Genomic DNA, 43,759 nt, shown 5'->3' on the forward strand with positions numbered 1-43,759 from the left:
GCAGCGGAGGATCGAAGGCCTGGACCACCGCGAAGAGCGCGACGACGGCCAATGCCCCGGCGGTGGCGACGGCCGGGTGGATCCGGTCCGACAACCGGCCCCCGACCGGTCGGAAGACAACGGTGACCAGGGCGAAGCCGGCCGCTTTGGTGCCCGCGTCGGTGGGCGACAGCTCGTACCAGGTCTTGAGGTAGGTCGGGAGGTAGACGCCGAACGCGACGACCCCTCCGAATCCGATCGCGTAGAGGGCGGACAGCTCCCAGGTGACCCGCAGCCTGCCCGCGCGGGCCAGCCGGGCGCGGAGCGGGGCCGTGGGGACGGGCCGGTCGGGGCGCTCGGTGATGAGGAAGGAGGCGGCGACGGCGAAGACGCCCAGAGCGATCGCGACGACGAGGAACGGGAGGTTCTCGCCGTGCGCCGCGATGCGGGGAGTGAAGTAGCCGGAGAGGGCGACGCCTCCCGTACCCATGCCGAACACGCCGAGGGCGAAGCCCCGCCGGTGGGGCGGGAACCAGGAGTTCACGAGGGGCACGCCGATCGCGAACGTGGTCCCGCCCAGGCCGAGGAGGAACCCGGCCAGGAGGACCCCGGCGTAGCTGTCGCGGGTGGGGATGAGGAGCAGCACCGGGACGATCGTGAGCGCCGTGACCAGCGGGAAGACGATACGGGCGCCATAGCGGTCGGTCAGTGCGCCGGCCGGGATGCGGCCGAGCGACCCGACCAGGACCGGGACGGCGACCAGCACCGACTGCTGGAAGTCGCTGAGGCCGAGGCGGGCCTTGTAGTCGGCCGCGAGCGGAGCGATGAGGTCCCACGCCCAGAAGCTGAGGGCGAAGCCGACCGTGGCGACGGCGAGGTTCCGGTACGCCCCGACAGGAGGTTTCGCTTCCGTCTGCATCCCGCCAGTCAAAGCGAGATCGTCCGGCGCGTCGCCGGACTGGGCCATCAGTGGGCGAGGTCGATCGCAGGTCGGCTCGTTAAGGTCGGAGGCATGACGACACCTCTTGCCGGCAGTGCCTTCGACTCGCTCCGCCTCGACGCCGTTCCCGACCGGGAGGCGTTGCGCCGGGCGTACGCACTCCCCAACGACGCGGCCGTGCGCAAGCAGATGAGCGAGCTCACCGATCACACCCGTCGGTTGATCGGCTGCTCGTCACTGGTCCTGATCGCCAGCGCGGACGCCGAGGGCAACTGTGACGTCTCGCCGCGAGGCGGCCCCGCCGGGTTCGCCGCCGTCCTGGACGCACGGACCGTGGCGATACCGGACGCGACGGGCAACAAGCGGCTGGACACCCTGCAGAACGTCATCGCCACCGGACGCGCCGGGCTGCTGTTCGTCATCCCCGGGCGGACCACCACCCTGCGGGTGAACGGCCGCGCTGTCGTCTCCACCCGCCCGGAGCTGCTGGCGCAGCTGACCGCCGTGGGCAAGCCGCCGGCCAGTGCACTGGTGCTGGGGATCGAGGAGGTCTACCCGCACTGCCCCAAGTCGCTCCTGCGCAGCGCCGCCTGGAAGCCGGAGCAGTGGCTGCCGGCGGACGCCCAGCCGACCTCGGCCGAGGTGACGCTGGCCCAGCTGCGGATGCCGGAGCTGACGATCGCCGACATCGAGCGGGCGGAGGCGGACTCGCTGAAGTACCGGTACGAGTAACGGGCCGATCCGCTCCGAAGCGGGTCTCACCGCGCAGCGGTGAGGTAGAGGCTCAAGACCGCGGCCAGGTCGATCCTCCAGGCGTTGAGGCGGGTGGCGCGGCGCGCGTTGATCTCGCAGTAGTGCGTGGCGCCGTCGTGCAGGGAGACGGTGACGGCCAGGCGGGTCCGGTTGACCGCCGCGTGTGTGACATCGGCGATCTCGGACCAGGCCAACTCGGTCTCCTCACCGGCCAGATCGAGGTCGTCGTCGTCCTCGATCCGGTCGAGCGGACGGCCGCGTTCGTTGTGGACGAGCAGGATCCCGTCGGCGTCGGCCACGAGGCTGGAGTCGGCATCCGCGACGACGCACGCCTCGCCGCCGGGCACCGGTGACGGGGGGACATCCGGTGACCTCGGTGCCGATGCCCGAGTGTTCCCCGGGCCGGCCGACCCGCCCGGGGACGAGCCACCGGAAGGCACGCGCCAGGCCAGGTCCGCGAACGAGTCCAGAATCAGTGACGTGGCGGGGCGATGCCCTGGAGCCTTCGCCAGGCAGTCCGACACCAACGCCCGCATGCCGTCCGGCACCGCGCTCACATCCGGCGCCGCGTGCACCGACCGGTACATCAGGGCCATCGCGGTGCCCTCACCGAACGCACTGCCACCCGCGGCCGCGACCAGAACCGCGCCCAGGGCGAACACGTCCGCCGCGCCCGTGACGTCGCCGCCCATCGCCTGCTCGGGGGCGAGGAATCCGGGCGTACCGAACGCGTGGCCCGGCGCCGTCAGTCGGGTGGACTCGACGGCCCGCGCGATGCCGAAGTCGAGAACGCGCGGCCCGTCCGCGGCCATGATGATGTTGCCCGGCTTGAGGTCGCGGTGAACGAGGCCGCATCCGTGAATGGCTTCGAGGGCTTCCGCGAGCGCGGCACCGAGTGCCGCCAGCTCCCCGACGGTCATCGCGGGTTCCACGCGGATGTGTTCGGCGAGCGTCCGGCCCGGTACGTACGCCGTGGCCAGCCAGGGCTCCGCGGCGTCCGGGTCGGCGTCGACGACGGGAGCGGTGTGGAACCCCCCGACCGCGCGCGCCGCGGCGACCTCCGAACGGAAGCGTGCCCGGAAGACGGGATCGGCGGCGAGTTCGGCCCGGGCGACCTTCACGGCCACCGCGCGCCCGCCCCGCGACCGGGCCAGGTACACCACGCCCATGCCGCCTTCACCGAGCTTGCGCTCGATGACGTACGAGCCGATGCGACCCGCATGCCCCTCGTACCCGGTGCTCAACCGCTCCCCCCGAAGGCGTTCGACCCGTCGATCCTGCAGCGGATTCTTTCATCCTCGCGTGGGACGGGGACGAGGAGGCGATCCGGCCGGTCTCACTGCTCATCGCCGCGTCCGGCGGGTGCGACGGGCATGGCGGGCGGCTGCCAGGTCGAGCACGTCGCCGGCGGGGACGCCTCGGTCGAGGGCGGTGGCGAGCATGCCGGCGAGCTCGCGGGTGTGGTGGGCGAGGGTGTCGGCGGCGTGCCGGGCGACCTCGGCGGGGCAGTGGCGGCGGGCGGGCCGGCGGGTGCGGGTGGCGGACACCTCCGCGGGCGGTACGCCGGGGAGCTGCTCGGAGTCGAGCTCGTCGGCGAGGTGGCGCAGCACGCCGGCGGCGGTGGCGCGCGGGAGGTTCGAGCGGACGTCGGCGGGGCCCCGGTTCGGAAGGGCGACGATGAGGCGGTGCGTGTCGAGGGACACGAGGGTGACGACGTCGGGGGTGCGGGTCACGGGGCGGGGCTCCTGTCGGGGTCGGGGTGCTGCGCACGCGCACGGCAGCGGCACCCACGCAACGCAACTTCCAGTTGCGATACGCTGGAGACTGACACATGATCGCCCGCTAACGCAACCAGGAGTTGCAAGCGCGGCGCGAGCGCTCGTGCGGAGCACGACGGGCCCGGCGGGCCCCGCGGGCCGGGCGGCACAGACCGAGCACGCGCGAATGCCGTCCCCGCCGTAGCGTGGAAGCAGCAAAGGACACTCCGCGGTGAGGGGCGATGCGCCATGACCTGGGCTTCGTGGACAACGACAGGAGTCTTCGCCGGACGGGGCGGCGTGCGCACCGAGGAGGCCGGGGTCCTGAGTGGGGACCTGACCGTGCACACCACCTGGTCGGGCCGGGAGGCCCACGTGGCAGTGCAGTACAGCGGCGGCTCGGAATGGTTCACCGTCACCGGCAGCCCGGTGCACTGCGCATCCGAGGAGGACAGCCGCGTCCTGCACCAGGTGATGGTCGACGCGGTACGCACGGGCGCCGCCGCCACCGTTCCCCACGACATTCCCACGGGCACCGGCCGGGGCGGGGCGGCGCCGGCTTAGGGCCGCATTCGATCCGCGACCCGGGCGATCGGCCGCCGGCCAGACGGGACTTTGACGACACGACCTAGGGGGCCGGCGGGGCGGGGGCCGGGCTGTTCACCATGGTGTCGAGGTTGGCGGTCATGCGGTCGAGGAAGTCCCGCAGCTGGGCGTGCTCGGAAGGGGTGAAGCCGGTGAGCGATTCGGCGTCGATGCCGGCGCGCAGTTCCTGGACGGGGTCGCGCAGTTCGTTCGCCCGGAGGGTGAGGGCGACCAGGGCGCGGCGTGCGTCCGCGGGGTCGGGGGTGCGCGTGATCAGGCCGTCGCGTTCCATGCGCCGCAGGTTGAGGGCCATGGTCGGCTGCTCCACGCCCGTACGGCGGGCCAGCTCGCTCTGGGTCAGCCCGTCCTGCTCGTAGAGGGCGAGGAGCGCGGGGAGCTGACCGAGGCTGACACCCAGCGCGGCGAGCCGCGCCGTGATGGCCTGGCTCAGCAGCCTGGCGGCGTGGTTGACCACGGCGCAGACCATCGGTTCTTCGCGGGGCGCCGTCGCCCGTGGCTGTATCTCGCGGTCACTTCGCACCATGGACCCCGCTCCTTCCGTGGCCGCCGTGGCCCGCTTGACATCATCCCATAGCCAACTATGCTCGAATTAGATAGTTACCTATGGAATGGCCGAGAGTGCAGGCACGCGCCGGCCGCCCCCTCCTCCCATGAAGGACCCCACCATGTACGCCTTCGCCATCGACGGCTTCGACGGCTTCGACGACACTCCCGCCCTGCGCGATCTCCCCACTCCCCTGCCCGGTCCGGGTGAGATCCAGATCAAGGTGCGCGCCGCCGGCATCAACCCGCTGGACTGGAAGATCGCCGCGGGGCAGCTGGCCGGCTCCGGCGCCCCGCACGCCTTCCCCCTCACCCTCGGCATCGATGTCGCAGGCCAGGTCACCGCCGTGGGCGAGGGCGTCGACGCCTTCACCGCCGGGGAGGAGATCTTCGGCATGTCCTGGCCGCACACGTTCCGGCACGGCTCGTTCGCCCAGTACATGACCGCCCCGCAGGACGCGGCCCTGACCCCCCGGCCGAGCGGCCTCGACCCCGTGTCCGCGGCAGCCCTGCCGATGACCGGCGGCACCGCCCTCGCCACCCTGGACTGGCTGGACCTCAAGGCGGGCGAAACGCTGCTCATCGTCGGCGCGACCGGTGGAGTCGGCTCGTACGCGATCCAGCTCGCGGCCGCCGCGGGCGTCCGCGTCATCGCCACCGCCGCCGCCGCCGCGCAGGACCACGCCTACGCCCGCGGTCTGGGCGCGGCCGAGACCATCGACCACCGCACGGCCGACACGGCCGACGCGGTCGCGGCGGCGCACCCCGACGGAATCGACGCCGTCCTCGACCTCGCCGGCACCGCCGAAGCCCTGAACGTACGCCTCGCTCCGCTCCTGCGGCCCGGAGCGCGCGTGGTCAGCACCGTCTTCTCCGCCGACCCGGACGCCCTCGCGGCCCGGGACGTCAAGGCGGTCAACTTCTTCTACCGGGCCAGGCCCGCGGACATGACGCGTCTCGCCGACCTCGTCACCACCGGAAAGCTGCGCGTCGCCGACACCACCTCCTACCCCCTCTCACACATCGCCGACGCCCACGCCGCGTCCACCACGGGACACGTCCGCGGCAAGCTCGTCGTCACCAACGAGTAGGCCCGCCCGCGTACGAGTCCATCACCCGGCACACCGGATGCCGGCGGATGTTCTCGCCCGGCAGTCCCGGCTTCGGTCTGAACCCGGTGTCGGCGGGTCAGCGGGCGAGGGAGACGGCGAGGGGCTTGAACCCGTGTCGGCGCAGGATGTGGGGCACGATCAGGATCATGGCTTCGGCGGCTCGGGCCGTGGTGATGTCGCCGAGGTCCTCGATCCGTTCGGGTTTCCAGCCCAGGTCGCCGAGCAGGCCGGAGGCGGTCTTCTTCGCGCTCTCGTCGTCGCCCGAGAGATAGGCGGTCGGCGGGGTGGCCAGGGTTTCGGGGGCGGTCATGACCCTGAACAGCATGGTGTTGAGGTTCTTGACCACATGCGTCCCGGGGAGGACGGCCTGGAGTTTCTCGGCGAGGCTGCTGCCGGGATGGCACAGATCGCCGGGCAGGCCGTCAGCCGTGTCGCGGGTGGCGTTGGAGACGTCGACGAGGATCTTGCCCGAGAGCTCGTCGTGCAGGTCGGTGAGGCGGTCCGGTGAACTGTCGCCGGGCGTCGCGTTGAACACGATGTCCGTGGTGCGGGCGGTGGTGCGCTGGTCGGCGAAGACGATCCGCGGGTCGGGTCCGGCGGTGCGGGCGGCTGTGTCCCCGGGGTTGCGGGTGCCGAGGGTGACGTGGTGTCCGGCTGCGGAGAGCTTGCCGGCGAGGTCGGTTCCGACGCGGCCGGCGCCCAGGATGCCGATGCCGGCCATGCGGTGACGCTCCTTGCGGTATCGGGTGGGAAGGGCGGGGACGAGACGTCCGGTCAGGCGATCGGCGAGAGGACCTTGCGGGCCGCGGCGTGGATGCCGGGGGCGGCGGCCAGGAAGTCGCGGCTGCCCGTGTTCCAGGGTTCGCCCGCGAGGTCGGTGACGGTGCCTCCGGCCTCGGAGACCAGCAGGGCGCCGGCGACCAGGCCGGAGCGGACGTCGGAGAACTGCCAGAAGGCGTCCATGCGTCCGGCGGCGACGTGGACGAGCTGCATCGTGGAGGGAACGGACACGCGCACGACCAGGCCGTTGACGAGCATGGCGGTGACGGAGTCACCGATCCGCCGGAAGGTGCGCTCGTCCTCGCCGGGCTTGGCCTGACCGGTGCCGATGAGGGCGGCGCCCAGGTCGGTCTTGGCGGACACCTTCAGGGGCCGGTCGTCGAGGCGGGCACCGCCGCCGGCGACCGCAGTGTAGGTGTCGCCGGCCAGCGGCAGGTGGACAACGGTGAGTACCGGCAGGTTGTCGCTGACCAGGGTGGCGGTGACGGCCCAGTCGTCCATGCCGTGGACGTGGTTGATGTTGCCCTCGGCGGGGTCGACGACCCACCACTCCCCGGGCGGGAGCGCGCCGCCGGCCAGCTCGTCCTCGGCCCACTGCGACCCGCGCCGGGCCCGCAACAGGGGTTCACGCAGCACGTCCAGCACCGCGTCGTCGTTGGCGTGGATCTCGCCGACGACCTCGTCCAGACTCACGCCCCGGGCGTGGGTGGTGTAGCGGTCGCGCAGCGTGGCACCGGCGGCCTTCACCGCGGCGGTCACGTCGGACAGCAGCGTCCCGTCGACGTCGAAAGGCATGGCTGTGCTCATGGCGGTCTCCCTGGGGAATCGGTGGAAGCGGGGCCGTCGTCTCGCCCCCGCACTTCGAAAGTAGGCCGCCGGGCCATTAACAACCAGTGCATGCTTGTCACTTGTAGAGTTACTGCCATGCAACTGGATCTGAACCTCCTCACAGCCCTGGACGCCCTGCTGGAAGAGGGGAGCGTCGCCGGAGCGGCAGCCCGCCTCCACGTCACCGCACCGGCGATGAGCCGCTCACTGGGCCGCATCCGCAAAGCCACCGGTGACCAGATCCTGGTCCGCACCGGCCGCAGCATGGTCCCCACCACCCGGGCGCTGGCCATCCGCGCCCAGGTCCACACCCTCGTGCAGCAGGCCCACCAACTTCTTTCCACACAGCAGGAACTCGACCTGACAGCACTCGACCGGGTGTTCACCGTGCGCTGGCACGACGCCCTGACCGCAGCCTCCGGCACCGCCCTGATCACCGCCGTCCACCGCCAGGCCCCCGGCGTCCGACTGCGCCTGTCCGCCGAACCCGGCACGGACGACACCGAGCTGCGCCGGGGTGAGGTCGACCTCGAATCGAGCTCCAGCACCCCGACGCTCCCCGACATCCGCCACCGCCTCGTCGGCAGCGACCGGCTCGTCGTCGCCGTCCGGCAGGGCCACCCGCTCACCGAAGGCCCGCTGAGCCCCGAGCGCTACGCATCCGCCGAACACCTCACCGTTTCGCGACGCGGCAGCCTGCGCGACCCGATCGACGACGCCCTGACCACGCATGGCCTCGAACGACGCGTCGCCGCCGCCGGGCCCACCGCCTCCTTCGCACTGCAACTCGCCCTCGAATCCGACCTCGTCGTCACCCTCCCCGACGCGGTCACCCGTACGGCCCGCAAACAACTCGGCCTCGCCACACTGCCCCTGCCACTCCCCCTCCCCGATGTCCCCCTGTACCTGCTGTGGCACCAGCGCTACGACGACGACCGCGCCCACACCTGGCTCCGAGACCTGGCCACCGAAACCATCCGGGCACTCTTCACACCACCGACCGATCGAGAGGGTGGTCACGAGTCCGGGTGTCCGACGCGAACGTTCGCCTCGTAGCCTCCGCACGTGACCGCTGATCCGTTCCGGTGCCGCTGTGTCCTGTGCCATGACTACGGTGACCGGGACGAGGCGGACCGCGTGGATCCGACGATCACCGAGAATGTGCGGCAGCACGGATGACACGTTGTGATGGTTGCCGAGGACGAGATCGGTCCTGGGCGACGGCTGCGGTCGGTGTCCTGCCAGCGCGCAGAGCACCCCGGCCGGCGGGCCGCCGCGCCGCCGACTCCGGGGGCGGCCGGGCGGCTTCGGGACGCGGGTATCGGACTCCTCGGGGCCGCTGCCGGCATCGTCCGGCGGCGTGCCATCCGGCCGCGAGGGAGCCGATGGGTCCGACCGCCGGGTCCGGCCGATGGGTCTCCGGCGTCCGGCTGCTCTCGATAGGCTGGCACCGGACCAGGTGGTGGGGACAGAGGGAGCTGGTGGGCGTGGCGGATCCGTTGCCTCAGGTACCGCGGATGCAACTGGACGAGCTGCTCGAGGAGCTTCAGGCCCGCATCAATGCCGTACGCGGCACCCGGGACCGGGTGCACAGCCTGCTGGAGGCAGTCGTCTCCGTCGGCCGGGAACTGGACCTGTCCCAGGTCCTGCGACGCATCGTGGAGGCCGGCGCCCTGCTCGTCGAGGCCGACTACGGCGCACTGGGCGTGATCGGACCCGACGGCCGGACGCTCTCGCAGTTCCTCACCGTGGGACTCGCCGAAGAGCAGATCGCCCGGATCGGGTCGCTCCCCGCCGGCCACGGCCTGCTGGGCGAGGTCATCCGCCACCCCGAACCCCTGCGCCTGACGGATCTCAGCGGCCACACCGCTTCGTACGGCTTCCCGGCCGATCACCCGCCGATGCGCACGTTCCTCGGCGTCCCGATCCGGGTCCGCGACGAGGTGTTCGGCAACCTGTACCTGACCGACAAGCGCGACGGCCAGGACTTCGACACCGAGGACGAGGCGGTCATCTCCACCCTCTCCGTCGCCGCCGGGGTGGCCATCGACAACGCGCGCCTGTACGAGGGCTCCCAGCGGCAGCAGCGCTGGCTGCGGGCGAACGCCGAGATCACCAACAGCCTGCTGTCCGGGAGCCCCCGTCCCGCGGTGCTGGAGCTCATCGCGCGCCGGGCCCAGGAGATCACGGGCGCCGAGCTCGCCGACATCTCGATGCCGCTCGACGGCACGGACGACCTGGCCGTGGAGCTCTCGGTCGGGCCCGGCAGCGAGCTGCGGCGCGGCCTGGTGATACCGGTCGAGGGCAGCCTCTCCGGAGCCGCGTACGAGGCCGGCAAGCCGGTCACCACCGTCAGTCTCGCCACCGACGACCTCTACGGCGGCGGCGCGCAGCAGCGGACGGCGCTCGGACCGGCGGTGGCCGTCCCGCTGGGCACGGCCGCCGGGGACGGGCGGGGCGTCCTGCTGCTCGCACGGGCGGTGTCCGAGCCGGTCTTCACCGACGGTGAGCTGGAACCCCTGCTGGCCTTCGCCCGCCAGGCCGCGCTGGCGCTGGAGCTCGCCGAGCGGCGGCGTGACGCCGAGCAGATAGCACTGCTGGAGGAACGCGACCGCATCGCCCGTGACCTGCACGACCTCGCCATCCAGCGGCTCTTCGCCACCGGGATGACCCTGCAGAGCGCGGCCCGGCTGGTGGAGCACGACGGCGCCGCCGAGCGGGTGGGGCGGGCCGTCGACGACCTGGACGAGACCATCAAGATCATCCGATCGACGATCTTCGGGCTCCGGGCCAAGGACCGCGAAGCGGGACCCGGCCTGCGGGCGCGTGCCGCCCGGGCGGTCGGGGAGGCGGGGACGACGCTCGGGCACCCGCCCCGCCTCAGCATGGAGGGGCTGCTGGACACCGACGTGTCCACACAGGTCGCCGACCATGCCATGGCCGTGCTGACCGAGCTGCTGAGCAATGCCGCCCGTCACGCGCACGCCACCCGGGTGGGGGTCTCGCTCAAAGCCACCCACGACGAAATCGTCCTGACGGTGACCGACAACGGCAGGGGCGTTCCTGCCCAGGGCCGCCGCAGCGGCCTGCGCAACCTCGACGAGCGTGCCCGGGGCCTGGGCGGCACGTTCTCCGTGGGAAGCCCGTCCGAGGGCGGAAGCGAGCTGGTCTGGCGGGCTCCGCTCACCGGCGCAGCCGGCACGTGACCGGTCAGGAGCCGCACACGGTCACGGGCTCGGTCGGGTCCGCCTCCAGGCGGAACCCCGTGACCAGGTCCGGTGTGATGCGCAGCGCGCGCACCATGGTCTGTGCCACCCAGGGACGCAGCCGCGAGGCGTAGCCCTCGGGATCCTCCACCGGGGTGGCATAGCCGGTCACCACGACGCTCCAGCCGAGGTGCGTCTCGGCATCGATGGCATCGGCTTCGTAGGCGACCACGACCCCCGAGGTGTCGGACGGCGCGAGCAGGGAGGCGAGGGCCCCGCCGTCGTGGACGCGTACGACGATGCTCTCGCCCTCCACGAGGTGGTTCACCGGGCGGACGGCCGGCAGGGCGTGCCGGGTGAAGACGATGCGGCCCAGCGACACCGTCCCCAGCAGTCCGAGCGCCTCGTCGCGGTCCAGCTGCCGCATCCGCCGGGGTGACGGCTCCCGCCCCCCGTACGCCGTCTCGCTTTGCACGGTCCGCACCTCCTTCGCTTCCGGCATCCGCGTCGCGCGGGAGTCACCTCCCCGACGGCAGGAGCACCCGGTCGGCGCCGAGGACCCGCATCGGCTGGGCCACCAGGCGGGGAACCCCGGCGAGCGTGAGCCGGGTACCGCAGGCTGCGCACCACTGGTGCATGCGCAGGAGCAGGTCGATGCCGGAGCTGTCACAGAAGGTGAGGCCGGACAGGTCCAGCGTGAACTCGGGGCCCGATAAGCGCGCGAACTGCATCAGTCTGGGTCCGATCTGCTTACTCGTGTGGAAATCGAGTTCACCGCCGAGGGACGCCGTCACTTCGGAACCCTCTCCTACCGCGCACGTCAGTGCGATCAGCTGCGTGGCCATGGCACACCTTCACGTTCCATGCGGCTCCCTGGCTCAGCCGCGCCGTCCCCGTACTCCTCACAGCTCAGCGCACCGGACCGGCCCTTGGTAAGGACCGGTCGGTCCCTACCAAGGGCCGAAGGTCCCTCTTCCCGCCCGGCGGTACGGGCCCCGAGGAGCGCATCCGCGACAAGGGGCCGATCGGCCCTGTCCGACCGGCCCTTGCGAACGGCAGGATTCAGGCACTCGCACGCCCGCGGAGGGTGGGCGCCCCCGAAGGAGTTGCGTCATGATCGAGAGCGGCCCGTCTCCCGCGAAGTCGCCCGCGCCGATCGGCGTGTTCCTCCTGGACGACCACGAGGTGGTCCGCCGTGGCGTCCACGACCTGCTGGACGCCGAGCCCGACCTGACCGTGATCGGCGAAGCGGGCACGGCGGAACAAGCCCTGGTCCGCATCCCGGCGTTGCGCCCGCAGGTGGCGGTCCTGGACGTGCGGCTGCCGGACGGCGACGGGGTGAGCGTGTGCCGCGAACTGCGGTCCCGGATGCCCGAACTCGCCTGCCTGATGCTCACCTCCTTCGACGACGAGGAAGCACTCCTGGACGCGGTGATGGCCGGCGCGTCGGGGTACGTCCTCAAGCAGATCACCGGCACCGACCTCGTCTCCGCCGTACGCACCGTCGCCTCGGGCCAGTCCATGCTCGACCCCGGCGCCGCCACCCGCCTGATGGCCCGGATCAGGGGCGACGCCCCGAAGGAGGAACAGCCCCCCGGACTCCCCGGGTTGACCGACCGGGAACGCGAGATCCTCATCCTCGTGAGCGACGGCCTCACCAATCGGGAGATCGGCGAGCAGCTCTTCCTCGCAGAGAAGACGATCAAGAACATCGTCTCGCGGCTCTTCACCAAGCTCGGTGTCGAACGGCGCGTGCAGGCAGCGGTCATCGCCAGCCACACCCTGGTCCCGCCGAGCCAACGGCCCACGGCGGCAGTGGAGTCGGCCGACGGTGCCGCTCCGCTGTGACCGGCCCCGGGCCGAGCCGCTGCGGCCCGAGCACATCAAACCCCGAGCCCGGGCACTGCGTACCCGGACGTCAGCCGGGACGGCGAGGGGACGCGGAAGCTGCTCCGGCAGTTTTCCTACCCCGGCGGGGTACCGCGCCATCCGGCACTCGACAAGTTCCTCGACCCGGTCCGAGACGGCCCGGTCCTGCCGGTCCTCCACCTCAACGGTTACGAGATCGCCAACCGGGCGCGTACGACATGACCGGGCTGCCGGTCCGGTCGGCTCCGGCCGTCACGGTCCACGCGGCGCAGCGTGGAGCGGCTCTCGGTAGTCATCCACCAGGCGTCCGACCGGCTACTCGCGTTCGCCTTCGCCTTCGCTCGCAGGTGGTGTCGATGTCCGCCCGCGACACGCTGCCCACGCGCCACGGCGGAAAGAGCCCACCCGCTTCTCGCGGATCCCGATTGTGCGGTGCACGGCCATGGGCCGCTTCTCCGCATCCTCAAAGGACTCTTTCCGTCACCTCCATGGAACCACCACCCGGACCGCACCACCAGGGCCGAACGGTCCCGCACGGGCCCCGGCCCGCCCTGTCGCCCATGGGGCAGCGCCTCCACGCTCGGCGCATACCCGTACTCCGAGGAGGAGCCGTGCAGCACCTGAACACCGTCGACGACGTGATGACACATGCCGTGATCCCGGTGGACCGTGAGGCCCGGTTCGGGGACTCGCATCAGTCGTCTTCGGCTCCCGGACCGCTGCGGAGCCGACCGGACCAGCCGGGTTCGACCTGTTCCCATTCGCGTTCCCAGGCGGTGAGGGCACGGGTGTCAAGCCTGCGCAGCCCGAGGTTGACCACTCCTGCGGCCGAGACCGCGATCAGGCCGGCCGTCCAGGTCCCGGCGGCCACTGCTGACAGAGCCATCTCGCTCCCGGCGCGCGGAGGCGTGGCCTCCCGGCCCGCATCGTCCACCCATATCCGCACCGGCGTACCGGAAGCCGTGCCCTCGGGGACCGTGAGCGTCGCCGTGTGACGGACGGCTGCGGGGAACCGCCAAGCGGCCTGCGCCGTGGCCTCAAGAGCCCCGGCCACACGTCCGGCCTGCCTGCTCGCGGCATCGGCGAGCGTCGTGGCGGTGATCCGGTGCCGGTGTGCGGCCTCCTCCCGGGCGGCGCGGCTGTCGGCTTTCCAGGCAGCCGTTCCGGCTGCCACGCCACAGGCGACCGCGACGATCAGCGAGAGGACGAGGGCCTTGTACCAGCGGGTACGTCCGCGATCGTCCGCTCGGCGCAGCGGGTTGGGCGAGCTGGTGTGGAACATGACCTACCTCCGCGCCGGCATCGACGGGACCCCCTGCTGAAGAACCGGACCGGGCGATGCCGGCGGTCGCGCCGTGCTTGCTGTCGCAGGCAGACCAGGACTCGCTTCCTGCTCACGGTCTGCTCCTCGGATTCAAGCCCGCAGGGTGTGTGCGGGGCATCTACCACGATCCGCCTGATGGCGTCCGGCCGCATGGGGCCATCAGGCCTTGGGGGCCGTGGGGAACCATGACACTCGGACGCCCAGGGGGTCGATGCGCAGCCCGACACCCCCGGCCTCCAGACGTGTGAGGCCGCGTTCGACCAGGTCAAGGCTGCCGGCCATCGCCCCCAGGTGGATCCCCTCGCCGGTGGTGCCGCCCCGGATGCCGGCCACGTCGCCGGCGAGGGCCTCCTCTCAGTACCGCCGGGCGTCCTCCCCGCCGGAGTCGCGCGGGCCGTCCCGACCGTGCGACCCGGACGGTCAGCTGAAGGCCACGCTCGACAAGCGGGCCTTGTAGAACTGGCCGGTGTAGCCGTAGCCCTCGAGACTGCGCGCGAAGGATTTGGCTCCCGCGCTGTCGAAGAACTGGATGTACGAATTCCACCAGTCCGGACTCGTCCCGGCCTGGAGCCAGAAGGACTCACCTGTGGCGACCCGGGCGAAGGACTTCACTCCTCCCGCGGTGGGGGTCATCGCAGAGAGGGCCCCGTCGGATTTGCGGAGCCGCTGGACGCTGCCGCCCCCTGTGATGAGCAGGTAGGCGGGGTCGCTGCGGTCGGTGTCGAGGCTGTGGCCGTTGAAGGCGGTGGGGAAGGTGTGTCCCCAGACCTTTTCGAGCCGGGTGGTGCGGTGGTCGCCGGTGACCTGGTACTTGGTGATGGTCCAGGTACCGAGCGCCCACAGGTAACTGCCGTCGTACCAAAGGCCGTGAGCGCCCTGGTACTTGATCTCCTGCACCTTGGCGAGCGTGCCGGGGTCGTCGGAGTTCGTCGGCCCGTAGACGGTCAGGAACCCCGGGTAGCCGTCGAGGTCGGTGCCACGCTGCTCGGAGGAAGCGGTCACGACGACCCCGAGGTCGGGGATGCGCTCGATGGAGTGCGGATTGCCCTCAGGGCCGGCCTGCCAGAGCAGTCGGTCGTCGTCGCCGATGTTCACCATGCCGACCTTGCCTCCGGAGGCGGCGACCAGGGCGATCCAGCCGAATCTCGTGGTGTTGCGGAATTTGACGTCGGACAGCAGCCGCCACGGATTCCCCGTGACGGCAGGCGGCGTCCAGCTCCAGACGCGGTTGGCCGGGGTCCACGCGACACCCGCCGGGTGGATGAGGATCTGGTTCTTCAGCTGTTCACAGACGGCCACGTCGTAGTTGTCGGCAGCCCGGGCCACGGTGGGTGTCCCGAGTGACGCAAGGGGAGCCCCTACGGCCAGTGCGGCGGCCTTCAACAGTGTCCTGCGGTTCATGAGTTACCCGAACTTCCGTGGAGGATAGGTGTGTGGAGAGCCGGGTGAGATCAGAGCCAGCCCCGTTGCGCGGCCTTCAGCCCGGCCTCGAACCGGCTCGACGCATCAAGCCGCTCCATGAGTGCGGCCATCTGACGTCGTACGGTCCGCAGCGAGAGCCCGAGTCGTTTGCCGGCGCTCTCATCCGTCATCCCGGCGGCGAGGAGCTTCAGCAGTTCGCTCTCGGCGGGGGTGAGTCCGCTCTCGGCGCGCTGCGGTTCGCTCGCGCCCAGCGGCACGGCCATCTGCCAGGTCTGTTCGAACAGGGCGACCAACGAGGCGACGATGCCCGGCTCCCTGGTGCACAGCGCGCCGAGGCGGGTGTTGGCGGGATCGATGGGGACGACGGCGACCTCGCGGTCGAAGACGAGCAGGCGCGGCGGGAGCACAGGGCAGGTGCGGACCATGCCGCCGCGCTCCGTCATCCACCGGGCGTAGGCGTAGGTCGGCGGATCGTTTCTCGCACTGTCCTGATAGAGCGTCAACAGCGAGACCCCCCGGGCCAGCGCACTTTCATCGAGCGGGCGGGACGCATCGAGACTGGGTTGCGACTGGGCGCCGGGCATGACGGACAGGCACTCGCGGGAGACTTCCTCCGCGAGCACTTCGAGCTTCGTCTGGATCGCATCCAGACCCACCAGTCGTTCTGTGGCGCCGGAGACGGTGTTGGGGCGCAAGTGCGCATATTCGGCGACGTCACGTGCCGCGGACGCCCTACGCCGGGTCAACTCCACCTGTCGAGCCAGGAGTTCCTCCTCCTGTCGACGAAGCACCAACTCCAGGGCGCGCTCCGGCCCGATCACCCGCACGGTGCCCGGGCTCTCGCGCGAGGAGCGCAGCAGCTGGAGGTCGGTGAGCCGATCCAGACAGTCCCTGACGGTGGTCTCCGCAAGCGCCAGCCGCGCGCATAACTGCGCAACCCCCTCGAGCGGGTTCGCGAGCATCTCCCGGTAGACCGCTTCGGTTTGGGCGTCCAACCCCAAGACTTCGAACATACGTTCAGCCCCCCAGCCGAATGGAACAGTCCAATGGCGCTGCGTTGCCGCGAGATCATGTCAAGTTGCCCGAGCTCATCGCAAGCATGATGCAAGCACCCGCCGGCGGGCGGTCTGGCACCAAGAGGCCAGGCGCGTTGGTGCCAGCGGGAATGCCTTCCCCGGCCCCGGGAGGGCGAGCAGGATGGTGTTCAACGGAGAGGGCGGCGGGGAGCAGGACCACCTGGCTGACCGGGCCGGCCACCGTATAGCCGTCACCCGCACGCACCGCCACCACACCACGCCGAAGCGTCGCCCGACACGACCGACCGCGCTCCATCGCAGCACGGCTCCGGCGCCGCGTCATTCAACTGCTCCGCAAATCAAGGGGATCGCCATGTCTCGGACCGCCCGCCTGCTCGCCACCGCCGCCATCTCGCTCGCACTGTCCGGGGCTGCCTCGCCGCTCGCCCTGGCCGGTACGGCATACGCGGCCACCGCCAGCGCCGCACAGTCCGGGGATGTCGACGGCGCCCTGGACGGCATCGGCTGGGACGGAGTCACGACGGCCCCCGCCACCCACGCCGACGACCTCCTCGACGGCATCGGCTGGGACTGACTTCTGTTGCGGCCCGTCCACGCCTCACTCGTGCGCCGTACGGACCTGCTCGGCGGCGCGGGTGACGCGCAACTGGTTCACGACGTCCTGTGGGCCCACGCCCGTCCCCATCACGCACTGGAACACATCACCGCCCGTACGGCACCGCACGGCATCGACCTGGTGGTGTTCGTCCGTGCGGAAACCCCGGCCGTCGCCCAAGAGCGCGTCGCCAGCCTCCTGAACAGAACGCTGGCCCCCCTGGGCGGACTCGGTTACGCCCCGGACCTCGCCACCGGCTGACGCGGTCCGTTGCCGGCTCCTCCCCCGGATCGCTGCACCTGCAGGACAGCGATCCCCGTAACGGCTTCCCTTCGCACTTCCCGCGGCCTCCGTCTCCGGAGAGCCGTCGACTCGCATCGACCTTCCCGAGGACTTCAGCATGAACGCGATCAGTCGCCTCGCCCTGGCCATCGCCGCCGCCGGCGCGCTCACCATCACCACGCTCGGCCCCGCCAGCGCGGACACCCCGGTGCCGCCGGCGTCCGCCGCGATCACGGCCGGCTCGGCCTTCCTGACGCACTTCACCCCGAACGTGCCCAACCCCACCACTGCTACGCCTGAGCAACTGGCCGCCGCCGCACCTCACACCTTCTCCGCCGCCGCGACCGCCGATTCCTCGGCGGGTGGCAGCATCAGCCGCTCCGAGGTGCTCTCGAGAGCCAGGACATGGATCGACGCCGGGGTCGGCTACAGCATGACCAGCTACCGGACCGATGAGAACGGACGCTACCGGACGGACTGTTCGGGCTTCGTCTCGATGGCCTGGCACCTGCCGTCCTCGTCCGCCAACAACTACGGCGAAACCACCGGCTCCCTGATGAACGTCACCTCCTCTATAGCCAAGGAGTCACTGAAACCCGGCGACATCCTGCTCAACCCGGACTCCGGCGTCAACGGGCATGTCGTCATCTTCAACGGCTGGGCCAACGCGGACCACACCAAGTACCGGGCCTATGAGGAATCGGGCAGCGTCGGTGCGGTCGACCGGACCGTCGACTACCCGTACTTCGCCGGCCACGGCACCTTCAGCCCTCGCCGGTACGACAACATCACCGACGACCAGAGCGCTTCATCTGCGGACATGACGGGTGACGGCAAGGCGGACCTGGTGGTCCTGGGCACGGACGGCACGGTGGGTCTGCGGCCGGGCAACGGGGGCAGCGGATTCGGCGGGGGCGCGGTGGTCAGTTCGGGCTGGCAGAACTACCTCGGCGGCCCGGGACAGGGAGTCCTGTACTTCGCCGACGCCAACGGCGACGGCAAGAAGGACATGTTCGTCGCCAGCCCCGACGGAACCATCGGACTGCGCCTGGGCAACGGAACCAGCTTCGGCGCCAGCACCAACGTCTCCGCCGGCTGGCAGAACTACCTCGGCCAGCCCGGACAAGGACGCCTCTACTTCGCCGACGCCAACGGCGACAACAAGGCCGACCTCCTCGTGTTGAGCCCCGACGGAACCATCGGACTACGCCTGGGCAACGGAACCAGCTTCGGCGCCAGCACCACCATCTCCGCCGGCTGGCAGAACTACCTCGCAGACGCGGGCAAGGGCCGCCTCTACTTCGCCGACATCAACGGAGACGGCAAGACCGACCTCCTCATCCACGGCACGGACGGTGCGATCGGCACCCACCTGGGAAGCGGCACCAGCTTCGGCGCCAACCTGAACCTGACCGCCGGCTGGCAGAACTACCTCGGCCAAACCGGACAAGGACGCCTCTACTTCGCCGACGCCAACGGCGACAACAAAGCCGACCTCATCGTCCAGAGCACCGACGGAACCGTAGCCATCCGCGTCGGCAACGGAACCAGCTTCAACGGCGGCACCAACGTCTCCGCCGGCTGGCAGAACAACCTCGGCCAAACCGGCCAGGGCGACCTCTACTTCGAATGACCGATCGCGGTGGCCGGAGACGATCCGCTGTCCGGTCCGGAGGGCGTGCTGCGCTCCCTCTCGTGAAGCGCGCCAAAGGGCCCCTTGCCACACCCGCCCACGCCCGTACCCGGCGCCTGAGGCCAAGAGGGGCGAGGACACGGGCAACGGTTCTCACGCCGTCGGTCGCCGGCCGCGCCGGTGCGGTCATGCGGGCTTGGCACAGCCGAATTTGGCCTCGGCCGCTTGGGTGAAGGCGGTGAACAGGTCGTGGGGATCGGGTACGCCCGCACCGAAGGATTCCGTGTAGCGGACGCCGGTCTCCATGGCGAAGTACGTGGGCTTGCCGGAGCAGTCCGAGACGATGTGGGTGGCGTCGAACCCCTGCCCCGTGAACCCCTTCGACTTCCGGATTCCCGAGATGACGGCCGGGTCCTGGGTCGCGGAGAGTGTGGCGTAGGCCTGCCTCGCGCCCTCGCCGGCAGCGGTTCCGCAGCTCCAGGTGGTGCCGGAGTCCTGGACGGTTTCCCTGAGGACGGCCGGGACGGTGAAGCCGGGCAGGCCGCACACACTGCCCGCCGCGGCCAGGCGCTGCGGTGCCGCCGGGCTGATGCGGGCGGGGGCGGCCAGCGGTGCGGGCGGGGCGCAGCCGGCCCGGGTACTGATCCGGTTCGCGGTGCCGGTCAGCAGCCGGACCAGCTGTTCGGGATCCGCGGTCTCCGGGGCGTACGCCTCGACCAGACCTGGCTGCCCGGCAGTGCAGGTCTCCGGGAGCTGAACCCAGGCGCGGCCGGGGGCGGCGCCCCCGCCCGGGAAGAACGACACGGTCGAGGCGTCGGGCCAGCGGCCGCCGGTGAAGGCGAAGTCGCCTCGTTCGCTGGTTCCCTGGATGTGGAGCGTCTGGGTACCGGAGCCCGGCAGTGCCGCCGCCCTGCGCTCGATGACGCAGTCGAACCGGGTCTTGCCGTCGTCGGTGCCGCTGCGCGGGCCGGGCCGGTCGGAGATCCTGCCCGCGCCGGTGAGTATCGTCTCGGCAGCCCCGGCTGTTACCGCGCCCCCGCACAGGGCAGCATCGCCGAACGCGTTCGTGTTCAGCCACAGATGCAGCCCGCCCAGGACGGCCACGGCGGTGACGGCGGCGGCGAGCGCCTTGCGCGGGAACTTGGCTGCCCGCTGTGGGGGTGTGGTCATCGTTCTCTACTTCCTGGTGCGGAGGGCGGAGTCGGCGTCTTCGCGGCCGGTGATGCAGCTCTGCCTGGCCTCGCCCTTGGCGTGCTCGTGGGCCACGGACCCGTTGGCCCCCTGCCCGGTCGCGAAGGAGTCGCTTGCGATCGTGTCGCCCTTGCCGTCGGCGTCCAGGATGGAGATGGTCTGCTGCATGACCCGTGCCTCGGCCTCGGAGTGGTGGCCGTAGTGTGCCGGCGCCACGCCGGGTTCCCTGCCTGTGGTGGAGGCCTCCAGAGCCGGGCCGAAACCGGTGCGGGCGTCCTCGCCCCCGGATTCGAGATCCCTGTCGGTCTCGAAGTTGCCCTGCCAGACGGGAGTGTCGTCGAACTTCCAGTCCCGGCCCTTGAGGCTTCCGTGTTCTTCGACATGATACCGAGGACGCCGTCCCGGGGGTCGTTGGCGAACCGGCCCTTGTTGCTGCCGTCGAGGTCGCCGAGGCCAGGTCGTGCAGGAACGGGGTGGAGTACCCATCGCCGTTCTACGGGAAGGTGACCAGGCTCTGGTAGCCGCGGACCCTCTGGCCGTGGTCCCGGCTGATGGCGTTGGGCGAGTCGCCGATCTGCTTGAGGTCGTAGCTCGCCAGCCCGGCCTTGTCCAACGTGATCGTTGAGCTTGCTGGTGAACAGGTCCGCGGTCATCACTTCGTAGTACGTCAGCACCTGCCACCCCCTACAGCCCGTTGAGTTTCGACTGACCGATCGGGCAGAACTGGTCGCCCAGGCCGACGTCATTGCGCACGAAGAGGCCGGAGGCGCCCCGCAGGGCGCTCTTCTCGGACCCCAGCCTCCCCATCAGAACCGCGACCTGCTTGTCCCACGTGTCGGCGACCTTCTTCAGGCCCAGGGCGGTGTCCCAGCCCTCGAAGCCCTTGACCGCGGTGTTCGTCGACTCGTCCGACTGCTCCGTCGCCGTCTTCGTGTTCGGCTGCAGCTCGGTCTCAATCATGTCCGCCGCCGCCTTCTTCTCCGCCGGGGTGGACGCGAAACCCCCCGACGCTCCGGGGGCCACAGGCCCAGCCGGTGCCCCGTTCAACCTCATGTCCACAGACCGCTCCGCCAAGGCCACGGACCGTCCGCGCCACTCCTGTTCGAAGTCCCCCGACATAACGCCTCCCTCGACCTCTCTTGATCCAAACATGGCAACTCCGCACGGACCAGGGGGTGTTGCATCAAGGAGACGTATGGGCTGACGGGACAAGGGCTTGTCACCTGGGAACACTCAAGCGATTTCCATAGGATCCGGTCTGTGAACGATGACGACGAGCCGGTCTTCAAACGAAGCAAGTGGGGCACGAACCGCTACTACTACAACCCTCGCAATCCCCTCGGGCTCACCCTGATCGTCATCAGCCTGCTCTTCGCCGGAACGGCGTTGATCCTCATGGCCAACCGCGCCGGCCCCTTCAAGCCGCCGCCCGATCCCGCGCCATGGAGCCCGCCACCGCCCAACTACTCCTGGCCGCCGCAGTCGAGCCCGCCTACCCCTGCTCCGACACCGGGCGGGTCAAGCACACCGGAACCATGACGGCAACGGGCCGTCGCCCGCTTCGTGGGGAACCCGCCCCGCCTCGGAAGGGAACCGCTAGGGCCGATCCTTCCGGTCAGCAACGGGCGTTGTGGCAGGTGGCGGGAGCACCGGCAGGTGATCGGCGGGCTTTCCCCGCGTCCCGAAGTCCGGCCCGGGCAGGCCACGCAAGACGCCGGACAGCTGCGGCGCCGGGGCATCCGACACACGATCCCGGAGAAGATCGACAGCCAGGCCGCCCGCCTGCGCAAAGGCTCACGCGGCGGACGACCACTCGGCTTCGACGAGGACCGGTGCAAGAAACGCGACACCGTCGAACGGGCCGTCAACCGGCTCAAGCAGCACCGAGCGGTGGCCACCCGCTGCGCGCCGAAGGGATCGAGGCGACCGAGGTCAACCATCCTGACAAGGACGCCCGGCGCCGCCACGGCAAGACCGACGTCATCGGCGCCGAGGCCGCAGCCCTCGCCAGTGGCTCCGAACGTGACCGGCCGGACAAGCCCTGGGCGGCGGACTTCGAGTACGAAGGGAGCCCCGACGGCTCCGGGTCCCAAACCGATTGCCGTCGGCACCCGGCACGGTGTGACATGTGGGCATGAGCAGAATGGCGCAGGTCATCGTGTTGGCGCGGTATGAGGACGAGGTGATGGAGCCGCTGACGCGGCCGGACGAGGCCCGCACCTGGCACGGCTGCTTCGTGCAGATCCCGTGGTTCGTTGGGGGCTGGCACATCGAATTCGAGCGGTGGAACCGGCGCCGCGGCGTGCTCAAGGACCTGGAGTCCCTGCCGTGGAACGAGCCCGCCTGCGTGCAGGTCATGCTGCACGACGAGGACGACGACCTGTTCGGTCTGTGGATGTTCCGCGGCGGAGTCCTCGTCGAGGTGGGCATCCCCGGCACCCAGCGGGTGCACATCGCCGCCCCGCCATGGGACGTGGACCCCGGCTTCCTGGTCCGGACCGGCCTGGACAGGGGAGAGGACCGGCACTCGCCAGAGCACGTACAAGACCCGCGGTCGTGCTGGTGACCCGGCCCAGACCGGGGCCGGACAGGTACTGAAGTCGCCGTCGCCGGTCCTGCAACGGGCGCGGCTCTGCAATTCCGGCAGCGCCCGCAGCCTCGGGTCAACGGCATCCGGAGGCGCGGTCTCCAACGGTGTGGTGGTCTGGCACATAAGACGGCGGCTGACTGTGATGACCGGCCACATATGCCGTTGACCTGGGGACTTCTACGTTATGGCGACACCGATCGTCCCCGCAGACCCCCTGGAAGTGGTGTTCATGGCCTCCCCCGAGACCGCTCCCCCGACCGCCGGATCCATCAAGAGAATCGTCGCCGCCAGCCTCATCGGGACCACCATCGAGTGGTACGACTTCTTTCTCTACGGCACCGCCGCCGCGTTGGTGTTCAACAAGCTGTTCTTTCCGACCGGCGATCCGCTGACCGGGACGCTGATCGCATTCATCACCTACGCCATCGGGTTCCTGGCCCGGCCGCTCGGCGGGGTGGTGTTCGGGCACTTCGGCGACAAGGTCGGCCGCAAGAAGCTGCTGGTGCTCAGCCTGCTCATGATGGGCGGGGCGACCTTCGCCATGGGGCTGCTGCCCACGTACGCCAGCATCGGCGTCGGGGCTCCCGTGCTGCTCACCGTCCTGCGGCTGGTGCAGGGCTTCGCCCTCGGCGGGGAGTGGGGCGGGGCGGTGCTCATCGTCTCCGAGCACGGCGGGGCCGAGCACCGGGGGTTCTGGGCCTCCTGGCCGCAGTCCGGTGCGCCGGGCGGGAATCTGCTGGCCACCGGGGTGCTCGCCCTGCTCGCCGGTGTGCAGTCCGACGCGGCGTTCCTCGCCTGGGGCTGGCGCGTTCCGTTCCTGCTCTCCGGGGTTCTGGTGATCGTCGGCCTGTGGATCCGCCTGTCCGTCTCCGAGTCGCCCGTGTTCCTCGCCGCGCAGGCAGCCAGGCAAGGGCGCAAGGACGAGGCTCCCGTCGTCCAGGTGTTCCGCCGCAGCCGGCGCCAGGTGCTGACCGCCATCGGCACCCGGTTCGGCGAGAACATCTCCTACTACGTGCTGACCTCCTTCCTCCTCGTCTACGTCACCGTGCACTTGGGGCTGGCCAAGAGCACCGCGCTGAACGCCGTCCTCATCGGCTCGGCCGTCCACTTCGTCACCATCCCGGCCTGGGGCGCGCTCTCGGACCGGATCGGGCGGCGGCCGGTGACGCTGATCGGCTCGGTCGGCATGGCCCTGTGGGCGTTCGCGTTCTTCGCACTGGTCGACTCGGAGTCCTTCGCCGTCATCACCGTCGCCGTCACCGCCGGACTCCTCCTGCACGGCGCGATGTACGGCCCCCAAGCCGCCTTCATCACCGAGATGTTCGACACCGACGTCCGCTACTCCGGCGCCTCGATGGGCTCGCAGCTCGCCTCGATCGTCGCCGGCGCGCTGGCCCCGCTCATCGCCGTCGAGCTCCTGAAGGACTACGGCTCGTCCATACCCGTCTCCCTCTATCTCTGCGCGGCCGCCGTGGCGACCACCCTCACCGTCGCCTTCGCGCGGGAGACCCGGGGCCGCGACCTGGCCAAGTCCGGTACCGGGCCGGCGGCCGCCGCCGGTGGGCGGACGGCTCCCCTTCCGGCCGCCCTCGACCACCCCGCCTGATTCGCGCGCCGCGGCCACGGGAGAATGCCGCCATGACCTCCCCGAGGGAATCCCCCCTGCTCGAACTGCTTGAACTGTTCGAGCTGCTGCGCCGCGGCGCGCCGGTCGAGCAGTTCACCCGGCCCGCCGCCAACGCCCGTACCGCCGGGGCGGGTGCCGCCGAGCAGGCCCTCGTGGAGGAGGCCACCCGGGTGGCGCTGGACATCCGGCGCACGCTCGACCAGCACCGGCGGCGCGAGGCCGAGCTCACGGCCCTGTTCGACACGGCCGGCGACCTCGCCGCCCTGCGCGACCTCGACGCCGTGCTGAGGGCCATCGTCCACCGGGCCCGGATGCTGCTGGGAACCGACGTCGCGTACCTGACCCTCAACGATCAGGTCATCGGGGACACCTTCATGCGCGTCACCGACGGCTCGGTGTCGGCCGCCTTCCAGCAGCTGCGGCTCGGGATGGGCGAAGGGCTCGGGGGTCTCGTCGCCCAGACCGCCCGACCGTACGCCAGCGCCGACTACCGCACCGACGACCGCTTCCGGCATACGGACACCATCGACAACGGGGTCCGTGAGGAGGGCCTGCGCGGCATCCTCGGAGTCCCGCTGCGCGTCGGGACCCGTGTGATCGGGGTGCTGTACGCCGCCGACCGGGCGGTCCGCGACTTCGCGCCCGACGCGGTCGCGCTGCTCTCCTCCCTCGCCGACCATGCCGCCGTGGCCATCGACAGCGCCCGGCTGCTCGAAGAGACCCGTACCGCCCTCGTGGAACTCGGGGTCGCCACCGAGACCGCCCGCGCCCAGAGCGAGGCGACGCGGCTCGCGGCCGAGACCCACGACCGGCTCACCCGGCTCGTGCTGCGCGGCGGGGACGTGTCCGACGTCGCCCGGGAGGTCGCCGCCCTGCTGGGCGGCAGCCTGGTCGTACGCGACGCCGACGGCGCCGAGCTCGCGCGGGTCGCTACGGATCCGGCCGGCCCGTCGGCGGGCCCGCCGGCCCACGCGCTGGCGGCCTCGCGCTCCGGCGGCCGGGCGGTCGCCGTGGACGGGGTCTGGGTCTGCGCGGTGCTGGCCGGGCCGGAGCTCCTGGGCAGCATCACCCTCGGCGGGCGCGGCGACGACCTGCCCGACACCGAGCGGCGGCTGTTCGAGCGGGCCGGCCTGGTGACGGCACTGCTGCTCCTGCTGCGCCGGTCCATCGCGCACGCCGAGGACCGGGTCCGCGGCGAACTGCTCGGTGACCTGCTGGCTCCGGCGGCCCCCGGCCGGGTCCGCGACACCGGCAGCCGGACGATCCGGGCCCGAAAGCTCGGGGTCGATCTCGCCCGGCCGCACGCCCTGGTGGTGCTCCACTGCGACGCCGCGCAGCGGTCGCGGCTGGCGGCGGAGGCCGGCCGGCACGCGCGCGCCCAGGGCGGCCTGGCCGGGCTGCACGAGGGCCGCGTCGTCCTCCTCGCCCCGACCGACAGCCCGGGCCCGCTCGCCCGGTCGCTCGCCGCCGAACTCGGGCAGGCCCTGGGCACCCCGGTCACCGCGGGCTCCGCCGGGCCCGCCGCCGGCCCGGAGGGCCTGCCGGGCGTGTACGCCGAGGCGTTGCGCTGCCTGGAGGCCCTGCACGCCCTCGGTCACACCGGTGACGGGGCCGGCCTGCACGACCTCGGGTTCCTCGGAGTGCTGCTCGGTGACGGGGCGGACGTGGGCGCGTACGTGGACCGGGTGCTGGGGCCGGTCATCGCGTACGACACGCAGCGCGGAACGGAACTGGTGCGCACCCTGGAGGCGTACTTCGCGCACGGGTCCAGCCTGAACCGCACCAAGGACGCGCTCCACGTGCACGTCAACACGGTGGTACAGCGCCTCGACCGGATCCGGCAGATCCTGGGCGGGGACTGGAACACCCCCGCCGGGGCCCTGGAGGTCCAGCTCGCCCTGCGGATCCTGCGGGTGGCGGCGGCCCGGCCCCGGACCGCGCCCGTGCCGCCCTCCCCCGCGTCCTCCTATCCGACCTCGCGGTGAGAGGCCCACGCCCCGAGGGTGAAGTCCTGCCCCCGGCGGCGGACTTCTACCGCTCCGGCTCCGCCGAAGTGGGCGGGTACGAGCAGCTCGTTCCGGTCGGCGGCGCGTTCGAGGATGCGGCGGCGGCTCGCGGCGGCCTGCGCCGCGTCCATGCAGAAGCAGCTGTTGCAGGCGGGTTCCAGGATCTGCACGGGGCTGTGCAGCAGATCGCCGACGAAGACGGCCCGGTCGGTGCCGGAGGTCAGTCGTACCACGGAGGATCCGGGGGTGTGCCCGGGCGCGGACTCGAGGGTGAGGTGCTCGTCGATGCGGTGGGCGCCGCCCCAGAGCACCACCTGTCCGGTGCGGTGGACCGGCGCGATGCTGTCCTCGTAGATCAGCCGGTCGTCCTCTCGGAGGCCGCCGCCGTACCCGTTGCCGGGGCCGAAGTGGTGGTCGTCCGCGGTCGGGAGGAGATACCGGGCATTGGGGAAGGCGGGTACCCAACCCCCGTCCGCCGCGACGGTATTCCAGCCGACGTGGTCGCCGTGGATGTGGGTGTTGACGACGATGTCCACGTCCTCGGGCCGTACTCCGGCCGCCCGCTCCAGCTCCCCGAGAAAGTCTCCGTCCCGCTGGTGGAAGAGCGGCGAACCGGGCCGCTCGCGCCCGTTGCCGACGCCCGTGTCGATCAGCACTGTCTTCCCGGCGCTGCGCAGGACCCAGGTCTGGAGGGCGAGGACCGCCCGGTCGCTGTCGGCCTCCCAGTGGTCCGGTGACAGCCAGTCCCCGTTCTCCTTCCACGCCTCGGCCCCGACCTCCGGTACGAGGCTGCGCGCGGGCCCGAGCGGCCCCTGCCACTCGACGACCCGGGTGACCTCGACGTCGCCCAGCACGATGCTCTGCCTGCCCTGTGTGCCCTGCTCGTTCTCGTTGCTCATGACGTCGAGTCTACGAAGGGGAGTTGAGTCGCTCAATGCCTGCCCGGCTCATTGGAATACGCAGCCGTCTCATCCCTGGCGCCTGCGCGTTACTCTGTCCCCATGGATGTGGTGAGCGACGCCATCGCGGCCGTCCGGATCGGACAGCCCTCCTCCAACCGGTTCAGGGTGGGCGGCAGTTGGTGTGCGCGCTTCGCCCCGTACGACGGCGCCGGTTTCCACGTCGTACTCGAGGGCAGCTGCTGGCTGCTGCCCGACGGGGGCGGCCCGCCGATATCCCTGGCCCCGGGCGACGCGGTGCTGCTGCCGCACGGTACGGGGCACGTGATCGCCGACTCCCCCGCCGACGCGGCGGCCGTGGCGCGGGCGGTGCCGTTCGAGCTCCTGCCCGGGGGAGCGATGCCGGGCGGGCGCCGGCAGGAGGCTTCCGGCGGGGTGGAGATGCTGTGCGGCAAGTACCGGCTCGACCGCAGCCGCGTGCACCCGCTCATGCTGGAGCTGCCGCAGGTGGTCCATCTGCCTCATCGGGTCGGATCACACTCCGAACTGCGCGCCGCGATCGCCCTGCTGGGGGGCGAGCTGGCCGATCAGCGGCCGGGGGCCTGCATGGCGGTGCCCAGCCTGCTCGATCTCCTGCTCGTCTACATGATCCGATCCTGGATGTCCGAGGGCGAGGGCGGAGCCTGGTCGGCCGTACTGGGCGATCCGGTCGCCGCCGCCGCGCTGCGGGCGCTGCATTCGGATCCGGCCGCCCCCTGGACGAACGAGCGCCTCGCCGCCGAGGCGGGCGTCTCCCGTCCCACGCTGGCGCGCCGGTTCACCACACTGGTCGGCCGCCCGCCCATGGCGTACCTGACGTGGTGGCGGCTGACGTACGCCGCCACCCTGCTCCGCGACACCCCGGATCCCCTGGCCGCCATCGCGCGCCGGGTCGGGTACGGCACTCCGTACGCCTTCTCGCACGCCTTCAGCAGGGAGTTCGGGACGACACCGGGCCGCTACAGGGCCACGGCGGGCCAGGCTTCGTAGACGACGGGACGCCCGCGAGCGGCGGGGCGGGTCGCCGCCACCGCCGCCCGGGTCGGCGTCACAGGACCGGCTGCCGGCTGCCGGCTGCCGACGGCCGGCTCAGCGGCGGACCGGGCACTGCTTCCAGGAGAAGTGGTACACGCTGTTGATGCTGCCGTCCGTGGAGTCGACGGTCATGTAGCTCGTCTTGTTCTTGTCGGAGGTCCCGACGTCCGCGCGCAGTTCGGTGTTGATGTTGAAGTTGCGCTGCTCGCCGCAGGGGGCGAAGACGAGGGCCTCGATGCCGGTGGTGTCCGTCACCTGCCAGTTGTCGCTCAGCTCGCCATGGAACTGGTGGGTCCGGTTGGCGGTCTGGCTCATGCCCTGGAAGTAGTAGCTGGCCTTCTGGGTACCGGTCGCCCCGGGCTCCAGCTTGCCGTAGCCCCGGTAGTCGACGTGGGACACCGCGTACGTGTAGCCCTGCGGGACGTGCACGAGGAGGGAGAGGAGGCAGTTCTTGCGGCCTTCGGTGGCGGCGACGCCCCCGCCGGCCGAGGCCATGTACTCGCTGTAGGTGACGGTGAAGGCCGAGTTGTCGGCGGCCACGGCGACGGCGGCGCTGCCGGGGCGGCAGCCCGAGCCGTTGACCGAGGCGACGTCGACGGCCACCCGGCCCGGGGGTGCGGCGGCAGAGGAGGAGGTGGCCCCGGCCGACGGTGAGAGCGTGACGAGGCATCCGGTCACGGCTGCGGCGGTCAGTGCGGCGCGAGCCTTGCGGGTGGTGCGAGGTGACTTGATCACGTCGCCATGGATAGCCGCCGAGCGCGACCGGGTACGCGCCCTCACCCGGTCGGACGGGCCGATTCACCGGAGAAACGATTCAGCACTGCGGAACGGACGTCCGAATGGCCCTCGCCTCCCACCTTCACCCGCCCCACTCGCGCCTTTTCGCACTAAAAATCCCCTTTTTCATATGATGGGCGTCCCGCCGACGGAGGAGAGCTCATGCCCGGCCTGCCTGGTCTGCCCGGTCCGCTCGTACGGCGGTCCGCCGTGCTGTCCGCATGCGTGGCCGTGGCCGCCGCCCTCGCATCCCTCACCACCCCCGCCCCGCCCGCCTCCGCCGCAGCGGTCCCCGGGCACGAATCCCCTCCGGGGCACCACCACGCCGACGGCCGTGCGTCCACGGCCGAGGCCGACCCCGACGAAGCCGCCGTCATCGGCGAGGAGCACGCCCGCGCCCACGCGGAGCGGCGGAGCGCGGCCAAGGGCCCCAAGGAATACCCCCAGTCGAAGCGCACCGAGAGCCTGGCCGCCCTCAAGTCCTCACAGCAGCGCACCAACGCCCCCTTCAGCGCAGCGCAGTTCGGCCGCTTCACGGAGTTCTTCCCCTCCCCCGACTTCGGCGTCCACACCGCACTGCTGCCCACCGGCAAGGTGCTGCTCTTCTCCTTCGAGCGCGTGGAGACCAACCCCACCAAGGAGACCGGGCCCACCGACCGCATCGGCCGCACGAACGCCGGCCGCGCCTTCCTCTGGGACCCGGCCAAGGGCACCGGGGCGCGGGCGTTCAAGAAGGTGGAGCCCCCGACCGTCCTGATGCCGGACGGTACGTACACACCCCGCCCCGCGCCGTTCTTCTGCGCGGGGCACGCCTTCCTCCCCAACGGCATGGTCGGGGTCTTCGGCGGAAACACCGGCGGCAAGGGCGGCAGCGGCGCCAAGCTGTCCTTCGTGTTCGACCCCTGGACCGAAACCTGGTTCCGCAATCAGGACATGGCCGTCGGCCGCTGGTACCCCTCGGTCGTGACGGGCGCCGACGGGCGCCAGATCATCATGTCCGGCCAGTCCGAGCGGGGTACGGGCACACCCACCCCGGTCGTGGAGCGCTTCCCCGCGCTGCGCCATCCCGTGCCCTGGCGGACGTACGACATCCCGGTCGGCCTGGCAGCGGAGCGGCTGCGCGCGGACGCCCCCTTCCGCAACGACTATCCGCAGCTCTTCTCACTGCGCGACGGCATGATCTGCGGGCTCGGCCGCGACGCCGATCAGCAGTGGCTCTTCGACCCGGTCAAGGAGACCCGGACCGATCTGCCGCGGCGGCCCGCCGACTTCCGGGGCTACGGGTCGGCCGTGCCGCTGCCGGCCGGGTTCCGCGGCCCGGACTCCGTACTGGTGCTCGGCGGCGATCCGCACGACCGGAACACCTACCGGCTGTCCGGCGGCCGGTGGACCACCGAGGAGCCCCGGGCCTTCGGCCGCACGCAGGACGACACCCTGATCCTGCCGGACGGCACGCTGCTCACGGTCAACGGCGCCCTGGACACCCGGGATTACGGACACGGACCGTTCAATCCGAAGGCCGACCTCTCCTACCGGCGGATCGAGCTGCGCGACGCCAAGGGCCACTGGAAGCTCGGACCCGCCCAACGGCTGCCCCGCGGCTACCACTCCAACGCCCTGGTGCTGCCGGACGGCCGGATGATGGTGACCGGCGACGAGCTCCAGCAGATCGCCAACGACCCCGACATCAGGGACGAGATGGACGGCAGCATCGAGCTGTACGAGCCCGCGTACCTGCACCGGGGCGGCAGCCGGCCGGCCCTGGACCGGGTGCCCGGGGGCGAGTTGGGCTACGGGGCCACGTTCGAGGCGGGCAGCTCGACGGCCGCCCGGGTCAAGCGTGCCGTACTGCTGGCACCGACGACCGTCACCCATGCGGTGAACACCAGCCAGCGCCATCTGGAGCTGCCGATCACCGGCGTACGCGGCTCCGCGATCGGGCTCCGGACCCCGCCGAGTGCGGCGGACGCCCCGCCCGGGTACTACATGCTGTTCCTGCTCGACGCGAAGGGCGTGCCGAGCACGGCGAAGTGGGTCAAGCTGGGGCGCCGCCCGTAGTGGCCGCCGCCGCCGGCAGCAGCGGCCGCCGCGCACCCGTTGCGGTCGGCTCCTCGCACGTCAGGGCCCGGGCGGGGTTTCGACCCGGGCCAGCCAGGCGGTGAGGAGCGCCTCCAGTTCGGCCGCCTGCCGCGGGGTCAACCCTTCGAGCAGGCTGCGCTCGTTCTCCATGTGCTCGGTGAACGCCCGGTCGATCAGCTCGCGCCCGGCCGGCGTGAGCGCGACCACGCGCCCGCGGCCGTCGGCGGCCGAGCGGCGGCGCGCGACGAGGCCGCCCCGTTCCAGCCGGTCGATGCGCTTGGTCATCGCGCCCGTCGTGACCATGGTGTGCACCGCCAGCTCGCCGGGGGCCCGCTCGTACGGCGCTCCCGCACGCCGCAGGGCCGCGAGCACGTCGAACTCACCTTCGCTCAGGCCGTAGCGGCGGTAGACGAGGCAGAGCCGGTCGGTCAGGAGCAGCCCGAGCCGGTGCAGCCGCCCGATCACCCCCTGCGGGGCGACGTCGACGTCCGGGCGCTCCCGCGCCCACTCGGCCTGGATGCGGGCGACGTGATCGGCGGGCACGCCCGCCCGCGCCTGGGTTTCGTACGGTTCCGGTCTCACCCGAACAGTATAGCTTCCATGGAAGGTATTATATCTTCCATGGAAGCCAACCTCCGGTGGTCACTGGTCACGGCGATAGCCCCGATCGCGTGGGGCACGAACTACTACGTCACCCGCGAGTTCCTGCCCGCCGGCCACGCGCTGTACGGCGCGGCCTTCCGGGCGCTGCCCGCGGGCCTGCTGCTCCTGGCCGTCCGCCGGAAGCCGCCCCGGGGATCCTGGTGGTGGAAGTCCCTGCTGCTCGGCTTCCTCAACATGAGCGCGTTCTTCGCCCTGATCTACGTCGCCGCGCAGCGCCTGCCGACCAGTGCGGCCTCGACCGTCATGGCGACCGCACCGCTGGTGATGATGCTGTTCGCCTGGGCGCTGATCGCGGAGCGGCCTGGGCCGCTCCAGCTGGCCGGCGCCGGCCTCGGCGTGGCCGGGGTGTCACTGATGCTGCTCACCGGGGCAGTCCCGATGGACCCGGTCGGCGTACTGGCCTCCGTGGCCGCGATGGCGATGTCCTCGTTCGGCTACGTCCTGGCCAAGCGGTGGAGCGCGGAGGTCGACGTCCTCGCGTCGACGGCGTGGCAGTTGCTGGGCGGCGGGCTCCTGCTGCTGCCGTTCGCCGTCGCCGTGGAGGGATCGCCGCCCGCCCTCGGCCTTCCCGAGCTACTCGGATTCGCCTACGTCGCGGTCGTCGCGACGGCGGTGGCCTTCGCCGCGTGGTTCACGGGGCTTCGGCGACTGCCGGCGGCGGCGGTCGGCCTGCTCGGGCTGCTGAATCCGGTCACGGGGGTGCTGTTGGGCACGGCGATCGCCGGAGAAACGCTCACGATCCGACAGATCTGCGGCCTGCTACTGACCCTGACGGGCATCCTGCTCGGACGGAAGGGAGGATTCCTCACAGTTCGTAACGGGAGGAATTCGGCACGTAGCGATAACATAAATTCCGGACTGAATTGCCGTCAATAAGAGTTTGGTACATATCTCGATTAGATAACGAGATCTCCAAAATGGCCTGGACCAATAACGCCCTATGCGCGTAACTGTCCTTGCCTGCAAGCAAGTTGACGGTTCATCAAATTCAGCCAGCAGGTAACGTTCTGATATCTCGGGCCCCATTCCCGTTTGTCCGAATTCTCCACCGCGCCGGTCTGGCAGGCTTCCGCGCACCCACTCCTCCCGACCAAGGATTTGAGGTGCGCATGACTAGACATCGCAGGAAGCAGCGCGAACACAGGCGCAAACCGCGCCGGTTGATACTCCTCACCGCCGCCATGGCCACGGCGGCGGTGATAGCGGGCGGCATCGCCTACTCCGGGCTCGGCGACGACGCCCAGGCAGGGACGCCCGTACTGGCCGAAGCGGCCGCGGACTCCCTCACACCGGCCGCCGCACCGGCCCGTGACGCGGAGCCGGCGCCCATCGTGGGCGAGCCCGCCAACGAGACCGCCAAGGGCATGGTCTTCGACGGCCTCAAGGCCGCACCGAAGGGCGACCGTTGCGTCGGCGTCTACCGCACGGAGGCCGGGCTCTGCACGCACGGCCCCGACGCCCCGCCCAAGGACGTGAACATCAAGGCCGACGTGGCCCCCGTCGTGAAGACGAAGGCCCCGGCCGCCGACCCGGCGAAGCCCGAGTCCGGCGACCCGGCCGCCGCGGCCGAAGGCGCCGGGCGTCCTCAGGACGCGCCCGCCGCCGACGCCCAGTCCGCCAAGTCCGCGCCCGCCGCGGCGCCCTCGCCGGCCGCTGCCGGCGGCAGCAGCCAGGGCGTCGCCGCCGGTCCCGCCGGCCAGACCGTCCAGTGCGACGGCGACGGCAGCACCGGCAACCGCGTCCAGGTCGTGTACGTCCACGGCTCCGACCGCGACCGGTACTCCGAGTACCTCGCCTCGTTCCGCAAGTGGGCGGCCGACGCCGACCTCATCTACTCGACGAGCGCCCAGGAGACCGGCGGCATCCGCCACATCCGCTTCGTCACGGCCGCGGACTGCACGCCGACGGTGCTCAACATCGAGCTCCCGGCCTCCGCGCTCTCCGAGTTCAGCGCGACCAACAACGCGCTCGCCGACAAGGGCCTCGACCGCCGCGACCGCAAGTACATGATCTTCGCGGAAACCCAGGTCTACTGCGGCATCGGCACCTTCGCGGGCGACGAGCGGCCCGGCCAGGACAACCAGAGCAACTTCGGCCCCTCCTACGGCCGTACGGACTCCGGCTGCTGGGGCGGCCACACCGCGGCGCACGAGCTCGGCCACAACCTCGGCGCGGTGAACAACAGCGCCCCCAACACCAGCCGCGGCGCCCACTGCACGGACGAGTGGGACGTCATGTGCTACTCGGACACCCCGTACTACCCGCAGATGCGCAACGTGTGCACCAACCAGGCCGCCGAGAACATCCTGGACTGCAACCACGACGACTACTTCCACACCAACCCCAAGGCGGGCAGCTACCTCGCCACGCACTGGAACATCGCGAACAACCAGTTCCTGATGAAGGCCAACGGCGGCGGCGGTGGCACGAACCCCGACCCGAACCCGAAGCCCACGCCCACGCCCAGCCCCACGAAGAAGCCCACCCCGACGCCGACCAAGAAGCCCACGGGCGGCCCGAAGGTCACGGCGGCCCAGATCCAGGCGAACTCCGTCGTGGTGAGCTGGCCCAAGGTGGACGGAGCCGCGTGGTACCAGGTCCTGCTGAACGGCAAGCACCTGACCTGGGTCCAGTCCCAGGCGCTGCGCATCTACAACCTCCAGCCCGGTACGCAGTACAAGATCGCCGTCTCGGTCCGCGACACCGCCGGCCATGACAGCGGAGCCGGCCCGACCACGGCCTTCCGTACGACGGGCGCGGGCGGCGGCACCACCACCCCCGGTGCCCGCTACACGCTCGGCAACGGCAGCACCGGCATGGCCGCAGAGCTGTGGGGCGGCCGCAGCGCCGACGGCACGGTGCTCGTCGGCGGCCGTGCCAACGGCTACGCCCAGCAGCAGTGGCTCTTCGAGGACGCGGGCAGCGGGCTCGTCCGCATCAAGTCCGCCGTCTCCGGCAAGTGCCTGCAGGCGGGCGGCGCACCGGCCGCCGGCATGTGGATCGCGCAGCAGCCCTGCGGCGGCGACTCCGCGCAGCAGTGGAAGCTGGCGTCCCGCGGCGGCGGTGTGACCGTCACCGACGCGAGCGGCGGCTACGCGCTGACCGTGAGCAGCCGCCCGTACTACGGCGCCTGGCTGCTCGACCTCCAGCGCGCCGACGGCCGCGCGGCCCAGGTGTGGACGGTCCAGAAGGTCGGCTGACCTTCCGGCACCGCCCCTGCCGTCCGCCGGTGTACGGCCGCCCCGCGCGGCCGTACACCGGCCCCCTCATCTCCCGCACCGCGGCTCACTCCCGCAGCGCAGCACCTCGCATCCCACCGCACCAGGAGCACCCAACGATGCGTACACGTCCCGCCTTCCCGGTCCGCAGCGGACTCGGCTTCCTGTTCCTGTTCCTCGTCCAGGCGCTGGCCGTGGCCCTACCCATCGAGGCCCAGGCCCACGGCGACACCGTCAAGGTCGTGGTCACCGGGCAGCGGGAAGGCCATGTCACCACCGAGATCACCTGGGAGAACGACGGGGACGCCATCGAGGAGGCGGTCGCCGCCACGGTGAACTCGACCAGCCCCGACGGCTCCCGCACGATGGGGCCCTGGCGGCTGGTCCGCGACGCCGGGACGCGTACCGGCTGGAGCACGGCCGAGGTACTGCCGCCCGGCACCTGGAAGGTGTCCGTCGACGTGGGGTTCCCGTCGCTGGGGCACGGCGAGAAGGAGATCGCCGTTCCGGTGGTCGACCCGGCGCCCTCCGGGGCCGTGCCGAGCGCGGCCGCCCCGTCCGCCTCCGCCCCGCCCGCCCCCTCCGGCGCCTCTGCCGGGCCGGTGTCCTCCGCGTCGGCGGCCCCGGCTACCGCCACGGCTGCGGCCGGTGAGAGCGAGGGCGGCGACCGTACCGTCTGGTGGACCACGGCGGGCGTGGCCGTGATCGCCCTGGCCGGCGCCGCCGCCGGCGTACTGCTGCGCCGCTCGCGGGCCCGCAGGCGCTGATGGCGTGGGCGGCGGGGAGGAGCGCGGGCGCGGTGGCCGAAGGCCGCGGTACGACCTGACAGCCGAACGGGTCCGCGTTGACAGTGGAATTCGCCGTGCCGTTCATTCGGCGCATGCACCTCACCACCCCCGCCGTACGCTCCACCCTCCGCGTCGTCCGCCCTTTCCACACCTTCGAGGGCGAGGGCTTTCCCGTACGCCGCCCGTTCCCGCAGCCGGAACTGCCGCTGGCCGACCCGTTCCTGATGGTGGAACAGGTCGGCCCGCACGTGCTCGGACCGGGTGAGGCCAAGGGCGTACCGCCGCACCCGCACCGCGGATTCGAGACCATCCAGTACGTCATCGAAGGCGCGATGGAGGACATCGACTCCGCGGGGCACAGACGGGTCATGCGTCCCGGCGAGGTGCAGTGGCTCACGGCCGGGTCGGGTCTCGTCCACCTCGCCCGCCCCACCCCCGAACTGCTCGCCGACGGCGGCCCGCAGCACCTGCTCCAGATCTGGCTGAACCTCCCGGCCCGCCTCAAGGCGACGCCGCCGCGCGTCCGGTACGGCTCCGCCCCCGGCGACATCCCCCGGGTCGTCACCGAGGACGGCGGCGCCGAGCTCACGGTGATCAGCGGTGGCACCCACGGAGTGCGGGGCCCCTTCGAGAGCCACACTCCGGTGCTCGTCGTACACGCCCGCCTCGCGGCGGGCGGCCGCGCCGAGTTCACCGTCCCGGCCGGGCACAACGCCATGCTGTACGTCCTGTCCGGGAGCGCGGCCACCCCCGACGCCCGCCTCCCCGACGGCCACCTCGCCATCCTCGGCCGGGAGGCGGAGCGGTTCGCGGTCGAGGCCCCGGACGGCGCGGCCGAGGTGTTGGTCCTGGCCGGCGAACCGCTCGGTGAGCCCGTGGCCCGCACCGGCCCGTTCGTCATGAACACCGCCGCCGAGATCCACCAGGCCCAGATGGACTACCAGCACGGCCTGATGGGCCACATCGACATCTGAGACAGGGCCGCCCCGGTCAGGGAGCGGGGTCCGATCGGAACGGCAGCTCCTACCCCCGGGCCTCGGGGAAGCCGTAGTTGTAGACCGGGAACACCTCGGGGCGGCCGCCCGTGCTGTGCCAGCCCTGGGCTTCCACGACGGGCATCAGCTTCTCCGCGAACACGTTCGCGTGCAGCTCGCTCTCCCACATGTCGTAGACGTCCAGGCCCTCGGCGCTCACGACGCAGACGTGGGAGAGGCAGCCGTCGAACATCCCGGGGACGGACAGGAGCTCCGCGTGGAGGGCGTCGTACTGCTCTGCCGTGATGCCGGGGACGGTGGCGTGCATCAGGATCGCCATGGCAGGTCACTCCTCGCGTGCGGGGGTCAGGACCCTCCCGGCGCCGCCCGGTGGCGGCCCCTGTCCACGGGGACAGGACAGCACGCAAACGAGGGGACGGCATCCGCGAACGGTGCCGTCCCCTCGAAGGGCCAGGTCAGACGGTCTCGGCAGGCTCCGGCTGCGCCACCTTCGCGGGAGCCGCGGCGGGCGTGCCCGCCTCGACGGTGCGCGGTCCGTGCGCTCCGCGCAGGCCGATCCAGCTGATCACCGCGACCAGGGCGAACGCGACCGACCCGATCCAGAAGGTGAGGGTGAACCCGGACTCGGCGGGCAGGGCCGGGACACCGGCGGGCAGGTGCTCGATGGTCTTCGACGCCAGGATCGTGGTGACGATGGCGCTGCCGATCGCGCTGCCGGTGGAGCGGGAGATCGAGTTGATGCCGTTGGCGATGCCGCTCTGGTGGTGCGGGACGCTCGCCATGATGACGGCGGGCATGGCCGCGTAGCCGAAGCTGACGGCCGCGCCGACGACCAGGCCCGCGCCGATCACCGAGAAGCTGTGGCCGTGGTCCAGCGCGAGCCAGCCGAATCCGACGGCGCCGAGGCCGGCGGCGAGGCCGAGGGCCACGCGGGGGCCGCGGTGGCGGACCAGCTGGCCGCCGATGGGCGAGGCGAGCAGGGAGACGATCGCGCCGGGCAGCAGGAACTGGACGGATGCGCGAAGGATGGAGGCGTCGAACCCGTAGCCGGTGAGCTTCTCGGGCATCTGGACGAGGTACGAGACGCCCAGGAAGTTCGCGAACATGCCGAAGCCGACGAGGATGCCGGCCAGGTTGGCCATGAGCACCGGGCGGTGGACGAACATCCGCATGTCCACGAGCGGCTCGCTGACCTTGAGCTCTGTGAAGACCCAGACGGCGGTCATGACGGCGGCGCCGGCGAAGCTGCCCAGCGTACGGCCGGAGGTCCAGCCCCACTCATGGCCCTGCGAGATCGGCAGCAGGAGCAGCAGGAGGGTGATGCCGAGGGTCAGCGCGCCGAGGAAGTCGGTGCGGCCGCCGGTCTTGTGCCGGGTCGCGGGGACCAGGAAGGCGACGGCGAGCAGGGCGAGGGTCGCGAAGCCGGTCGCCATCCAGAAGGCGTTGCGGTAGTCGGCGTCGGAGCCGGACGTGAGCAGGCCCGTGGCGACGAGTGCCAGGCCGCTGCCGAAGGCGAGGGTGCCGCTGACCAGGGCCATCGCTCCGGGGAGCTTCTGCGGGCGGACTTCCTCGCGCAGCACCGAGAGGGCGAGCGGGAAGATCGCGGTGGCGGCGCCCTGCAGCACGCGGCCCAGGATCAGCAGCGGGAGCGAGGTCGCGAGGGCGGCGATGACGGAGCCGACGACCATGACGCCGAGCACGGCCACCAGCGTGGGCTTCTTGCCGTGCTGGTCGCCGAAGCGGCCGAGCAGCGGGGTGAAGACGGCGGCGGACAGCAGGGTGGCGGTGGTCACCCAGCTCACGTTGGCGGTCGAGGTGCCCAGGTCGGTGCGGATGAGGCCCAGGATCGGAACCGGCAGGGTCTGCATCATCGACACGACCATGGCGGCAAGGCTCAGGGCGAAGACGATGATCGTCTCGTTCCTGTTCTTGGCCTCGGCGGGGGTGGGGGCGGCGGTGCTCATGCTGGCAGGACCTTCTTAGTGCTTCAGATCGCAGATGTTTGATGTCATCAAGTAACTCCACAGACGGTAGACGTCGATAGTTAAAGTGGTCAAGTAAACAATTGACAATGTCAACCACCTGAGTACGCTCGAAGCCATGAGCGCCACCACCCCCACCGCCCCCACCAAGCTCGAGCTCCTTGAGCTGCTCGCCGCCATCGGAACCGCCCAGTGGCGCGATTTCGCCGCCGCGGCGGCCCACTACGGCCTCACCTCCACCCAGGCCCGGGTCCTCGCCCAGCTCAACGGCCCGCTCCCGATGCGCGGCCTGGCCACCCTCCTGGTGTGTGACGCATCGAACGTCACCGGGATCGTGGACCGCCTGGAAGCCCGCGAGCTGGTGCGCCGCGAGGCCGACCCCTCCGACCGCCGCGTCAAGAACGTCGTGGCCACGGAGGCGGGCCGGGAGATCATCCGGCGCGTGCGCGAGGAGATGCAGGCGACCCACGGCGCGCTGGACACCCTCGACGAGACCGAGAGCGCGACGCTCTACGCCCTGCTGGAGCGGCTGCGCCCGACCATGGAGAAGGACGCGTAGGAAAGCCCCTGCACCGGGAGGCGGCCCTCAGGCCTCGCGCAGCGCCGCGGCCGCCTGCTCGGGTGCGATGTCGTTGATGAACTGGCCCATCCCGGACTCGGTTCCGGCCGGGTACTTGAGCTTGTCGGCGGCCCGCCGGGTCGTGAACAGCTCCAGGTGGAGTGCGTACAGCTCCCGGCCGGTCCGTACGGGGGCCTGGTGCCAGGCCGAGATGTACGGGGCCGGCGTCGGGAAGAGCCGGTCGAAGCGCCCGAGCAGGTCCAGGTGCAGGACGGCCAGCTCGGCCTGCTCGGGTCCGGTCAGGGCGGGCAGGTCGGGCACGCGCCGGTGCGGGTAGAGGTGCACCTCGTACGGCCAGCGCGCGGCCTCCGGTACGAAGGCGCTCCAGTGCTCCCCCGCGACCACCACCCTGCGCCCGTCGGCCAGCGCCTCGTCGCGGACCTCGTCGAAGAGGTTGCGGCCGGTGGACCGGTGGTACCGGGAGACGGTGTCCAGCATGCGGCGGGTGCGCGGGGTGAGGACGGGCAGGGCGTAGACCTGGCCGTGCGGGTGGGTGAGGGTGACCCCGATCTCCGGGCCCCGGTTCTCGAAGCAGTACACCTGCTCCACGCCCGGGAGTTCGGCGAGCTCGGCCGTGCGGTCGGCCAGGGCCGCGAGCACCGTACGGGCCTGGTCCGGGCCGAGGTCGGCGTACGAGGCGTCGTGGTCGGGACTGAAGCAGACGACCTCGCAGCGGCCCCCGTCCGCTCCGGACAGGGCGGGGAAGCGGTTCTCGAAGACGGCGACCTGGTAGTCGGGAGCCGGGATCTCGGTGGCCCGGCCCGGGGCCGAGGGGCAGAGCGGGCACTGGTCGGCCGGCGGCAGATGGGTACGGCCCTGGCGGTGCGAGGCGATCACCACCCACTCGTCGAGGAGCCGGTCGTGACGCCGCTCGGAGCGCGTCGCGACGCGCGGCAGGCCGCGGGGATCGGCGCGGTCTCGTACGGGAGCCCCCGCGACGGCCCCGTGGTCGTGGTCGCCGCGGTCCTGGTCGCCGCGGTCGTAGTAGATCAGCGCCCGTCCGTCGGACAGGGTCGTACGGGTCTTCCTCACCACGGGCGCTCCCGAGCGGGGCCGGCGGGGCCGGGGGCCAGCAGCACTTCGCCGACCCGCTCGCCGACCGCGGCGGCCTCCTCCGCCGGGAGGGAGTCCGCGACCAGTACGTCGACCTCCTCCAGGGCGGCGAAGGTGGTGAGCCCGACGGTCGACCACTTGGTGCGGTCGGCGAGGAGGGCGGTCCGCCGCGCGGAGCGCAGGAACGCCCGGTTGGTCTCCGCCTCGGCGAGGTTCGGCGTGGTCAGCCCGGTGGCGGTGCCCAGTCCGTGGCAGCCGAGGAAGAGCAGGTCGACGTGGAGGGACCGGATCGCCTGGTCGGCGATGGGCCCGACGAGGGCGTCCGAGGGGGTGCGGATGCCGCCGGTGAGGATGACCGTCAGGGTGCCGCCGGCGCTGCCGGTCCGGCGGGCGGTCTCGAAGACCTCGGCGGTGCGCACCGAGTTGGTGACCACGGTGAGTCCGGGGACCTCGGTGAGCTCCCGGGCCAGCGCGTGGGTGGTGGTTCCGGCGGAGAGGGCGATGGCGGAGCCCGGTGCGACGAGTGCGGCCGCCGCCTTGGCGATGGCCTGCTTCGCCGCCGTCTCCCATTCCGACTTGGCCTCGAACCCGGGCTCGTGGCTGCTGGCCTCGTCGCCGAGGACGGCGCCGCCGTGCACCTTGCGCAGCAGGCCCTCGCGGGCGAGCACGTCCAGGTCGCGGCGGACGGTCATGTCGGAGACGTTCAGGGAGCGGGTCAGCTCGTTCACCCGTACCCCGCCGCGACGGCGGACCTCGTCGAGGATGAGGGCGCGGCGCTGATGGGCCAGCAGGCTGCCGGGATCGGCCATGCGGCGGTTCCTCTCCTGGGGCACCGGCATCCCCGGTCAGCAGAAGCGTCCTGAGGGATCCCACAGAAGTCAACAGAACGCGACAAAGCCACAGTTGGGGATCGCATCGAGGCCGGTGACCGCCGCCGCGGCCGTCGGCGGGCGGCGGATTGGCGCAGTCCACTCTCTTGACATGTCCCCGCTACGGCAGTGTGATGTGGGCCTTCCCGTTGGAGTCCGTTCGTTCCTGAGGACTTCTGCGGGAACCGGCGTACAGGACGTACGTGTCAGGGCGCACTTCCGCACACGCTCTCCCGGAATTCCGGGCCCCACTCCCCCCAGGAGCCGTCCGTGCACTCGTTACGAAGCGCCGTCGCCCGCCGCCTGACGGCGGTCCTCACGGCCCTGCCCTTACTGGCCCCGGCGGCGGGGGCCGCCGCACTGGCCGGCACGGCGGTCCTCGCGGGCGCTGCGCCCGCCGCCGCCGTGGGCGACGGACAGGCACTGACCCCGCCCATGGGGTTCAACAACTGGAACTCCACCCACTGCCGGGCCGAGTTCAACGAGGCGATGGTCAAGGGCATCGCCGACCTCTTCGTCGCCAAGGGCCTCAAGGCCGCCGGCTACCAGTACGTCAACCTCGACGACTGCTGGGCCCTGCCGAACCGCGACGCAGCGGGCAACCTCGTCGCCGACCCCGTCCGCTTCCCCGGCGGGATCAAGGCCCTCGCGGACTACGTGCACTCCAAGGGACTGAAGTTCGGCATCTACACCAGCGCCGGCACCAAGACCTGCGACACCGCGGGCTTCCCCGGCGGTCTCGGCCACGAGCAGCAGGACGCCTCCCTCTTCGCGTCGTTCGGGGTCGACTACCTGAAGTACGACAACTGCAACAACCAGGGCGTGGACGCGAAGAAGCGGTACACGGACATGGCCGACGCACTGAGGAAGACCGGCCGCCCCATCGTCTTCTCGCTGTGCGAATGGGGCGAGAACCAGCCCTGGACCTGGGCGTCGAGCCTCGGCCATCTGTGGCGCACCACCGGGGACATCGGCGACAGCTGGTCCTCGATGATCTCCATCGCGCACAAGAACCAGCCGCTCGCGGCGTACGCGGGCCCCGGCCGGTGGAACGACCCGGACATGCTGGAGGTCGGCAACGGCGGCATGAGCGCCACCGAGTACCGCACCCACTTCACCCTCTGGTCGATGATGTCGGCGCCCCTGCTGATCGGCAGCGACCTGCGCAAGGCGACGGCCGAGACCTTCGGCATCCTCTCCAACCCCGATGTCATCGCCCTGGACCAGGACGCCCTCGGCAAACAGGGCACGGTGGTCTCCGCTTCGGGCGGTCTGGTGGTGATGGCCAAGGAGCTGGCCAACGGCGACCGGGCCCTCTCGCTGACCAACGAGACCGGCTCCACCGCCACGATCTCCGCCCGGACGGACGCACTCGGCATCGGCAACCGCGCCCCCTACGCCCTCAAGGAGCTGTGGACGAAGGCCGCCTCGACCGACACCAGCGGCACCATCAGCGCCTCGGTCGCCCCGCACGCCACCGTCGTCTACCGGATCACCCCGGGGCCGGCGCCGCTTCCGCCGGCCGGCACCTCCCACCTGTCCGACCTGCCCTGGACGGGTGTGAGCAACGGCTGGGGCCCGGTGGAGAAGGACCGCAGCAACGGGGAGCAGGCGGCCGGCGACGGCAGGACGCTGACCGTGGGGGGCGCCGCGTACGCCAAGGGGCTCGGCGTCCACGCGGCCGCCACCCTGACCTACCACCTCGGCGGCAGGTGCACCGCCCTGACGGTGGACGTCGGCGTCGACGACGAGAGTTCGCGCACCGGCGCGGTCGCCTTCCAGATCTACCGGGACACCACCAAGGTCGCCGACAGCGGTGTCGTCACCACGTCGGACGCGGCCCGCAGGCTCACCGCCGACCTGACCGGCGGCCAGACGCTGCGGCTCGTCGTCACCGACGGCGGCAACGGCATCGACTACGACCACGCGGACTGGGCCGCACCCCGGCTCACCTGCGCCTGACCTTCCGTACCCGCCGATCCGGCGATCCGGCGATCCGGCGGCCCACCGACCCGGCCCGATGAGGGAGCACTCGTACATGTCCATGATCCGGTATCGCCGCGGCGCCGCCCTGACCGGCGCCCCGCGCTGGCGCTCACCCTGGGGGCCTGCTCCTCCGGCAAGCCCGCCTCGGGCACGGGAACGGGAACGGGAACGGCCAAGAAGACGGACGGCCCGATATCCATCGCCTACCTCCAGAAGCAGGGCGACCAGGAGTACTTCGTCTCCGAGGCCGCGGGCGCCAGGAAGAAGGCCGCCGAACTGGGCGTCAAGCTCACCGTGGTCAACCTCGGCAACGACGCCTCGAAGACCATCACCGAGGTCAAGTCGGCGATCGCGCAGAAGAACTCGGGCATCGTCATCGTCGTGCCGGAGTCGGCGGTCGGCCCGCAGGTCGCCGCCGAGGCGAAGAAGGCGGGGATCCCGCTGCTCACCTCCGACGACCAGGTGTGCGTCAGCGGGCCCAGGCCCGCGGACTGCGACAAGGCCGATCTGGTGGCCCCCGGGGAGCGGGCGGTGGGACTGCCCACCTGACGGCGGCGATCCACCCCTCCCGGAGGCGGGGGGGCGGCGGCGGGGGGGCCCCCCGCCCCAACACAAAAAAAACAACCCCCACCAAAAACCAACAAACCAAACAGAGTAACGACGCGAAGACGGGCAGC

44 protein-coding genes and 1 pseudogene (1 of these 45 cut by a window edge) are annotated in these 43,759 nt (G+C 71.5%); 23 read left to right on the forward strand and 22 right to left on the reverse strand.

Features of this window, described 5'->3' with window-relative positions; translation table 11 throughout:
• Positions 1-898 carry the 5' portion of a nitrate/nitrite transporter gene (locus ACFXGI_RS06725; protein ID WP_384704198.1) on the reverse strand. Its footprint begins 299 nt before the window's first position, so only the first 898 of its 1,197 coding nucleotides appear in the window; the start codon lies at positions 896-898; the stop codon falls past the left edge of the window.
• 93 nt (positions 899-991) lie between these two features.
• Between ACFXGI_RS06725 and ACFXGI_RS06730 the strand changes: the two genes are divergently transcribed.
• Entirely contained in the window at positions 992-1,651 is a 660-nt protein-coding gene (locus ACFXGI_RS06730) for an MSMEG_1061 family FMN-dependent PPOX-type flavoprotein (RefSeq protein ID WP_384704200.1), read from the forward strand.
• Positions 1,652-1,677: 26 nt separating this feature from the next.
• On the opposite strand, the gene ACFXGI_RS06735 is transcribed toward ACFXGI_RS06730, so the two are convergent.
• On the reverse strand, positions 1,678-2,916 hold the full coding sequence (locus ACFXGI_RS06735; protein ID WP_384704202.1) for a serine/threonine-protein kinase: 1,239 nt from the start codon (positions 2,914-2,916) through the stop codon (positions 1,678-1,680).
• A gap of 99 nt (positions 2,917-3,015) precedes the next feature.
• Positions 3,016-3,405: a hypothetical protein gene (locus tag ACFXGI_RS06740; protein ID WP_384704204.1), complete on the reverse strand. Its 390-nt coding sequence runs from the start codon at positions 3,403-3,405 to the stop codon at positions 3,016-3,018.
• 273 nt (positions 3,406-3,678) lie between these two features.
• Between ACFXGI_RS06740 and ACFXGI_RS06745 the strand changes: the two genes are divergently transcribed.
• The gene (locus tag ACFXGI_RS06745) at positions 3,679-3,993 is read left to right on the forward strand and encodes a hypothetical protein (protein WP_384704206.1); all 315 of its coding nucleotides are present in this window, start codon (positions 3,679-3,681) and stop codon (positions 3,991-3,993) included.
• Positions 3,994-4,057: 64 nt separating this feature from the next.
• On the opposite strand, the gene ACFXGI_RS06750 is transcribed toward ACFXGI_RS06745, so the two are convergent.
• Positions 4,058-4,558, reverse strand: a complete 501-nt coding sequence (locus tag ACFXGI_RS06750; RefSeq protein WP_384704208.1) for a MarR family winged helix-turn-helix transcriptional regulator — start codon at positions 4,556-4,558, stop codon at positions 4,058-4,060.
• Positions 4,559-4,685: 127 nt separating this feature from the next.
• Between ACFXGI_RS06750 and ACFXGI_RS06755 the strand changes: the two genes are divergently transcribed.
• Positions 4,686-5,669, forward strand: a complete 984-nt coding sequence (locus ACFXGI_RS06755; protein ID WP_384704210.1) for an NADP-dependent oxidoreductase — start codon at positions 4,686-4,688, stop codon at positions 5,667-5,669.
• A gap of 97 nt (positions 5,670-5,766) precedes the next feature.
• Here the strand turns inward: ACFXGI_RS06755 and ACFXGI_RS06760 are convergent, their stop codons facing one another.
• On the reverse strand, positions 5,767-6,411 hold the full coding sequence (locus tag ACFXGI_RS06760) for an NADPH-dependent F420 reductase (protein ID WP_384704212.1): 645 nt from the start codon (positions 6,409-6,411) through the stop codon (positions 5,767-5,769).
• Between the two features lie 53 nt (positions 6,412-6,464).
• A complete protein-coding gene (locus tag ACFXGI_RS06765) occupies positions 6,465-7,277 on the reverse strand; it encodes an inositol monophosphatase family protein (protein ID WP_384704214.1) in 813 nt (270 codons plus the stop codon).
• Positions 7,278-7,394: 117 nt separating this feature from the next.
• On the opposite strand from ACFXGI_RS06765, the gene ACFXGI_RS06770 reads away from it, so the two are divergent.
• Together ACFXGI_RS06770 and ACFXGI_RS06775 are read left to right on the forward strand one after the other, a co-directional pair.
• Positions 7,395-8,354, forward strand: a complete 960-nt coding sequence (locus ACFXGI_RS06770) for a LysR substrate-binding domain-containing protein (RefSeq protein WP_384704216.1) — start codon at positions 7,395-7,397, stop codon at positions 8,352-8,354.
• 461 nt (positions 8,355-8,815) lie between these two features.
• Positions 8,816-10,504, forward strand: coding sequence for a GAF domain-containing protein (locus tag ACFXGI_RS06775; RefSeq protein WP_384704218.1), 1,689 nt, complete (start codon positions 8,816-8,818; stop codon positions 10,502-10,504).
• Between the two features lie 4 nt (positions 10,505-10,508).
• On the opposite strand, the gene ACFXGI_RS06780 is transcribed toward ACFXGI_RS06775, so the two are convergent.
• Positions 10,509-10,931: a pyridoxamine 5'-phosphate oxidase family protein gene (locus ACFXGI_RS06780; protein ID WP_384704524.1), complete on the reverse strand. Its 423-nt coding sequence runs from the start codon at positions 10,929-10,931 to the stop codon at positions 10,509-10,511.
• Positions 10,932-11,022: 91 nt separating this feature from the next.
• The gene (locus ACFXGI_RS06785) at positions 11,023-11,349 is read right to left on the reverse strand and encodes an STAS domain-containing protein (RefSeq protein WP_384704220.1); all 327 of its coding nucleotides are present in this window, start codon (positions 11,347-11,349) and stop codon (positions 11,023-11,025) included.
• A gap of 268 nt (positions 11,350-11,617) precedes the next feature.
• Between ACFXGI_RS06785 and ACFXGI_RS06790 the strand changes: the two genes are divergently transcribed.
• Both ACFXGI_RS06790 and ACFXGI_RS06795 read left to right on the forward strand, forming a co-directional pair.
• The gene (locus ACFXGI_RS06790) at positions 11,618-12,352 is read left to right on the forward strand and encodes a response regulator (protein WP_384704222.1); all 735 of its coding nucleotides are present in this window, start codon (positions 11,618-11,620) and stop codon (positions 12,350-12,352) included.
• 36 nt (positions 12,353-12,388) lie between these two features.
• A pseudogene (locus ACFXGI_RS06795) lies at positions 12,389-12,595 on the forward strand (hypothetical protein); the annotation flags it as partial.
• Positions 12,596-13,067: 472 nt separating this feature from the next.
• On the opposite strand, the gene ACFXGI_RS06800 reads toward ACFXGI_RS06795, so the two are convergent.
• The 4 genes from ACFXGI_RS06800 to ACFXGI_RS06815 form a co-directional block, all read right to left on the reverse strand.
• Complete coding sequence (locus ACFXGI_RS06800) at positions 13,068-13,655, reverse strand: hypothetical protein (protein WP_384704224.1); 588 nt, start codon at positions 13,653-13,655, stop codon at positions 13,068-13,070.
• Between the two features lie 201 nt (positions 13,656-13,856).
• Entirely contained in the window at positions 13,857-14,030 is a 174-nt protein-coding gene (locus ACFXGI_RS06805; RefSeq protein WP_384704226.1) for a hypothetical protein, read from the reverse strand.
• Positions 14,031-14,117: 87 nt separating this feature from the next.
• Positions 14,118-15,023 (reverse strand): DUF6528 family protein, encoded by a 906-nt coding sequence (locus ACFXGI_RS06810; RefSeq protein ID WP_384704228.1) that lies wholly within the window; start codon positions 15,021-15,023, stop codon positions 14,118-14,120.
• A 125-nt stretch (positions 15,024-15,148) separates the two neighbouring features.
• Positions 15,149-16,132 (reverse strand): LuxR C-terminal-related transcriptional regulator, encoded by a 984-nt coding sequence (locus ACFXGI_RS06815; protein WP_384704230.1) that lies wholly within the window; start codon positions 16,130-16,132, stop codon positions 15,149-15,151.
• Between the two features lie 376 nt (positions 16,133-16,508).
• Between ACFXGI_RS06815 and ACFXGI_RS06820 the strand changes: the two genes are divergently transcribed.
• The 3 genes from ACFXGI_RS06820 to ACFXGI_RS06830 all read left to right on the forward strand — a co-directional run bounded on the left by ACFXGI_RS06820 (position 16,509) and on the right by ACFXGI_RS06830 (position 18,666).
• A complete protein-coding gene (locus ACFXGI_RS06820; protein ID WP_384704232.1) occupies positions 16,509-16,730 on the forward strand; it encodes a hypothetical protein in 222 nt (73 codons plus the stop codon).
• Positions 16,731-16,760: 30 nt separating this feature from the next.
• Positions 16,761-17,012 carry a hypothetical protein gene (locus tag ACFXGI_RS06825; protein WP_384704234.1) on the forward strand — a complete coding sequence of 84 codons (252 nt, stop codon included), beginning with the start codon at positions 16,761-16,763 and terminating at the stop codon, positions 17,010-17,012.
• 139 nt (positions 17,013-17,151) lie between these two features.
• Positions 17,152-18,666, forward strand: a complete 1,515-nt coding sequence (locus ACFXGI_RS06830; protein ID WP_384704236.1) for an FG-GAP-like repeat-containing protein — start codon at positions 17,152-17,154, stop codon at positions 18,664-18,666.
• A 186-nt stretch (positions 18,667-18,852) separates the two neighbouring features.
• Here ACFXGI_RS06830 and ACFXGI_RS06835 read toward each other — a convergent pair whose 3' ends face one another.
• From ACFXGI_RS06835 to ACFXGI_RS06845, 3 genes are all read right to left on the reverse strand, one after another.
• Positions 18,853-19,836 (reverse strand): hypothetical protein, encoded by a 984-nt coding sequence (locus ACFXGI_RS06835; RefSeq protein WP_384704238.1) that lies wholly within the window; start codon positions 19,834-19,836, stop codon positions 18,853-18,855.
• A 6-nt stretch (positions 19,837-19,842) separates the two neighbouring features.
• Positions 19,843-20,073, reverse strand: a complete 231-nt coding sequence (locus ACFXGI_RS06840) for a hypothetical protein (RefSeq protein WP_384704240.1) — start codon at positions 20,071-20,073, stop codon at positions 19,843-19,845.
• Positions 20,074-20,541: 468 nt separating this feature from the next.
• Positions 20,542-20,817, reverse strand: coding sequence for a hypothetical protein (locus tag ACFXGI_RS06845; protein ID WP_384704242.1), 276 nt, complete (start codon positions 20,815-20,817; stop codon positions 20,542-20,544).
• A gap of 300 nt (positions 20,818-21,117) precedes the next feature.
• Here ACFXGI_RS06845 and ACFXGI_RS06850 point away from each other — a divergent pair, with 300 nt between their 5' ends.
• The 4 genes from ACFXGI_RS06850 to ACFXGI_RS06865 all read left to right on the forward strand — a co-directional run bounded on the left by ACFXGI_RS06850 (position 21,118) and on the right by ACFXGI_RS06865 (position 26,059).
• Entirely contained in the window at positions 21,118-21,396 is a 279-nt protein-coding gene (locus tag ACFXGI_RS06850) for a hypothetical protein (protein ID WP_384704244.1), read from the forward strand.
• Positions 21,397-21,991: 595 nt separating this feature from the next.
• Positions 21,992-22,423, forward strand: coding sequence for a hypothetical protein (locus ACFXGI_RS06855; protein WP_384704245.1), 432 nt, complete (start codon positions 21,992-21,994; stop codon positions 22,421-22,423).
• 253 nt (positions 22,424-22,676) lie between these two features.
• Complete coding sequence (locus ACFXGI_RS06860; RefSeq protein ID WP_384704526.1) at positions 22,677-24,053, forward strand: MFS transporter; 1,377 nt, start codon at positions 22,677-22,679, stop codon at positions 24,051-24,053.
• Positions 24,054-24,085: 32 nt separating this feature from the next.
• Entirely contained in the window at positions 24,086-26,059 is a 1,974-nt protein-coding gene (locus tag ACFXGI_RS06865; RefSeq protein WP_384704247.1) for a helix-turn-helix domain-containing protein, read from the forward strand.
• Here ACFXGI_RS06865 and ACFXGI_RS06870 read toward each other — a convergent pair.
• Positions 26,041-26,979, reverse strand: a complete 939-nt coding sequence (locus ACFXGI_RS06870; protein ID WP_384704249.1) for an MBL fold metallo-hydrolase — start codon at positions 26,977-26,979, stop codon at positions 26,041-26,043. The genes ACFXGI_RS06865 and ACFXGI_RS06870 overlap by 19 nt on opposite strands.
• Positions 26,980-27,081: 102 nt before the next feature.
• Between ACFXGI_RS06870 and ACFXGI_RS06875 the strand changes: the two genes are divergently transcribed.
• Positions 27,082-28,008, forward strand: a complete 927-nt coding sequence (locus ACFXGI_RS06875) for an AraC family transcriptional regulator (RefSeq protein ID WP_384704251.1) — start codon at positions 27,082-27,084, stop codon at positions 28,006-28,008.
• A gap of 99 nt (positions 28,009-28,107) precedes the next feature.
• On the opposite strand, the gene ACFXGI_RS06880 is transcribed toward ACFXGI_RS06875, so the two are convergent.
• Entirely contained in the window at positions 28,108-28,788 is a 681-nt protein-coding gene (locus tag ACFXGI_RS06880; RefSeq protein WP_384704253.1) for a DUF4360 domain-containing protein, read from the reverse strand.
• A 204-nt stretch (positions 28,789-28,992) separates the two neighbouring features.
• Between ACFXGI_RS06880 and ACFXGI_RS06885 the strand changes: the two genes are divergently transcribed.
• Entirely contained in the window at positions 28,993-30,888 is a 1,896-nt protein-coding gene (locus tag ACFXGI_RS06885; protein WP_384704255.1) for a galactose oxidase-like domain-containing protein, read from the forward strand.
• 60 nt (positions 30,889-30,948) lie between these two features.
• Here ACFXGI_RS06885 and ACFXGI_RS06890 read toward each other — a convergent pair whose 3' ends face one another.
• Positions 30,949-31,491 (reverse strand): MarR family winged helix-turn-helix transcriptional regulator, encoded by a 543-nt coding sequence (locus ACFXGI_RS06890; protein WP_384704257.1) that lies wholly within the window; start codon positions 31,489-31,491, stop codon positions 30,949-30,951.
• A gap of 39 nt (positions 31,492-31,530) precedes the next feature.
• On the opposite strand from ACFXGI_RS06890, the gene ACFXGI_RS06895 reads away from it, so the two are divergent.
• The 4 genes from ACFXGI_RS06895 to ACFXGI_RS06910 all read left to right on the forward strand — a co-directional run bounded on the left by ACFXGI_RS06895 (position 31,531) and on the right by ACFXGI_RS06910 (position 36,552).
• Entirely contained in the window at positions 31,531-32,448 is a 918-nt protein-coding gene (locus ACFXGI_RS06895) for an EamA family transporter (protein WP_384704259.1), read from the forward strand.
• 233 nt (positions 32,449-32,681) lie between these two features.
• The gene (locus ACFXGI_RS06900) at positions 32,682-34,772 is read left to right on the forward strand and encodes an RICIN domain-containing protein (RefSeq protein WP_384704261.1); all 2,091 of its coding nucleotides are present in this window, start codon (positions 32,682-32,684) and stop codon (positions 34,770-34,772) included.
• 137 nt (positions 34,773-34,909) lie between these two features.
• Complete coding sequence (locus tag ACFXGI_RS06905; RefSeq protein ID WP_384704263.1) at positions 34,910-35,557, forward strand: hypothetical protein; 648 nt, start codon at positions 34,910-34,912, stop codon at positions 35,555-35,557.
• A gap of 113 nt (positions 35,558-35,670) precedes the next feature.
• Complete coding sequence (locus tag ACFXGI_RS06910) at positions 35,671-36,552, forward strand: pirin family protein (RefSeq protein WP_384704265.1); 882 nt, start codon at positions 35,671-35,673, stop codon at positions 36,550-36,552.
• Positions 36,553-36,601: 49 nt separating this feature from the next.
• Here ACFXGI_RS06910 and ACFXGI_RS06915 read toward each other — a convergent pair whose 3' ends face one another.
• Both ACFXGI_RS06915 and ACFXGI_RS06920 read right to left on the reverse strand, forming a co-directional pair.
• Positions 36,602-36,892 carry a hypothetical protein gene (locus ACFXGI_RS06915; RefSeq protein WP_384704267.1) on the reverse strand — a complete coding sequence of 97 codons (291 nt, stop codon included), beginning with the start codon at positions 36,890-36,892 and terminating at the stop codon, positions 36,602-36,604.
• 136 nt (positions 36,893-37,028) lie between these two features.
• A complete protein-coding gene (locus ACFXGI_RS06920) occupies positions 37,029-38,537 on the reverse strand; it encodes an MFS transporter (RefSeq protein ID WP_384704269.1) in 1,509 nt (502 codons plus the stop codon).
• Positions 38,538-38,673: 136 nt separating this feature from the next.
• Here ACFXGI_RS06920 and ACFXGI_RS06925 point away from each other — a divergent pair, with 136 nt between their 5' ends.
• Positions 38,674-39,114 (forward strand): MarR family winged helix-turn-helix transcriptional regulator, encoded by a 441-nt coding sequence (locus tag ACFXGI_RS06925; protein ID WP_384704271.1) that lies wholly within the window; start codon positions 38,674-38,676, stop codon positions 39,112-39,114.
• Between the two features lie 27 nt (positions 39,115-39,141).
• On the opposite strand, the gene galT is transcribed toward ACFXGI_RS06925, so the two are convergent.
• Positions 39,142-40,206 carry a galactose-1-phosphate uridylyltransferase gene (gene galT, locus ACFXGI_RS06930; RefSeq protein ID WP_384704528.1) on the reverse strand — a complete coding sequence of 355 codons (1,065 nt, stop codon included), beginning with the start codon at positions 40,204-40,206 and terminating at the stop codon, positions 39,142-39,144.
• Positions 40,203-41,036 carry a DeoR/GlpR family DNA-binding transcription regulator gene (locus ACFXGI_RS06935; RefSeq protein ID WP_384704273.1) on the reverse strand — a complete coding sequence of 278 codons (834 nt, stop codon included), beginning with the start codon at positions 41,034-41,036 and terminating at the stop codon, positions 40,203-40,205. Before ACFXGI_RS06935 ends, galT begins: the two co-directional genes overlap by 4 nt.
• Before the next feature lie 495 nt (positions 41,037-41,531).
• On the opposite strand from ACFXGI_RS06935, the gene ACFXGI_RS06940 reads away from it, so the two are divergent.
• On the forward strand, positions 41,532-43,058 hold the full coding sequence (locus ACFXGI_RS06940) for an NPCBM/NEW2 domain-containing protein (protein ID WP_384704530.1): 1,527 nt from the start codon (positions 41,532-41,534) through the stop codon (positions 43,056-43,058).
• Between the two features lie 222 nt (positions 43,059-43,280).
• The gene (locus tag ACFXGI_RS06945) at positions 43,281-43,631 is read left to right on the forward strand and encodes a substrate-binding domain-containing protein (protein WP_384704532.1); all 351 of its coding nucleotides are present in this window, start codon (positions 43,281-43,283) and stop codon (positions 43,629-43,631) included.
• Positions 43,632-43,759 lie beyond the last annotated feature (128 nt).

This window comes from Streptomyces sp. NPDC059355 (assembly GCF_042752335.1).
Taxonomy (GTDB): domain Bacteria; phylum Actinomycetota; class Actinomycetes; order Streptomycetales; family Streptomycetaceae; genus Streptomyces.

Bases quoted from the DNA above. Each gene is read 5' to 3' on its own strand.
- ACFXGI_RS06730 (WP_384704200.1), top strand. From the start codon at position 992: ATGACGACACCTCTTGCCGGCAGTGCCTTCGACTCGCTCCGCCTCGAC.
- ACFXGI_RS06745 (WP_384704206.1), top strand. From the start codon at position 3,679: ATGACCTGGGCTTCGTGGACAACGACAGGAGTCTTCGCCGGACGGGGC.
- ACFXGI_RS06750 (WP_384704208.1), bottom strand. From the start codon at position 4,558: ATGGTGCGAAGTGACCGCGAGATACAGCCACGGGCGACGGCGCCCCGC.
- ACFXGI_RS06755 (WP_384704210.1), top strand. From the start codon at position 4,686: ATGAAGGACCCCACCATGTACGCCTTCGCCATCGACGGCTTCGACGGC.
- ACFXGI_RS06760 (WP_384704212.1), bottom strand. From the start codon at position 6,411: ATGGCCGGCATCGGCATCCTGGGCGCCGGCCGCGTCGGAACCGACCTC.
- ACFXGI_RS06765 (WP_384704214.1), bottom strand. From the start codon at position 7,277: ATGAGCACAGCCATGCCTTTCGACGTCGACGGGACGCTGCTGTCCGAC.
- ACFXGI_RS06770 (WP_384704216.1), top strand. From the start codon at position 7,395: ATGCAACTGGATCTGAACCTCCTCACAGCCCTGGACGCCCTGCTGGAA.
- ACFXGI_RS06775 (WP_384704218.1), top strand. From the start codon at position 8,816: ATGCAACTGGACGAGCTGCTCGAGGAGCTTCAGGCCCGCATCAATGCC.
- ACFXGI_RS06780 (WP_384704524.1), bottom strand. From the start codon at position 10,931: ATGCGGCAGCTGGACCGCGACGAGGCGCTCGGACTGCTGGGGACGGTG.
- ACFXGI_RS06785 (WP_384704220.1), bottom strand. From the start codon at position 11,349: ATGGCCACGCAGCTGATCGCACTGACGTGCGCGGTAGGAGAGGGTTCC.
- ACFXGI_RS06790 (WP_384704222.1), top strand. From the start codon at position 11,618: ATGATCGAGAGCGGCCCGTCTCCCGCGAAGTCGCCCGCGCCGATCGGC.
- ACFXGI_RS06800 (WP_384704224.1), bottom strand. From the start codon at position 13,655: ATGTTCCACACCAGCTCGCCCAACCCGCTGCGCCGAGCGGACGATCGC.
- ACFXGI_RS06815 (WP_384704230.1), bottom strand. From the start codon at position 16,132: ATGTTCGAAGTCTTGGGGTTGGACGCCCAAACCGAAGCGGTCTACCGG.
- ACFXGI_RS06820 (WP_384704232.1), top strand. From the start codon at position 16,509: ATGTCTCGGACCGCCCGCCTGCTCGCCACCGCCGCCATCTCGCTCGCA.
- ACFXGI_RS06830 (WP_384704236.1), top strand. From the start codon at position 17,152: ATGAACGCGATCAGTCGCCTCGCCCTGGCCATCGCCGCCGCCGGCGCG.
- ACFXGI_RS06835 (WP_384704238.1), bottom strand. From the start codon at position 19,836: ATGACCACACCCCCACAGCGGGCAGCCAAGTTCCCGCGCAAGGCGCTC.
- ACFXGI_RS06845 (WP_384704242.1), bottom strand. From the start codon at position 20,817: ATGATTGAGACCGAGCTGCAGCCGAACACGAAGACGGCGACGGAGCAG.
- ACFXGI_RS06855 (WP_384704245.1), top strand. From the start codon at position 21,992: ATGAGCAGAATGGCGCAGGTCATCGTGTTGGCGCGGTATGAGGACGAG.
- ACFXGI_RS06860 (WP_384704526.1), top strand. From the start codon at position 22,677: ATGGCCTCCCCCGAGACCGCTCCCCCGACCGCCGGATCCATCAAGAGA.
- ACFXGI_RS06865 (WP_384704247.1), top strand. From the start codon at position 24,086: ATGACCTCCCCGAGGGAATCCCCCCTGCTCGAACTGCTTGAACTGTTC.
- ACFXGI_RS06870 (WP_384704249.1), bottom strand. From the start codon at position 26,979: ATGAGCAACGAGAACGAGCAGGGCACACAGGGCAGGCAGAGCATCGTG.
- ACFXGI_RS06875 (WP_384704251.1), top strand. From the start codon at position 27,082: ATGGATGTGGTGAGCGACGCCATCGCGGCCGTCCGGATCGGACAGCCC.
- ACFXGI_RS06885 (WP_384704255.1), top strand. From the start codon at position 28,993: ATGCCCGGCCTGCCTGGTCTGCCCGGTCCGCTCGTACGGCGGTCCGCC.
- ACFXGI_RS06895 (WP_384704259.1), top strand. From the start codon at position 31,531: ATGGAAGCCAACCTCCGGTGGTCACTGGTCACGGCGATAGCCCCGATC.
- ACFXGI_RS06900 (WP_384704261.1), top strand. From the start codon at position 32,682: ATGACTAGACATCGCAGGAAGCAGCGCGAACACAGGCGCAAACCGCGC.
- ACFXGI_RS06905 (WP_384704263.1), top strand. From the start codon at position 34,910: ATGCGTACACGTCCCGCCTTCCCGGTCCGCAGCGGACTCGGCTTCCTG.
- ACFXGI_RS06910 (WP_384704265.1), top strand. From the start codon at position 35,671: ATGCACCTCACCACCCCCGCCGTACGCTCCACCCTCCGCGTCGTCCGC.
- ACFXGI_RS06915 (WP_384704267.1), bottom strand. From the start codon at position 36,892: ATGGCGATCCTGATGCACGCCACCGTCCCCGGCATCACGGCAGAGCAG.
- ACFXGI_RS06920 (WP_384704269.1), bottom strand. From the start codon at position 38,537: ATGAGCACCGCCGCCCCCACCCCCGCCGAGGCCAAGAACAGGAACGAG.
- ACFXGI_RS06925 (WP_384704271.1), top strand. From the start codon at position 38,674: ATGAGCGCCACCACCCCCACCGCCCCCACCAAGCTCGAGCTCCTTGAG.
- ACFXGI_RS06935 (WP_384704273.1), bottom strand. From the start codon at position 41,036: ATGGCCGATCCCGGCAGCCTGCTGGCCCATCAGCGCCGCGCCCTCATC.
- ACFXGI_RS06940 (WP_384704530.1), top strand. From the start codon at position 41,532: ATGGGGTTCAACAACTGGAACTCCACCCACTGCCGGGCCGAGTTCAAC.